The sequence below is a fragment of the Kitasatospora sp. NPDC008050 genome (genome assembly GCF_042957465.1).
GTDB lineage: Bacteria > Actinomycetota > Actinomycetes > Streptomycetales > Streptomycetaceae > Kitasatospora.
The window spans coordinates 54383-112053 of the sequence record NZ_JBIBIJ010000006.1 but is presented as its reverse complement, the minus strand read 5'-3'; the positions used below and the strand labels follow the sequence as shown (position 1 = coordinate 112053).

Annotated in this window: 41 protein-coding genes (2 of these 41 running past the window's edge); 25 read left to right on the top strand and 16 right to left on the bottom strand. The window is 73.5% G+C overall.

The features are described from left to right. A protein-coding gene (locus tag ACFZB9_RS14335) for a polymorphic toxin-type HINT domain-containing protein (protein WP_391446922.1) crosses the window boundary here: on the bottom strand, window positions 1–2438 show its beginning. It extends 5104 nt beyond the left edge of the window; the window shows 2438 of its 7542 coding nt (coding positions 1–2438); its start codon is at window positions 2436–2438; the stop codon falls past the left edge of the window. A 574-nt stretch (window positions 2439–3012) separates the two neighbouring features. Here ACFZB9_RS14335 and ACFZB9_RS14330 point away from each other — a divergent pair. Continuing rightward, window positions 3013–6459, top strand: a complete 3447-nt coding sequence (locus ACFZB9_RS14330; protein WP_391446920.1) for a hypothetical protein — start codon at window positions 3013–3015, stop codon at window positions 6457–6459. A gap of 89 nt (window positions 6460–6548) precedes the next feature. Here ACFZB9_RS14330 and ACFZB9_RS14325 read toward each other — a convergent pair whose 3' ends face one another. Further along, window positions 6549–8057 (bottom strand): ATP-binding protein, encoded by a 1509-nt coding sequence (locus ACFZB9_RS14325; protein WP_391446918.1) that lies wholly within the window; start codon window positions 8055–8057, stop codon window positions 6549–6551. After that, window positions 8054–8806, bottom strand: a complete 753-nt coding sequence (locus tag ACFZB9_RS14320; protein ID WP_391446916.1) for a response regulator transcription factor — start codon at window positions 8804–8806, stop codon at window positions 8054–8056. Before ACFZB9_RS14320 ends, ACFZB9_RS14325 begins: the two co-directional genes overlap by 4 nt. 181 nt (window positions 8807–8987) lie before the next feature. Here ACFZB9_RS14320 and ACFZB9_RS14315 point away from each other — a divergent pair, with 181 nt between their 5' ends. The 4 genes from ACFZB9_RS14315 (at window position 8988) to ACFZB9_RS14300 (ending at window position 12596) form a co-directional block, all read left to right on the top strand. Continuing rightward, window positions 8988–10379, top strand: coding sequence for a ferric reductase-like transmembrane domain-containing protein (locus ACFZB9_RS14315; RefSeq protein WP_391446914.1), 1392 nt, complete (start codon window positions 8988–8990; stop codon window positions 10377–10379). Window positions 10380–10477: 98 nt separating this feature from the next. Beyond that, complete coding sequence (locus tag ACFZB9_RS14310) at window positions 10478–10984, top strand: FMN-binding protein (protein ID WP_391446912.1); 507 nt, start codon at window positions 10478–10480, stop codon at window positions 10982–10984. Further along, window positions 10984–11781 carry an FAD:protein FMN transferase gene (locus ACFZB9_RS14305; protein WP_391446910.1) on the top strand — a complete coding sequence of 266 codons (798 nt, stop codon included), beginning with the start codon at window positions 10984–10986 and terminating at the stop codon, window positions 11779–11781. Before ACFZB9_RS14310 ends, ACFZB9_RS14305 begins: the two co-directional genes overlap by 1 nt. A 119-nt stretch (window positions 11782–11900) precedes the next feature. Beyond that, window positions 11901–12596 carry a VIT family protein gene (locus ACFZB9_RS14300; protein WP_391446908.1) on the top strand — a complete coding sequence of 232 codons (696 nt, stop codon included), beginning with the start codon at window positions 11901–11903 and terminating at the stop codon, window positions 12594–12596. A gap of 184 nt (window positions 12597–12780) precedes the next feature. On the opposite strand, the gene ACFZB9_RS14295 is transcribed toward ACFZB9_RS14300, so the two are convergent. Both ACFZB9_RS14295 and malQ read right to left on the bottom strand, forming a co-directional pair. Next, window positions 12781–13026, bottom strand: coding sequence for a hypothetical protein (locus ACFZB9_RS14295; protein WP_391446907.1), 246 nt, complete (start codon window positions 13024–13026; stop codon window positions 12781–12783). Window positions 13027–13047: 21 nt separating this feature from the next. Next, window positions 13048–15189, bottom strand: a complete 2142-nt coding sequence (gene malQ, locus ACFZB9_RS14290) for a 4-alpha-glucanotransferase (RefSeq protein ID WP_391447383.1) — start codon at window positions 15187–15189, stop codon at window positions 13048–13050. 506 nt (window positions 15190–15695) lie between these two features. Between malQ and ACFZB9_RS14285 the strand changes: the two genes are divergently transcribed. Further along, a complete protein-coding gene (locus tag ACFZB9_RS14285) occupies window positions 15696–19922 on the top strand; it encodes a beta-N-acetylglucosaminidase domain-containing protein (RefSeq protein WP_391446905.1) in 4227 nt (1408 codons plus the stop codon). A 330-nt stretch (window positions 19923–20252) separates the two neighbouring features. Here ACFZB9_RS14285 and ACFZB9_RS14280 read toward each other — a convergent pair whose 3' ends face one another. After that, complete coding sequence (locus ACFZB9_RS14280; protein WP_391446904.1) at window positions 20253–20870, bottom strand: HNH endonuclease; 618 nt, start codon at window positions 20868–20870, stop codon at window positions 20253–20255. A gap of 381 nt (window positions 20871–21251) precedes the next feature. Here ACFZB9_RS14280 and ACFZB9_RS14275 point away from each other — a divergent pair, with 381 nt between their 5' ends. The 7 genes from ACFZB9_RS14275 (at window position 21252) to ACFZB9_RS14245 (ending at window position 29586) form a co-directional block, all read left to right on the top strand. Then, complete coding sequence (locus ACFZB9_RS14275; protein ID WP_391446903.1) at window positions 21252–22367, top strand: mechanosensitive ion channel family protein; 1116 nt, start codon at window positions 21252–21254, stop codon at window positions 22365–22367. A 215-nt stretch (window positions 22368–22582) separates the two neighbouring features. Beyond that, window positions 22583–23770 carry an ROK family protein gene (locus ACFZB9_RS14270; RefSeq protein ID WP_391446902.1) on the top strand — a complete coding sequence of 396 codons (1188 nt, stop codon included), beginning with the start codon at window positions 22583–22585 and terminating at the stop codon, window positions 23768–23770. A gap of 102 nt (window positions 23771–23872) precedes the next feature. Then, the gene (locus ACFZB9_RS14265; RefSeq protein WP_391446901.1) at window positions 23873–25249 is read left to right on the top strand and encodes an extracellular solute-binding protein; all 1377 of its coding nucleotides are present in this window, start codon (window positions 23873–23875) and stop codon (window positions 25247–25249) included. Window positions 25250–25256: 7 nt separating this feature from the next. After that, the gene (locus ACFZB9_RS14260; RefSeq protein WP_391446899.1) at window positions 25257–26246 is read left to right on the top strand and encodes a carbohydrate ABC transporter permease; all 990 of its coding nucleotides are present in this window, start codon (window positions 25257–25259) and stop codon (window positions 26244–26246) included. 3 nt (window positions 26247–26249) lie between these two features. After that, window positions 26250–27152, top strand: a complete 903-nt coding sequence (locus ACFZB9_RS14255; protein WP_391446897.1) for a carbohydrate ABC transporter permease — start codon at window positions 26250–26252, stop codon at window positions 27150–27152. Between the two features lies 1 nt (window position 27153). Further along, window positions 27154–28443, top strand: a complete 1290-nt coding sequence (locus tag ACFZB9_RS14250) for a 6-phospho-beta-glucosidase (RefSeq protein ID WP_391446896.1) — start codon at window positions 27154–27156, stop codon at window positions 28441–28443. Window positions 28444–28515: 72 nt separating this feature from the next. Beyond that, entirely contained in the window at window positions 28516–29586 is a 1071-nt protein-coding gene (locus ACFZB9_RS14245; RefSeq protein ID WP_391446895.1) for an N-acetylglucosamine kinase, read from the top strand. A gap of 50 nt (window positions 29587–29636) precedes the next feature. Here ACFZB9_RS14245 and ACFZB9_RS14240 read toward each other — a convergent pair whose 3' ends face one another. Then, window positions 29637–30983 carry an MFS transporter gene (locus ACFZB9_RS14240; protein ID WP_391446894.1) on the bottom strand — a complete coding sequence of 449 codons (1347 nt, stop codon included), beginning with the start codon at window positions 30981–30983 and terminating at the stop codon, window positions 29637–29639. Continuing rightward, window positions 30980–31582 (bottom strand): ArsR/SmtB family transcription factor, encoded by a 603-nt coding sequence (locus tag ACFZB9_RS14235; protein ID WP_391446893.1) that lies wholly within the window; start codon window positions 31580–31582, stop codon window positions 30980–30982. The genes ACFZB9_RS14240 and ACFZB9_RS14235 overlap by 4 nt, the downstream gene beginning before the upstream one ends. A 97-nt stretch (window positions 31583–31679) precedes the next feature. On the opposite strand from ACFZB9_RS14235, the gene ACFZB9_RS14230 reads away from it, so the two are divergent. After that, window positions 31680–32261, top strand: a complete 582-nt coding sequence (locus ACFZB9_RS14230) for a TetR/AcrR family transcriptional regulator (protein ID WP_391446892.1) — start codon at window positions 31680–31682, stop codon at window positions 32259–32261. Between the two features lie 27 nt (window positions 32262–32288). On the opposite strand, the gene ACFZB9_RS14225 is transcribed toward ACFZB9_RS14230, so the two are convergent. The 4 genes from ACFZB9_RS14225 to ACFZB9_RS14210 all read right to left on the bottom strand — a co-directional run bounded on the left by ACFZB9_RS14225 (window position 32289) and on the right by ACFZB9_RS14210 (window position 35340). Then, complete coding sequence (locus tag ACFZB9_RS14225; RefSeq protein ID WP_391446890.1) at window positions 32289–32933, bottom strand: DedA family protein; 645 nt, start codon at window positions 32931–32933, stop codon at window positions 32289–32291. A gap of 82 nt (window positions 32934–33015) precedes the next feature. Further along, on the bottom strand, window positions 33016–33687 hold the full coding sequence (locus ACFZB9_RS14220; protein WP_391446889.1) for a DUF4291 domain-containing protein: 672 nt from the start codon (window positions 33685–33687) through the stop codon (window positions 33016–33018). Next, window positions 33687–34259, bottom strand: a complete 573-nt coding sequence (locus tag ACFZB9_RS14215) for a nucleosidase (protein WP_391446888.1) — start codon at window positions 34257–34259, stop codon at window positions 33687–33689. Before ACFZB9_RS14215 ends, ACFZB9_RS14220 begins: the two co-directional genes overlap by 1 nt. A 58-nt stretch (window positions 34260–34317) precedes the next feature. Then, on the bottom strand, window positions 34318–35340 hold the full coding sequence (locus ACFZB9_RS14210) for a cytochrome c oxidase assembly protein (RefSeq protein WP_391446887.1): 1023 nt from the start codon (window positions 35338–35340) through the stop codon (window positions 34318–34320). 343 nt (window positions 35341–35683) lie between these two features. Here ACFZB9_RS14210 and ACFZB9_RS14205 point away from each other — a divergent pair, with 343 nt between their 5' ends. The 11 genes from ACFZB9_RS14205 to ACFZB9_RS14155 all read left to right on the top strand — a co-directional run bounded on the left by ACFZB9_RS14205 (window position 35684) and on the right by ACFZB9_RS14155 (window position 53933). Further along, window positions 35684–37069: a hypothetical protein gene (locus ACFZB9_RS14205; RefSeq protein WP_391446886.1), complete on the top strand. Its 1386-nt coding sequence runs from the start codon at window positions 35684–35686 to the stop codon at window positions 37067–37069. 26 nt (window positions 37070–37095) lie between these two features. Then, the gene (locus ACFZB9_RS14200; protein ID WP_391446885.1) at window positions 37096–38091 is read left to right on the top strand and encodes a glutamate ABC transporter substrate-binding protein; all 996 of its coding nucleotides are present in this window, start codon (window positions 37096–37098) and stop codon (window positions 38089–38091) included. Window positions 38092–38177: 86 nt separating this feature from the next. Then, window positions 38178–39527 (top strand): hypothetical protein, encoded by a 1350-nt coding sequence (locus ACFZB9_RS14195; protein ID WP_391446883.1) that lies wholly within the window; start codon window positions 38178–38180, stop codon window positions 39525–39527. Window positions 39528–39532: 5 nt separating this feature from the next. Then, the gene (locus ACFZB9_RS14190; RefSeq protein WP_391446881.1) at window positions 39533–42067 is read left to right on the top strand and encodes a tetratricopeptide repeat protein; all 2535 of its coding nucleotides are present in this window, start codon (window positions 39533–39535) and stop codon (window positions 42065–42067) included. A gap of 4 nt (window positions 42068–42071) precedes the next feature. After that, window positions 42072–43241: a protein phosphatase 2C domain-containing protein gene (locus tag ACFZB9_RS14185; protein WP_391446879.1), complete on the top strand. Its 1170-nt coding sequence runs from the start codon at window positions 42072–42074 to the stop codon at window positions 43239–43241. Between the two features lie 53 nt (window positions 43242–43294). After that, window positions 43295–44641, top strand: coding sequence for a VWA domain-containing protein (locus ACFZB9_RS14180; protein WP_391446877.1), 1347 nt, complete (start codon window positions 43295–43297; stop codon window positions 44639–44641). Window positions 44642–44696: 55 nt separating this feature from the next. After that, window positions 44697–45776 carry an FHA domain-containing protein gene (locus ACFZB9_RS14175; protein ID WP_391446875.1) on the top strand — a complete coding sequence of 360 codons (1080 nt, stop codon included), beginning with the start codon at window positions 44697–44699 and terminating at the stop codon, window positions 45774–45776. Between the two features lie 76 nt (window positions 45777–45852). Continuing rightward, on the top strand, window positions 45853–46254 hold the full coding sequence (locus ACFZB9_RS14170) for a globin (protein ID WP_391446874.1): 402 nt from the start codon (window positions 45853–45855) through the stop codon (window positions 46252–46254). 220 nt (window positions 46255–46474) lie between these two features. Beyond that, window positions 46475–49855 (top strand): FtsX-like permease family protein, encoded by a 3381-nt coding sequence (locus tag ACFZB9_RS14165; protein ID WP_391446873.1) that lies wholly within the window; start codon window positions 46475–46477, stop codon window positions 49853–49855. Beyond that, a complete protein-coding gene (locus tag ACFZB9_RS14160) occupies window positions 49852–52830 on the top strand; it encodes an FtsX-like permease family protein (protein WP_391446871.1) in 2979 nt (992 codons plus the stop codon). The genes ACFZB9_RS14165 and ACFZB9_RS14160 overlap by 4 nt, the downstream gene beginning before the upstream one ends. Window positions 52831–52997: 167 nt before the next feature. Then, complete coding sequence (locus ACFZB9_RS14155; protein WP_391447381.1) at window positions 52998–53933, top strand: ABC transporter ATP-binding protein; 936 nt, start codon at window positions 52998–53000, stop codon at window positions 53931–53933. A gap of 92 nt (window positions 53934–54025) precedes the next feature. On the opposite strand, the gene ACFZB9_RS14150 is transcribed toward ACFZB9_RS14155, so the two are convergent. The 4 genes from ACFZB9_RS14150 to ACFZB9_RS14135 form a co-directional block, all read right to left on the bottom strand. Then, a complete protein-coding gene (locus ACFZB9_RS14150) occupies window positions 54026–54733 on the bottom strand; it encodes a hypothetical protein (protein ID WP_391446870.1) in 708 nt (235 codons plus the stop codon). Between the two features lie 82 nt (window positions 54734–54815). After that, window positions 54816–55295: an acyl-CoA thioesterase gene (locus ACFZB9_RS14145; protein WP_391446869.1), complete on the bottom strand. Its 480-nt coding sequence runs from the start codon at window positions 55293–55295 to the stop codon at window positions 54816–54818. Between the two features lie 176 nt (window positions 55296–55471). Continuing rightward, entirely contained in the window at window positions 55472–57136 is a 1665-nt protein-coding gene (ettA, locus tag ACFZB9_RS14140; protein WP_391446867.1) for an energy-dependent translational throttle protein EttA, read from the bottom strand. A 334-nt stretch (window positions 57137–57470) separates the two neighbouring features. Continuing rightward, window positions 57471–57671: the 3' portion of a Cys-Gln thioester bond-forming surface protein gene (locus ACFZB9_RS14135; RefSeq protein WP_391446865.1), read on the bottom strand. Its footprint extends 1275 nt past the window's final position; only the last 201 of its 1476 coding nucleotides appear in the window; the start codon falls outside the window, past its right edge; the stop codon is at window positions 57471–57473.

The window sequence follows — 57671 nt, the reverse complement described above, 5'->3', positions numbered from 1 at the left end:
TCGCCCCCGTACCCGCTGCCCGTCGTGGTCGTCACCGACTGGTAGCCGCGGAAGTTGTCCCAGGTGCGTGTCTTGGGATCGGTGAACTCGGCATCGTTGCGGTGCCAGGCCGCATCGCCGTTGTAGGTGTAGTGGGTAGCCTTGACAAGCCCCTGACCGGTGACCGCGTCCTGCTCGTTGATGTCGGTGACCAGCGGCTTGTTGAACCAGTCGAGCACCGGATCCGGTGAGGACGAGCCCGGCAGATACCACTTCACCGGCATGCACGGCAGCTTGTTGCCGGCCTCGGGGCCCGGCATCGGACCGTTGAGGCGCGAGCACGTGGGGTTCGAGTAGACCACGCTGATCTGACCACCGGTCTCCGTGGTGATCATCTGGATCCGCGGCCGGTTGAAGATCGGCGCCGCCGGCACCAGACCGTCGACCCGGTTCGGCATCTCCTTCGCCGTGAACGTCACCGGCGGCAGCGTCACGCCCGGCTGTCCGTCACTGCCCGTGCGCTGGACCGAGGCCAACCACAGGGCAGGCTTGGTTCCATCACCCGGATCCGGGAACGACTGGGTCAGCGCCCAGGTGTCCACCGTCACCGGCGCCGAGTTCACGTACACGACCGTCGAGATGCCGGTCAGTCGCTTCGTCGAGAAGAAGGTAGGGCTTGTCACCGTGCACGGGGCCGAGGCATCACAGGCCTGGTCCAGCGGTACATCCGGCCAGAACGTCGCATTGGCCTTCGTCCGCTGCGATGGGTCACAGGTGATCGACCCCGACGGCAGGCACCGCTCGGCCGTGTTGAAGACGACCTTCGCGGCCGGGTTCAGCGAACCGTGCGCCGCTACCTGCTCTGGCAGCCGCTGACCGTAGGAGATCTGCGTCGGGTACCCGCCACGGACGTATGAGGTCAGCGTCCCGTTGCCGTTGTTCTGGCCGGCGCCCAGGCTGTAGGAGTTCGCCTCCGTCGCATACGCGTACGCGATCAGGTTCTGGTGCGTGTCGACCACGTAGTCCAAGTTCCAGCGCCACCCCATCGTGCACCACGAAGCCTGACCGGCACTGGAGTTGCACGGATCGCCGCCGTTCGGCGAGAACACCGGCTCGCCCCACGCGGAGTTCGACGCCGGATCGGAACCGTCGCCGCCTGGCAGGTGGTTCTGCCCGAAGTAGTACTGCGTCCCGTCCGGGGTCGTCACCCGCCAGTACTCACCGTTGTTCAGTCCGTTCGGAGCTCCGGTCAGCTGCTCCACCTTGGAGCCGTCATCGCCCTGCAGGTGCCACGCTCCCGAGGCGTCGTCACGTACCAGCGCCCCGGAGTGCCCCGCGAGCGACAGCATCGCGTTCTGGCCACCCCAGCACAGGTCACCGCTGCCGGTGATCCCGTCCGTGCCACAGCCCTTGTACGAACGTTCGATGAACCCCGGCTGGTAGTCCCACCCGTCACCGATCCACGACGCCTGCGCGTTCGTCGCCGACGTCTTCCCGTCCACTGCGGACGAGTCGTACGAGAGCCCCACCGTGGGGGTCAGCCCACCAAGTCCAGCGGGCAACTGGATCGGATACGAGTAGGTGAAGTTGCCGACATTCGACCCGGCCGCCCAAGCGGCGGAGGGCGACAGCGGGGTGGCCGCGTAGTTACCACCCGATCCCGACGCGCCCGCCACTGCCGCCAGCACCATCGGCGCCGCGGCAGCGCTCGAAGCCTGCACCGTGCCGGTGCGGTATGAGCTTTGCACCGCACCGGTGGCAGGCTTGGTCGCAGACCCGGTCGGCAGCGCGATGTCCGCCGACACCTGACCGGACGGGACGTCCGAACTCGTCGTGACCGGCGTCTGCTTACGGCACTCCGCCGCCGCCGGCGTGGTCAAGGCACAGGCAGGCAGTGCCACCAGGCTCGTCCGGTCCGCCGCAAGGCCTTGCCCTTGAAGAGCCTTGAGGTCAAGCGCGACCTTCACGGCACCCGAAGAAGCGCCTGACGTCACATCGGTCAGTGCGACCAGCGGGCCGGTTACGCCCGCGGCCTTGCCTGCGGCCTCATCCGTGACCTGGACCTTCACCGAAGTGGTCACTGCGCCACCGTCCTTGGGCGCAACGGCCACCGGCAGCTGACCCGCCTGCACCAGCGTCGAGCCGCCCGAGGCGGGCGAGCCGCCCCCCGTGGCCGCACGCGCCGCACGCGCCTCCGCCGAATCGGCACCCACGGTCACCGTCGCCGAACCAGTCGGCGCCGGAGTGGACTTGTCAGGGGTCCACTCCGGTGGCACGGGCGAGGAAGGTGTCTGCTTCAACGGCGTGACCTTGAGCTGGCCGCCCTTCACCGCCTTGGTGCCACTTCCCAACGGCGTCTGCGGTGGCACCCAGACCTTCGCGGGGTCCGACCCGCTCGCGGCCAGCGCGGAGGCCGGCAGACCGACCATCATCGCCAGTACGACCGCGAGGGTCGCCACCAGGCCTACCGCACGATGTCTGGCCCACGAACGGTCATTGACATGGCTTTGGGCACGCCAAGCCCCCACAGCTACTCCCCAAGGCTGCCGAACACACGAATGTCGCACAAAGGTGCGATGATCGCGGCCGACACTACGCATACTGTCCGTAGCCACGCCAGAGCGAACAGCTCACTACATGTGGTGTTTATGAAATCTTTACCTCGCGCGCGGAACCCAAATCGGACAAGGCGGTACAAGCCCTCGTTTCCGCTTGACCACCCCCTCTGGGATCACGGATCGTTCCCATGCGGTCGCCCACTGTCCGATGCGGGCGCCTCCGAGGGGACTCCTTTCATCCATGACTCACGCAGTGTCATCTCGTCCTGTGCTCAAATACTCACAAGTGATCACGCGTCCGATACGTCGCACCGCGACTGTTGCCGTCCTGTCCGCACTCTTTCTGAGTCCGCTCGTGGCGCCCGTCGCCCATGCCGCCGACCCGACGCCAACCGTGCTGACGGGGACGGCCAAAGCGATCCACGACGCGCGAGTCGCGGCCGCGAGTGCCGGTAAGCCTGTCCAGGTCGACGCGTTGACCACCGAGGCCGGAACCACGGTCGTCAACCCTGACGGCTCCCTGACGACAACTCAGAGTGCGCAGGCCACGCGGTTTCGGCAGAACGGCGCCTGGCGTGACATCGACACCACCCTGCAGCTGAACGCGGATGGGACGGTGAGCCCCAAGGCCTCGCCCGCCGCCGTGACCCTGTCCGGCGGCGGTACCGGAGCGATGGCCACGGTGGCCACGGCCGACGGCATGAAGCTGGTCACCGGTGCACCCTTCGCGCTGCCGGCGCCCGCACTGTCCGGCGACACCGCCACCTACACCAATGTGCTGCCCGACGTCGATCTCAAGCTCACGGCCACACCGCTGGGCGGGTGGCGTGACGTCCTCATCGTGCACACTGCTCAGGCCGCGGCCGATCCGGCCCTGAACACCATCCACTTCCCCCTTCAGGCAACCGGGTTGTCGACCTCGGTCGACAGCGCCGGCAACCTCTCCTTCACCGACGGCGGGGGAACTGTGCGCCTCAGCGCACCCACTGCCTTCCAGTGGGACTCCACCACCGCTGCTGCCCCCGCACACCCCGCCGCACGAACGGCCTCGTTCACCGCGGACACCCGCGGTATCCTCCCCGCAGCTGGGACGAGCAGTAGCGGGTCCACAGACCAGGCACCGGGTCCGGGTGCCAACGTCACGGCGATGAAGGTTGCCACCAGCACCGACGGTATCGACATCACCCCCGATCACTCGGCGCTCGGACAGGGCACCGGCCCGTGGTACCTGGACCCCGGCGTCCAGACCACCGGCTGGTCGCAGCAGTCCGTCCAGGTCCAGGAGTACTTCCCCAACACGAAGTACGCCGACAAGGTGCCGAATCTCGGCACCGGCTACTGCGGGTACTCCAGCGGGACCGATCCCTGCCCCGATACCAGCCACGGCCGCACCCGCGCCTACTTCCGGATCGCGGTCCCGCAGGAGCTCTACACCCAGCCGAGCGGCGCTCCCCAGCCGCCGACGGTCCTCAGCTCGACACTCGCCGAGAACGTGACCGGCGCCTCCGATCCCAGCACTGCCACCACATTCGGCCTCTGGTGGACTTCCGGGATCAGCAACGACACCACCTGGAAGAACCAGCCGTGCGGTGACGGCATGGCCAACTGCAACAAGGTCACCAACAACTCGACCCCGCTGACCGGCACCGGCCCGATCTCCTTCGACGTCACCAACGCGATGCAGCAACTCGCGGGCGGAAAGCACCCCGACTGGACCATCGCGATCATCCCGGACAACGAGAACGACCTGAACCAGCGCCACCGGATCGCCAACAATCCCAGCATCACCACCACGTACGATCTGGCACCCTCCATCTGGTGGCCGCGCAGCCGCTCGGGCACCGGCCAGGCCCCCGGGTGGGCCTCCAACAACAGCCACAACGACTGCTCGGACGGCGGCAATCCGGGCTGGTTCGGAGCCAACCAGAACGTCTCACTGAGCGTCTCCCGCTGGTCCCCCACGAACCAGCAGATGTCCACCAGCTTCAAGATCTGGGACGACACGGGTGGCGCCCAGTACCCGTCCGTCGGCTTCAACGGTTCCGAGGACAACACGGTCACCGTCAGCCAGGACTTCCTCAAGGACGGCCACACCTACGCCTGGTACGCCGGCGTCACCGACGGCACCCTGAACAGCAGCTACTCGACAGCCTGCTACTTCAAGATCGACATGACGCCGCCGAACGTCAGCATCAGCTCCAACGACTTCCCACCGTCCGGCTCGGCCGCAGCCCCTACCCACTACCAGGGCGACTCCGGCAGCTTCACACTGACCGGCAGCGATCCGGCGCCCTTCCCCGGTGGTCAGAGCTCGGGCGTGGTCTGCTTCATGTTCAGCGCCAGCTCCACGCCCACCAGCAACTGGAACTGCCAGAGCCCCGGCGCCGTCATGGCCGACTCGAGCGGCCACGCCAACGCTTCGTTCACTCCCGGCCAGTGGGGGACCAACTTCGTCTACGTGCAGGCGATGGACAACGCCGGCAACTACAGCCAGCCCGCCGCCTACAGCTTCTACGCCCCCTGGCGGATCGGCTCGCCCGCGGCCTTCGGCTCCATCACCTCCGACCAGAAGCCGAGCATCCTGCTGCCCGACAACGCCGGGAACCTTGAGGTCATCGACCCCGCCGCCGGCGACCCGACTCACGCGATCGCGGCCACCGCCGCCTCCGCCCCGGGCAACAACGGCATCAATCACTTCACCTGGAACGACTTTCAGGTCACGCACCGCGGCACCCTGGCCGGCGCCCAGCCGATCGACCAGTTGATCGCGCACAACATCACTGACGTGAACGAGAAGAAGGTTCTCTACCTGCTCAACAACTCGGGCAACGGAACCTTCGTCGGTCAGCCGATGCACCTCACCCGGCCCCAACAGTGCGCCCTGACCCCTGGCGGCACCCCCGGCCCCTGCCCCAGTGACTACGCCCCGGACTGGTCCAATGTCACCCAAGTGGTCGCCATCGGGACCCCTGAGGGCGAGGCGACCAAGCCGATCCCCGGCCAGCCGAGCAACATCATGACGCTCACCTCGCTCCTGGGCGTCGAGGACGGCAGGCTATGGCTTTTCCGTCCCTCGCCGACCACACCCGATGATCTCGACACCGTTGCCCAGCTCATCCCCAACACCGGTAACGCGAGCTGGAACAACTACCAGATCATCGCCCCCGGCCCGGCCAACGGCACCACCACCGACAGCAATGGCATCACCCACAAGCAGGCGACCGTGTGGGCCCGCTGCTACGACGGCACGATCCACCAGTACCCCATCATCTGGAACAACACCACCAACAGCCCCGACTACACCGCACTCCAGGACCCGGGCAGCGGATACATCCCCGGCAGCGGAGGCATCACCCAGACCGCCTATCCCCTGGTGGGCTCCTCCGGCGATCTCAACAACGACGGCATCCCGGACCTCTGGGCCGTCAACAGCAACAAGCACCTGACCGCCTTCTCCGGCGCCGCGAACTCCGCCGGCGTGTTCACCAGCTTCGCCGGCCAGGTCAACGACCTGGGAAGCGTGACCACCACGATCAACACGACCCTCTCCGGTGGCACCATCCTGCACCCCGGTGACACCGCATATTCGGCCCACGCCAAGCTCGTCATGCAGTTGGACGGCAACCTGGTGCTCTACTCACTCAACACCGGTGCCGCCCTGTGGTCCAGCTCCACCTTCTACCAGGGCGCCTGGGCCGCCATGCAGACCGACGGCAACCTCGTCATCTACAAGCCCAAGACCGACAGCACCGGCAAGCCGATCTACCCGATCCCTGGTGCCGTGGGCGACTCCATCTGGAGCTCCGGCACCAACTTCAACAACGGCGCCCACGCTGTCGTCCAGGACGACTGCAACTTCGTCATCTACAGCGCCAACGGCCCGGCGATCTGGAGCACGAAGACGCAGAACACCAACCCCTGATGCCGCAACGGCCGACAACCTAGCCGGCCCGCCCCCGTTGCCCGCTCCGCCTCCGGCGGGGTGGGCAACGGGATTTTCAGACCTCGGCGTTACGGCAGGGTCAGCACGAACGCCGCACCAGGGTCGCTGTTCTGACGGAGCGTCAGTGAGCCGCCGTGGGCTGCGGCGATGGCGTGGGCGATGGCGAGGCCGAGGCCGGTGGTGCCGGTGGTGCGGGAGCGGGTGTGGTCGCCGCGGACGAAGCGGTCGAAGATGTGGGGGGCGAGGTCAGGGGGGATGCCGGGGCCGTTGTCGGTGACGGTGAGGCGGTGGCCGGTGAGTTGGAGGGTGACGGTGGTGCCCGGCGGGGTGTGGCGGTGGGCGTTGGCGAGGAGGTTGGCGAGGACCTGGCGCAGGCGGTCCTCGTCGCCGGTGGCGAGGACGGGCTCGGCGGGCAGGTCCAGGCGCCAGTGGTGGGTGGGGGCGGCGGCGCGGGCGTCGTCGGTGCAGTCCAGGGCGAGGCGGGTGAGGTCGACCTCGGCGGCGGCGAGGGGGCGGCCGGCGTCCAGGCGGGCGAGCAGCAGCAGGTCGTCGACGATGGCGCCCATCCGGCGGGCCTCGGCTTCGACGCGTTCCAGCGCGTGGCGCACGGGTGGGGCCATCGGGTCGGGGTGGCGCAGGGCCAGTTCGGCGTGGCCGCGCACGGTGGCGACGGGGGTGCGCAGTTCGTGGCCGGCGTCGGCGGCGAAGGAGCGCAGGCGGTCCTCGACGGCGTGGCGCTGGGCGAGGGCGTCCTCGACGTGGCCGAGCATCCGGTTGAGGGCCAGGCCCACCCGGCCGGTCTCGGTGGCGGGGTCGGCGGCGGTGCTGGGCACGCGTTCGGAGAGCACCACCTCGCCACGGGCCAGCGGGAGCGCGCTCACCCGTTCGGCGGTCACCGCGATCCGGTCCAGTGGGCGCAGTGCCAGGCGCAGCCAGAGCGCGCCGGCCAGTCCGGCGACGCCGAGCGCGACGGCGAAGACGGTGGCCTCGACCAGGATCGCCTGGTGCACGGTGTCGGTCAGCGGGCGCAGCGGCAGGCCGGTGATGAGCACGTCGCCGTCCTGGCCGGCCACCGCGCGGACCCGGTAGGAGTCGAGGTTGGCCAGGTCGACGGTGCGGGCGGGGCCGGCGACCGGCAGGGCGGCCAGGGTGCGCTGGTCGGTGGGGCTGAGTTTGACCAGGTCGTCGGTGTCGGCGGGGATGGTGCCGGCCTCGACGCCGGCGTCGTCCGCATCGCCGTCCACCACGCCGGCGGCGGTGACGCTGCCGTGCAGCAGGCGGGCGCCGAAGGTGCCGGGGGCCTGGGCGCGGGTGTCGCGCCGGTCGATCGGGTGGCCGGCGGTTCCGGCGCCGTGTTCGAGGCTGGCGGCGTAGCGGCCGCCGGTGTCGGAGAGCTGCTGGTCGAGCCGGACCAGCAGGTAGTGCTGGAGCGCGGTGGTGACGGCCAGGCCGACCCCGGCGAAGATCACCAGCAGCAGCGCGACCAGCCCCGCGATCAGCCGCGCCCGCAGGGTCCGCGGGCGCAGCGAGGACGGGCGCAGCGGAGACGGGCGCAGCCGCTGGGTCGGGCGGCTCACGGCGCGGCGGTGACGGCGGGCTTGAGCAGGTAGCCGACCCCGCGGACGGTGTGGATCATCGACGGCCGCCCGGCGTCGATCTTCTTGCGCAGGTAGCTGATGTACAGCTCCACCACGTGCGCCCGGCCGCCGAAGTCGTAGGACCAGACGGCGTCCAGCAGCTGGGCCTTGCTCAGCACCTGGCGCGGGTGGCTCATCAGGTAGCGCAGCAGCGCGAATTCGGTGGGGCTGAGGTCGATCAGGTCGCCGGCCCGGGTCACCTCGCGGGCCGACTCGACCAGCACCAGGTCCCCCACCACCAGCGCGTCCGACGGCGGCGCGACGGGGGCGGGCTCGGCCCGGCGCAGCAGGCCGCGCAGCCGGACGACCACCTCGGCCAGGCTGAACGGCTTGGTCACGTAGTCGTCGCCGCCGGCCGTGATGCCCGCGATCCGGTCCTCGACGGCGTCCCGCGCGGTAAGGAAGAGCACCCGGACCTCGGGGCGCTCGGCGTGGATCCGGGCGAGCACTGCCAAGCCGTCCAGGTCGGGCAGCATCATGTCGAGCACGACGGCGTCGGGGGCCCAGTCGAGCGCGGTGGCGACGGCCTGCTCGCCGGTCGCGGCGCCGCGCGCCTGCCAGCCCTCGTAACGCAGCGCGCCGCACAGGACCTCGATCAGATCGGGTTCGTCGTCGACAACCAGGATGCGGCGTGGGGTCATGAGGTCGTGGGGTCCGTTCGAGCGCGACAGGGAAACGGGCATCCCCATTGTCGGGGAACGGGCCCAGTCTGCGGGGTCCCGATGAGAAGACGGTGAGATGTCTCGGTTGGGCAAACAGCTCTGACCTGCGCAAACGTCCCGAGAGGCGGTCGAGACGGTTCGCGATCAGAGAGAATTGAGAGCTTTTCCTGGCACTGTGGCGAAGCCCGTACCGCGAGGAGAACAGCTTGTGAGCACCGCCACCCACCGCCGCGCCCGGCAGGCCGCGCCCACTCCGGACCGGCCGCGCGAGCTGCCGGGAGTGGACCTCGCGCTGGCGAACCTCCCGGCCCTGGTGCCGGCGCTGATCGCGGCGGGCGCGCTGGGCATCCTGGCGCTCTGGTGGCGGGACACCTACGCGGTGACCGGGGCCGACCAGTGGCTGACCGGCGCGGCGCGGATCACCGGACTGCTGGCGGGGTACGCGGCGCCGGTGCTGCTCCTGCTGATGGCCCGGATCCCGGTGCTGGAGCGCGAGGTGGGCGCCGACCGGCTGGCCCGCTGGCACGCCCTGGGCGGCCGGTACCTGGTGGGGCTGGTCACCGCGCACGTGCTGACGGTGACCTGGGGCTACGCGCTGACGGCGCACCGCGGCGTGCTGCCGGAGGGCGTCCAACTGGTCTTCCACTACCCGGAGATGCTCAAGGCCACCATCGGCACCCTGCTGATGCTGGGCACCGGTGCGGTCTCGGCGCGGGCGGCGCGCCGGCGGCTGAGCTACGAGGCCTGGTACTACCTGCACCTGGCGACCTACCTGGCGATCGCGCTGGCCTTCGCGCACCAGTTGGCCAACGGCGCCGACCTGGCCGAGGGCGTGGGGCTGCTCGGCTGGTGGGCGCTCTACCTGGGGTCCTTCGCGCTGCTGGGCTGGTTCCGGCTGGTGGTGCCGGTCCTGCGCGACCGGCGGCACCGGCTGCGGGTCGCCGAGGTGCGGCCGGAGGCGCCCGGCGTGGTGTCGGTCTTCCTGACCGGCGAGCGGCTGGACGAACTGCGGTGCCGGCCGGGCCAGTTCTTCCGGCTCCAGTTCCTGGCGCCGGGGCTGCGCTGGGCGGCCAACCCGTATTCGCTCTCCGCGCCGCCGCACCCGCGCTTCCTGCGGTTCACCGTGAAGGACCTCGGCGGGCACAGTGCGGCGGTGGCCGCGCTGCAGCCGGGCGTACGGGTGCGCACCGAGGGCCCGTACGGCGCGTTCACGGCGCGCCGCGGCGGCGCACGCCGGGTGCTGTTGATAGCGGCGGGCGTCGGGATCACCCCAGTCCGGACGCTCTTCGAGACGGTGCCGGCCCGCCCTGGCGAGCTGACCCTGCTCTATCGGGCGCGGCGGGCCGAGGAGCTGATCTTCCGCGAGGAGTTGGAGGAGATCGTGGCCCGGCGCCGGGCCCGGCTGACGTTCCTGCTCGGCAGCCGGGCGGAGCTGGACGATCCGTTCACGGCGGACCGGTTGAAACGGACGGTGCCGCAGCTGGCCGGGCACGAGGTCTACGTCTGCGGGCCGGACGGGTTCACCGCCGCGACGATCCAGGAGCTGCGGGCGGCAGGGGTGCCGCGCCACCGGATCCACCACGAGTCATTCGTCTTCTGACTCCCCCGAATCCCCCGCACCCCCCGCACCCCCCGCACCCCCTGAACCCGCTGAGTCCTGCTGAGTCCTGCTGAGTCCTGCTGAAGGAGCACCGGCTGATGCGCCGAACCATCGTCACCACCGCGGCCACGGCGGCCGGGGTCGTGCTGCTGCTCTCGCTCAAGCCGCACGGGAGTTCGTCGGCCGGGAGCGCTCCGGTGATCTCCTCGGACACCGGAGCGACAGTCGCCACCGACCAGCCGTCGGGCAGTGGGACGTCGACCGGTCCGACTTCCGGCGCGAGCGCTGCCGCGAGCGCTCCTGCGAGCGCTGCCGCGAAGGCCACCACGAAGACCGTCACCGGCAGCGCCATCGACACCCGCTACGGCCCGGTCCAGGTCAGGATCACCCTCACCGACGGCAAGCTCAACAAGGTCGACGTCCTGCAGTACCCCTCCGACACCAACCGCGACGAGGAGATCAACACCTACGCGCTGCCCCAGCTGAACCAGGAGGCCGTGGCCGCCGGCAGCGCCCGGATCGACTCGGTCTCCGGCGCCACCTACACCAGCGAGGGCTACACCCGCTCGCTGCAGAGCGCGCTCGACCAGGCCGGCGCGCACTGATGCTGCGGCACGCCGAGGCGGCGATGGGCACGGTCTTCTCCTTCGCGGTGCGCGACGGCGAACCGGGACGGCCCGGCATCCTGGGGCCCGCGCTCGCCGAGCTGCACCGCCTGGACGCGCTCTTCTCCCCCTACCTGCCGCAGAGCCAGCTCAGCCGGCTGGCCCGCGGCGAGCTGACCGTCGCCCAGTGCGACCCGCTGGTCGGCGAGGCGCTGGAGCACTGCGCGGCGGTCGCGGCCGAGACCGGCGGCTGGTTCACCGTGCGACCGGGCGGGCGGCTCGACCCCTCCGGCTGGGTGAAGGGCTGGGCCATCGAACGGGCCTCCGACCTGCTGCTCGCGGCCGGCTACCGGCACCACAGCGTGACCGGCGGCGGCGATGTGCAGGCCAGCGGCGAGGCCGCGCCCGGGCAGCCGTGGCGGGTGGGCGTGGCCGACCCGGACCGTGCCGGGTTCCTGGCGGCCGTCCTGACGGCCGTCCTGACGGCCCGGGCCGACAGCGGCGAGCCCCCGGACGGCTTCGCCGTGGCCACCTCCGGCACCGCCGAGCGCGGCGAGCACATCGTGGACCCGACCAGCGGCGGCCCGGCCCGCGGCCTGCGCTCGCTGACCGTGATCGGCCCGCGCCTGGCCCGCACCGACGCCTACGCCACGGCGGCCTTCGCCATGGGCCCGCTGCGGGCGCTGGACTGGGTGACGGCCAAGCAGGGCTACGAGGCGCTGGCGGTGCTGCCCGACGGACGCCGGCTCGGCACCCCCGGCCTGGCCCGCCACCTGGTCGACCCGCAGAGCACCTGAGCAGCAGAGCACCTGAGCAGCAGAAGCACCTGGCCAGCAGAGCACCTGGGCAACCGAGCCGACACGCCGCCGCCCGCCGGATCAGTGCGCGGCCGCGCCCCGGGTGGCGACACTGGAGCGTGGACGAGAGCCGAAACGGCGCCCTGGGGACCAGGCTGAACTGGCTGCGCGCCGGAGTGCTCGGCGCCAACGACGGGATCGTGTCGACCGCCGGCCTGGTGGTCGGCGTCGCGGGGGCGACCTCCTCCTCCGACACCCTGCTGACCGCGGGCCTGGCCGGGCTGCTGGCGGGGTCGCTCTCGATGGCCTCCGGCGAGTACGTCTCGGTGAGCGCCCAGCGGGACTCCGAGCGGGCCGCGCTCGCCTATGAGGAGCGTGAGCTGGCCGAGCAGCCGGAGGAGGAACTCGACGAGCTGACCGGGCTGTTGATGGACCGCGGGCTGACTCCCGAGGTGGCCAGGGAGGTCGCCGAGCAACTCACCGCGCGGGACGCGCTGACCGCGCACGCCAGGGTGGAGCTGGGCATCGACCCCGAGCAGATCGTCAACCCCTGGCACGCGGCCTGGGCCAGCTTCCTGTCCTTCACGGTGGGCGCGCTGCTGCCGCTGCTGGCGATCGTGCTGCCGCCGGTGGCGTGGCGGGTGCCGGTGACGGTCCTGGCGGTGCTCTGCGCGCTGCTGCTCACCGGTTGGACGGGCGCCCGGCTCGGTGAGGCGCCGGTGCGGCCCTCGGTGCTGCGCAACGTGCTGGGCGGCGGCCTGGCGATGGCGGTGACCTATGCGGCCGGCGCGCTGCTGGGCGCGGCGGGGGTCTGAAGCCGCGCACCCGAGACCCCTCGCACCCGAACCCCCTCACGCCCGAGACCCCTCGCACCCGGACCCCCTCGCGCCTGAACTCCGCGCGCCGTCGGCTCCGGCCACCCCCTACCGACACGTCCGCACCGACACGTCCGCCCCGCCGACCGGCGGCGGTCGGCGGGGCGGACGGAGCGACGAGTCGTTACTTCTTCTTGGCCTTGGCCTTGGCCTTGCTGCCGCTGGAGGTGCCCAGCACGACCAGCCCGGCGATGATCGCGAACAGCACGATCGGCGTCGCGACGAACAGGCCCAGGGACTGGGCGACGCTGAGGCTGGCCCGCTCCTCGGTCGCGTTCCCGGTCGCGGCGAAAGCCGGCGACGACAGCAGCATCATCAGCGTGGCCGCCGCGGAGACCGCACCGGCGCGCATAGCGTTCCTCTTGTCCACGTTCCTCAAGGTACCGGCCCTTTACTGGGGGTCGCTCGGCGGGGTCGGCCTTCCGAGTTCAGCCGTCTCCGCCCGCCCGGACAGCCCCGTCCGCCGCTGGGCCCGCCAGGCCGCCAGCCCCTCGCGCAGCAGTCCGCCCAGCTCGGCGGCACCGGCCCCGGCGGCCAGTCGCTCCAGGGTGACGGGGGTCCCGGTGCCGTCCGCCACGGGCAGTCGCCAGTTGGGGTACTGGTCCCAGGTACCGGGCAGGTTCTGCGGCCGCGGGTCGCCGACCGTGTCGGGCAGCCAGAGGCCGACCAGCTCGGCGGGGGTGGCCAGCAGGAAGCGGTAGAGCGCGGCCGCGTCGAGTTCGGCGCCCCCGGTGAGCAGGCCGAGCCGGGTCAGCTCCGCCCGCCAGTCGGCCAGCTCGGCCGCCGCGGCCTGCTCCTCCTCGGCCAACGGTCTTGCCAGCAGCCCGAGTTGATGCCGCAGCTGGACGTGCTCGCCGGACAGCCGGGCGGCGGTGCTGGGCAGGTCGTGGGTGGTCAGGGTGGCCAGGCAACCGGGCCGCCAGTGCTCGGGCACCAGCGGCGCGCCCTTGAGCCCCTCCTTGCCGGTCCAGTCCCGCTCGAACCAGAGCACCGAGGTGCCCAGCACGCCGCGCGCCATCAGCTCCTCGCGCACCCCGGGCTCGACCGTGCCGAGGTCCTCGCCGATCACCGCGGTGCCGGCCCGGTGCGCCTCCAGCGCGAGGACGCCGAGCATCGCGGCGGCGTCGTAGCGGACGTAGGCGCCATCGGTGGGCGGGCGGCCCTCGGGCACCCACCAGAGCCGGAACAGGCCCATCACGTGGTCGATCCGGATCGCGCCCGCGTGCCGGGCGGCCGCGCGCAGCAGCTCGGCGTACGGGGCGTAGCCGGCGGCGGCCAGCGCGTCGGGGCGCCAGGGCGGCAGGCCCCAGTCCTGGCCGTGCGCGTTGAAGGCGTCCGGCGGGGCGCCGACCGAGATGCCGGCGGCCAGGTGGTCCTGCAGCACCCAGGCGTCGGCACCGTTCGGATGGGCGCCGATCGCCAGGTCGTGGATCAGGCCGAGCGCCATGCCGGCCGCTTCGGCGGCCCGCTGGGCACCGCCGAGCTGCTCGTCCAGCTGCCAGCAGAGCCAGCGGTGGAAGGCGACGGCCTCGGCCAGCTCGGCGCGGGCGGCGGCCACCTGCGGGGAGTCGGGGTGGCGCAGGCCGTGCGGCCAGTGCCGCCAGTCGCTGCCGTGCACCTCGGCCAGCGCGTTCCAGGTGGCGTACCGCTCCAGCCAGCGGCCCTCGCGCCGGACGTAGGCCTGGTAGGCGGCCTGGCGGCCCGGGCCGCGCGGGACGGCGTGCAGCAGCTGGAGCGCCGCGCGCTTGACGGCCCACACCGCGTCCCGGTCGATCAGGCCGTCGTGCGCCAGCACCTCGGCGCGCAGCCGGGCGCCGCGCTGCGCCAGCTCCGCCAGCCTGGCCTGGTCGGCCGGCTCGGCGTACGCGTACTCGGGCACCGCCTCGATCCGCAGGTGGACCGGGTCGGCGAAGCGCCGCGAGGAGGGACGGTAGGGCGAGGGGTCGGAGGGGACGGTGGGCAGCGCCGCGTGCAGCGGGTTGATCTGTACGAAGTCCGCGCCGAGCGCGTCACCCGACCACTGGACGAGTTCGGTCAGGTCGCCGAGGTCGCCCATGCCCCAGGAGCGTTCGGAGAGCACCGAGTAGAGCTGGGCCAGCAGGCCCCAGCCGCGCCCGGGCAGCGGGGCCAGCCGCTCGGGGGCCACGATCAGGGTGGCGGACTCGGCGCGCCCGGCCAGCTCCAGGTACAGGGTGTGGCGGCCGAGCGGCAGGTCGGCGGGCAGCCAGTGCGCCCGGGCCGGCGTCAGCTGCCAGTCGCCGCCGTCCTCCAGCGCGATCCGCAGCCGGGTGGCGGCGGGCACGTCCAGCGCGGTGCGGCGCCCGGCCCGCACCACCAGGCAGGGCGGCAGCAGCCGGGCGGCGACGGCGGCCCGGTGCGCGGCCAGCTCCTGCTCGACGGCCTGCGGGCTGCTCGCGTCGACACCCAGCGCGGCGAGCACGGCGATCAGGGTGGCGGCGCCGACCTGGACCGGCTCGCCCTCGCCGGGGTCGTAGCCGCTGTCCACGCCGTGCGCGTGGGCCAGGGCGATCAGCGCGGGGGCGGGGGTTTCCTCGCCCGCTTCCTCTCCGGCCTCCGCACTGGCCTCCCCGCCGGCCTCCGCACCGGCCCGCGCACCGGCCGGATGGCCCGGTACCGGCCCTGAGGGGGCGTCACTGCTCTCGTCATGGTGGTCGAGATAGGCGGCCAACACGGTCTCCCTGAGGTTCGAGGACAACTGCGCGGTGCGGTGCGGCGGCTGCGGCCTGGTGAGCGTCAGTCAGGCTCCACTCCTACCCGGCCCGCCCGGCGACCATCCGCAACGGCGCGCCGGAGGCGGTGGCGCGGCAGTGCGTCGAGCGCCGCGTTCTGAGCATGCGACACGCGCGACAAAATGGGATGGAACGGTCATCGGACCAGCTCGCGTTGACAGTGCACATGCCCAGCTGGTGGGCTGTGGCAGCGAGGGCTGGCATGTCGGTCGGGGGGCCGGGGGGCAGTCGTCGCACGCCCGTCGATCACCCCGTTCGGCCGATTGCCCCCGGTCGCGAGGAGGCCCCCGTGCAGACCCGTGTGTCCGCAGCCGCCGGGCGGCGATTGCGGCAGCAGCTCGAAGCCAGCCCGGTTCTGCGCGAGGTCCTGCAGCATCCCGCCGTCCATGTCACCCGTCGAGCCACCGCTCGCACCGCCCGTCTGGTCGCGCCGCGCACCGCGGACCGGCTGATCTCCGACCTGAAGGGCACCGAGCCGCTGCTCGCCGCCGTCCGGGCCGAGCGCGAGGCGCAGCCCACCGGACGCACCGTCAGCGGCACCGGGACGGCGCACCCCGAGGCGCTCTCGCACCGCCGGGCCGCCCTGCGGATCGCCGCCACCCTCTCGGCCGCCGCCGTGATCGGCGCGCTGGCCACCGCCGCCCCGGCCGGGGCGGCCGGCGCGCTGCCGTCCTCCTACACGGTCAGCAGCACTCCGGTGCGCACCCCGCTCGGCAGCCTGACCAACCCTCAGGTCTTCCCCCGGCCGCAGCAGCTCCAGCTGAGCGGCAAGCCGGTGACGGTGCCCGCCGACGTGACCCTGGTGGCCGGCGAACAGGCGGACCCGGGTGCGCTGGCTGCGGTGCGCGACGTGCTGATCGAGGCGGGCGCCACCAGCCTGGTCACCCCGCTGGCGGCCGCCCCCACCCCCGCGCCCGGCTCACTGGTGGTCTACGTCGGCGGCGCCGAGGAGCAGCCCGACCCGGCTGCCGCCCAGGTGCTGCAGACCCTTGGTGGCGGTGCCCCGGAGGGGCTGCCGGACGGCGGCTACGCGCTGGCGGCCGGTCAACTGCCCACCCCCGGCGGCAGCTACGGCGCGGTGGTGCTCGCCGGCGTGGACAGCACCGGCACCTTCTACGCCGCGCAGAGCCTGCGCCAGCTGCTCACCGCCGTCCCGGCCGGCCAGGGGCAGGGCCAGGGCGGCTACGGCTTCCCCGGTCTGACGATGCGTGACTGGCCCACCGGGGCGCCGGTGCGCGGCACCGCCGAGAGCTTCTACGGCACGCCGTGGACCACCACCCAGCGCCTCGACCTGATCGACTTCCTGGGCCGGACCAAGCAGAACTTCTACCTCTACTCCCCCGGTGACGACCCGTACCGCCAGGACCTGTGGCGCGACTCCTACCCCGCCCCGCAGCAGCGCGACCTGCGCACGCTGGCCGAGCGGGCCAAGGCCGACCACGTCACCCTCGGCTACGCGATCTCCCCCAGCCAGAACTTCTGCTACAGCTCGGACAAGGACGTGGACGCGCTGATCGCCAAGCTGTCGGCGATGCGCGACCTGGGCTTCGGCGCCTTCCAGCTGCAGTTCGACGACGTCAGTTACGACGAGTGGCACTGCTCGGACGACGAGGACACCTTCGGCACCGGACCGGCCGCCGCCGCCAAGGCGCAGGCCAGGCTGGCCGCGGCCGTGCAGCAGCGGCTGATCGACCAGCACCAGGACCTGGCCGCGCTCTCGGTCGTGCCGACCGAGTTCCACCAGCAGGGCAGCAGCCCCTACCGCACCGCGCTGGCCGCCGCGCTGCCGCGGGCCGTGCAGATCGCCTGGAGCGGGGTAGGGGTGATCCCGGGCAAGATCACGGCTGGTCAGACCACCGACACCGCCGTGCTCTTCGGCCACCCGCTGGTCACCATGGACAACTACCCGGTCAACGACTCGGCCCCCGACCGGCTCTTCCTCGGCCCCTACACCGGGCGCGACCCCGAGGTGGCCGCCCGCTCGGCGATGCTGCTGACCGCGGGCATGCAGCAGGCCGCCGCCTCGCAGCTGCCGCTGGCCACCGCCGGCGACTACGCCTGGAACCCGACCGGCTACCAGTCCGACGCCTCCTGGCAGTTCGCGCTGCGCGCGCTGGCCGCCGAGACCGTGCCCGGCAGCGCGACGGACGCCGGCACCGGCCCGGCGCCGGCCGCACTCACCGCGCTGGCGGGCAACAGCTCCTCCTCCCCGCTGTCCGCCCAGGAGTCCGGCTACCTGACCCCGCTGCTCGACGCGTTCTGGGCGGCCCTGCAGCCCAGCGGCGGCAGCACCGACCTGGCCCGGCTGCAGCAGGCCGCCGACCCGCTGCGGGCCGCCTTCACCACCATGGCCGGCGCCCTGGACGCGCTGCGCGGCACCGACAACCAGGCGGGCCCCGGCGCGGCCGGCAACACCCTGACCCAGGAGACCGGCCCGTGGCTGTCCCGGCTGGGCCTCTACGGGCAGGCCGGCCAGGCGGCGCTGGACATGCTGCTGGCGCAGCACCGCGGCGACGGCGCGGCGGCCTGGCAGGCCCGGGTCGAGCTGCGCGCGCTGCGCAGCCAACTCGCCCAGGGTGCGGTGACCGTGGGCGCCGGGGTGCTGGACCCCTTCCTGGACAGGGCCACCCAGGCCGCCGACACCTGGTCGGGGGTGAGCGGGGGCAGCCTGACGCCGACCAGCACCATGGGCAGCGCCAACGACCACCAGCCGGCGCTGATGACCGACTCCTCACCGGACACGTTCTACTGGAGCGCGGCCCCGCCGCAGCCCGGCGACGCGATCGGAGTGAGCCTGGGCGACGGGCGTCCGGTGGGCACGGTGACCATCACCATGGGCTCGGCCGACAGCACCGCCGCCGACGCCGACGCCACGGCCGACAGCGACACGGCGGCCGCGGTCGACGACTACCTGCACGACGGGGTGCTCGAGTACACCACCGGCGACGGCGTCTGGCACCAGCTGATGGCGGTGCACCAGCAGAAGACCGTCTCCGCCCAGGTGCCCGGCGGCGCGGTGGTCAAGGCGGTCCGGCTGCGCGCCACCAAGACGCAGCAGACGGCCGTCGCGGTGCGCGACTTCAGCGTGACCGCGCCGGGCTCCGCCCAGATGACCGTGGTCGGCGGGCCGCCCGCGGCGGCCGGCTCCTCGGCCTCCGACGTGCTGGACGGCGACCCGGACACCGCCTACCGGGCGGCGGCCGCGCCGACCGCGAGCGACGCACCGCTCACCGTCGAGCTGGGCGCGCTGCGCCCGCTGGACCGGCTCACCGTGCTGACCGACCCCACCGTGAACGCCACCGCCACCGTCGCGGTGCGCAAGGAGGACGGCAGCTGGACCGACCTCGGCACCCTGCACCCCGGCTACAACGAGCTGCCGGCCGGCGGCCGGCCGGCCGACGCGGTGCGGCTGACCTGGCAGCCGGGCGGCGCCGCGCCGGTGGTCAACCAGATCGTGCCCTGGTACGCGGACACCCCGGTGGCCCGCCTCTCGCTGGCCGACCAGTCGCTCGACGTTATCGCCGGGGCGCCGTCGCCCGCGCAGACCCAGGCCGTGGTGGACGCGCTGCGCCCGGACGGCGCCACCGGCGAGATCCGGGCCGCGGCGCCGGGCGGGGTGGCCGGCCTGACCGTCTCCCCCGCGCCCGCGGCCGGCCAGCCGGGCACGCCGGTCAGCGTGCCGCGCGGCGGGCGGGCCGGCACCCCGGTGCAGATCACCGCGGCGGCCACCACGCCGCCGGGGACCTACCAGGTGCCGGTGGACTTCGTGGCGGGCTCGGTGACGATCGAGCAGACCCTGACGGTGCACGTGGTCCCGCCGACCGGCGGCCCGGACCTGGCGCCGACCGCGACGGCGAGCTCCTCGGGCGACGAGACGTCCAAGTTCCCGGCCTCGGCGGTGAACGACAGCGACCCGGCCACCCGGTGGTCCTCTCCCGCCGCGGACAACGCCTGGGTGCAGCTGAAGCTGCCGCAGGCCACCCATCTGGGCGAGGCGGTGCTGCACTGGCAGGACGCCTACGCCAGCGCCTACCAGCTGCAGAGTTCGCAGGACGGGGTCACCTGGACCACGGTGGCCACCGTCACCAGTGGCCGGGGCGGCACCGAGACGGTCCGGTTCGACGCACCGGGCGCGGTGTACCTGCGGATGCAGGGGGTCAGCCGGGCCACCAAGTACGGGTACTCGCTGTACGGGATCGAGCTGTACGCGGTCACCGACCAGGCCGGCGGCACCGGGACGGCGCCGTCGGCGCCCCCGGTGGGCGTGCCGGTGCCGACCTCGACGCCCAGCGGGGTGCCGAGCGCGCCGCCGGCACCGGGCGGCGGGCTGCCGACGCCCCCGGTGACGGTGCCCACGCCGTCCACCACCTCGCCCGCGCCGTCCACAGCACCGACCCCGACGCCGAGCTCGCCGGTCAGCGGGTCGCCGGCACCGACGCCGAGCGGCTCCCCGGCACCGGGCACGACCCCCTCGCCGAGCCCGAGCGGGACGGCGCCGGGGCCGGGGCCGCACTGATCGGACGGCGGCGAGGGTGAGGTGGCGGTCTCCCCCCGTGCGGGGGAGACCGCCACCGGCGTGAGCGGGGCGGCTCGCCCCTGGGGGCGAGGGCCCGCTGCTGGTCCTGGCCGGCACCCTGGCGATGGCGGCCTCGCTCGACCTGATGCCGGTGGGCGGCGCGGTCTACGCCCTCGCGCTGTCCCCGCTGCGCCGGCGGCTCTGAGCCCCGTTCAAGGGCGGCCACTGCCCGGCCCCGTGCCGGCGGGCGCTCCCAGGACAGCGGCGGGCCGGTGACGCGCTCACAGATGCGCGCCACCGGCCCATGAGGCACCGTTCGGCCCTCGCTGGTCAGGCGGTGAGCGCCTCCGGTTGCTCACCGCGGTGGACGGGACGGGACCGGCCCAGCGGAACCGGTGCTCCCGCGTGATCGGTATGGTCGTGGTGCTCGAAGTCACGGAACTGGTCCGTGCCGCCGTACGGCTCCAGGTAGGGCCGCCAGCGCGGGTCCCTGATCCCGGTTCCGATGATGCGCCAGGCCAGCCCGCTGGGCGGGGCCGGTGGTCGCTTCATCCGCCACCCGAGCTCGGTCAGGTGGCGATCGGCCTTCGTGTGGTTGCAGCGGCGGCAGGCCGCCACCACGTTGTCCCAGCGGTGCTGCCCGCCGCGGCTGCGCGGGATCACGTGGTCGACGCTGGTAGCGGCGGCCCCGCAGTAGACGCAGCGCCCGTGGTCCCGGGCGAACAGAGCGCGGCGGGTGAGCGGGACGGGTCCGCAGAACGGCACCCGGACGAACCGGGTGAGCCGGACCACGGAGGGCGCCGTAACGGCGCTGGTGGCGCTGTGCAGAGTGACACCCGAGTCCTCCAGGCTGACTGCCTTGTGGTTGAGGACGAGGATGAGGGCGCGGCGCGTCGATACGACACCGAGTGGCTCGTAGGACGCGTTGAGGACCAGGACATGCGGCACGGATGCCTCCTTGGACGCCTGCGGCGCGTGGCTCGCGCCGGGACGAGCGGATGACCGCGCATCGCTGCGCGATCACCCCCAGTGTCGCCTTACGACTTTGTACGGCGCCACCACTACCGGGTAACGGCCCGAAGAGGCTTCGGTCATCGCCGGTCGTACTGATCTCTATGCCCAAGCGTGCGGCGCGCCGCACTCGAACGGTCCGCCCGGCGCCGCTGAGCGGCCTACGAAGATCACCCGCCGGGATCGGCCGGCCGCCCGGGTGGTCGGCGGGAGCGGAAATCGGGGGCTCGCCCGGGCGCTAGGCTGAGGCGCACGGTCCGCGCGGGCGGCGTGTCCCGCGGCGGCCGATCGTGTGTCCGTCTGCAGGAAGGTTCCACCGTGAGCTGGTCCGGTCTCCCGGCCCTTCTCTCCGCGGCCCCCAGTCCGCCCGCCGAAGCGCCCGCCCTGCGGCTGCCCACCAGTGCGAGCGAGGTGTCCGACAGCACCCGGCAGGCCGCCTCCTGGCTCGACACCAACTGGCAGAACTGGGTCGAGGGCGCGGTTCGGATCGTCATCATCGTGGTGCTCGCGCTGCTGCTGAGAGCCGCGGTGCGCAAGCTGATCTCGCAGTTCATACACCGTATGACCCGCGAGCCGCAGGGTGACGAGGAGTCGCCCAGCCGGCTGGGCGGACTGCTCGTCAACACCGAGCGGCGCCAGCAGCGCTCGGCCGCGATCGGTTCGGTGCTGCGCAGCGTGGCCTCGTTCACCATCATGGGCACCGCCGCGCTGATGGTCCTCTCGGCGCTCGGCATGGACCTCGCACCGCTGCTGGCCAGCGCGGGTGTGGCCGGTGTGGCGATCGGTTTCGGCGCCCGCAACCTGGTGACGGACTTCCTCTCCGGGGTCTTCATGATCATGGAGGACCAGTACGGCGTCGGGGACGAGATCGACACCGGCGTGGCCACCGGCACCGTGCTGGAGGTCGGCCTGCGGGTGACCAAGCTGCGCGGCGCGAACGGCGAGATCTGGTACATCCGCAACGGCGAGGTGAAGCGGATCGCCAACATGAGCCAGGGCTGGTCGACCGCCACGGTGGACGTCCAGGTGGGCTATCGGGAGCCGCTCGACCGGGTGACGGAGCTGATCCTGCAGACCGCCGAGCGGTTCGCCAAGGAGGCGCCCTGGGACGAGGTGCTCTGGGACCCGGTGGAGGTGCTGGGCGTGGAGTCGGTGGCCTCCGACACCGTGGTGCTGCGGGTGCAGGCCAGGACCATGCCGGGCAAGGCGGTCCTGGTCACCCGGGGTCTGCGCCAGCGGCTCAAGACCGCCTTCGACGAGGCCGGCATCAAGCTGAAGGAGGAGGCCGCCGCGTCGGTCCCCGCACCGGCCTCCCCGGCGGACGCGCTGCCGCCCTCCGCGCTGGCCGACCCGGCCTCGGCCCGGTCCCTGGCCGCCCGGCCGATACCGCCGCCCACGCCGGAGGAGCAGCAGGCCTTCGGCAAGCTGCCCTAGCGGACTTCTGCGCCCAGCAGCCCCGCGACCCGCCCGGGTCGCGGGGCTGCTGCGTTCTGCGCCCTGCCCCGCGGGCATCCGAAGCGGTGGCATCCAAAGTCGGATGAGTCGTCCAAATGATTGACAGCCAGGGAGGAACTGTTAGTAAAGTTTCCAATCAACGGGAGCGCCACCACCCCCGCTCCGACCACGGCCGATGGAGGAGGATCAAGCTCGTGACCGACACCACCAGCACCCCCCGCCCCGGCACTCCCAGCCGACTGCGAGCCATCAACGACCGGGCGGCGCTCGACCTCCTGCTTGAGCACGGCCCCCTCTCCCGCACCCGGATCGGGGCCCTGACCGGGCTCTCCAAGCCCACCGCCTCCCAGCTGCTGGCCCGCCTGGAGGCGGCCCGGCTGGTCGTCCCGGTGGGCACCAGCGCGGGCGGCCCCGGGCCCAACGCGCAGCTGTACCAGCTCAATCCGGCCGCCGGGTACGTGGCGGGGCTGGATGTGACCACCAGCCACATCCGCTTCGCGGTGGCCGACATCACCGGTGCCACCCTGGCCGAGCACCTGCTGCCCACCCCCGGACGGCAGGCCACCGGCACCGTCGCCCGGGTCGCCGAGGGCCTGGCCGAGACGGTGCACCGGGCCGGACTCCGGCCGGGCTGCCTGAGCGAGATCGCGATCGGCACCCCCGGCGCCCTCGACCCGGCCACCGGCAAGCTGCGCTACGCCGCCCACCTGCCCGGCTGGCACTCCCCCCGGCTGGCTGAGGAGCTGCGTTCGGCCCTCGGCGCGCCGGTGGCGATCGAGAACGACGTCAACCTCGCCGCCGTGGCCGAGCGGGTGCTCGGCTCGGCCCGCGGCTGCGCGGACTTCGTGCTGCTCTGGGCCGAGGAGGGCATCGGCGCCGCGATCACCATCGGCGGCCGGCTGCACCGCGGCTTCACCGGCGGCGCCGGTGAGGTCGGCTACATGCCGGTGCCCGGCGCGCCGGTGGTCCGCAACGTCCGCCGGGAGAACTCCGGCGGCTTCCAGGAACTGGCCGGAGCCAACGCGGTACTGGCGCTGGCCAAGCGGTACAAGCTGTCCGGCCGCACGGCCGAGGCGGCGATCGCCCGCGCCCTCGCCACCCCCGGCGCGGGCGAGGAGTTCCTGGCCGACCTGGCCAACCGGCTGGCCACCGGCCTGGCGGCGATCGTCGCGGTGGTCGACCCCGAGCTCGTCGTGCTCTGCGGCGGGATCCCGACCGCGGGCGGCGAGACGCTGCGCGAGCTCGTCCAGGAGGAGCTCACCGGCCTGGCGGTACCGCGCCCCAGGCTGCTCAGCAGTACGGTGCCGGGCTCGCCGGTGCTGCACGGAGCGCTGCAGCTCGCCCTGACCGCCGCACGGGAGAGGGCCTTCACCACCGCCTGATCCGCCACCGATGCGCCACCGATCCGCCGCTCGACTCACCGTCATGTCCGATATCCGCGTACCCGCACTGCCTCCCCCCTTCCCCCGCCGGGGCGACGGGCGATGCCGCCCGCCCCCGTACTCCCAGGAGGACGCGTGTCCCAGATCCGCACCCACCGGCTCGCCGCCGCGGTGGCCCTCGGCGCGAGCGTCGCGCTGCTGGCCACCGGCTGCACCGGCACCGACTCCACCGGCACGGACCAGTCGGCCAACGGCAAGGACGTCACCATCACGTTCTGGCACGGCTGGAGCCAGGACAACGAGACCAAGGCGATCAACGCCAACATCGCCGCCTTCGAGCAGCTGCACCCGAACATCCACGTCAAGGTGGTCGCCAACGTCTCCGACGACAAGAGCGAGCAGGCGCTGCGGGCCGGCGGTCCCGACGCCCCCGACGTGGTCTCCTCGTTCACCACCGACAACGTCGGCAAGTTCTGCGACTCCAAGATCTGGATCGACCTCAACCCGCTGCTCAAGCAGGACAACATCGACCCGGCGACCACCTTCCCGGCGCAGATGCTCAAGTACAGCCAGTTCCAGGGCGATCAGTGCTCGCTGCCGCTGCTCGGCGACGCCTACGGGCTCTACTACAACAAGAAGGCCTTCGCCGCCGCCGGCATCACCGCGCCGCCCAGGACGCTGAGCGAGTTCGACGCCGACGCCGTGAAGCTGACCGTCCCCAGCGGCGACGGCTACCAGCAGCTGGGCTTCATGCCCGACTACCACGGCTACGAGTCCTCCCCCGCGCACTACCTGGGCCAGTGGGGCACCAGCTACTTCGGCCCGGACGGCAAGGCGGACCTGGCCACCGACCCGACGGTGGCCGACATGCTCACCTGGCAGCGGAACCTGGTGAACAAGCTGGGCGGCTACGACAAGCTGGAGAAGTTCCGCACCACCTTCGGCGACGAGTTCAGCGCCAAGAACCCGTTCGAGACCGGCCAGGTGGCGATGGCGATCGACGGCGAGTGGCGGACCCAGTCGATAGCCGACGACAGCGCCACCGTCGACTGGGCCACCGCGCCCTTCCCGGTGCCCGACGCGCAGGCGGCCGACTACGGTCGCGGCTACCTGACCGGCACCATCGTCGGCATCGCCCGCACCAGCCAGAAGCAGGCCGCCGCCTGGCAGTTGGTGAAGTACCTGACCACCGACACGGACGCGGTGGTGAGCTTCGCCAACGCGATCCACAACGTGCCCAGCACCATCGCCGCGCTCAACTCGCCGAAGCTGAACACCGATCCGAACTTCAAGACCTTCCTGGACGTGGCCCGCAACCCCAACTCCTCGACCACGCCCGCCAGTATCAACGGCGGCGCCTACCAGGTGAGCCTGCAGAACCTCGCCTACGACGTGGAGAGCGGCAAGAAGACCGATCTGTCGGCCGGCCTCACGGCCACCGACAAGGAGATCGACGACGCCGTGGCCCAGGCGAAGTGATCCCCCGATGGCACTGACCGACTCCTCGCCGCTCACCCTCCCCCCGCCCGCCCTCGCCCCGGCCGCCGCGCTGCGCCGCAAGCACCGCCGCGAGGCCTGGCGCACGCTGGCCTTCCTGTCCCCCTGGCTGATCGGTTTCGGCTTCTTCTTCGCCTATCCGCTGATCTCCACCGTGTACTTCTCCTTCATGAAGTACGACGGCTTCACCGCCCCCGTCTTCACCGGCCTGAAGAACTGGAACTACGTCCTGGGCCACTACCCCTTCTTCTGGCAGGGCCTGGGCAACACGCTCTGGCTGGTGGTGGTGATGGTGTCGCTGCGGGTGGTCTTCGGCCTGGGCATCGGCCTGCTGATCACCAAGGTGAAGAGCGGCGCCGGCTTCTTCCGCACCGCCTTCTACCTGCCCTATCTGGCCCCGCCGGTGGCCGCCACGATCGCCTTCGCGTTCCTGCTCAACCCGGGCACCGGGCCGGTGAACCACGCGCTGAGCCGGCTCGGCCTGCCGCAGCCGGGCTGGTTCAACGACCCCAGCTGGTCCAAGCCGGCCCTGACCCTGCTGGCCCTGTGGGGCATCGGCGACCTGATGGTGATCTTCCTGGCCGCGCTCCTGGACGTTCCCCAGGAGCAGTACGAGGCAGCCGAGTTGGACGGCGCCGGGGCCTGGCAGAAGTTCCGCTTCGTCACCGTCCCGCACATCTCGCCGATCGTGGTCTTCGCGGTGGTGACCGGCGTGATCCAGACCATGCAGTACTACACCCAGGCCATCGTGGCCGGGAAGGTCGCCAGCGGCGTGATCGGCGGCTCCGGCGAGCAGTTCGAGCCCGGCTACCCGCGCGGCTCCACCTGGACGCTGCCGCAGATGGTCTACAACCTCGGCTTCCAGCGCTTCGACACCGGCTCGGCCTGTGTGGTGGCCCTGATCCTCTTCGCCATCTCGATGGCCTTCACCAGTCTGTTGCTGCGCCGTCGGGCCGGCTTCGTGACCAGCGAGGACTGACCCATGGCCGTGACCTCCTCCCCCAGCCTGGGCCGGCCGCTCGACGCGCCCGCCCGCACCACCGCGCACCGCGCCGCCCGCCGCCGCGCCGCCCTGCACTGGGTGGCCGTGCACACCACCGCGATCGCCGCCGCGCTCTTCTTCCTGCTGCCCTTCCTCTTCGTCTTCCTCACCTCGGTGATGTCGGACCGCCAGGCGCTGACCACCGACTACTGGCCGCAGCACTGGGACTGGGGCAACTACGTCAAGGTGTGGCAGACCCCGGGCTTCCTGACCTGGTGGCGCAACACCCTGGTGTACGCGGTCGCCGGGACCGTGCTGACCGTGGTCTCCAGCCTGCCGGTCGCCTACGCGCTGGCCCGCTTCCGGTTCCGCGGCCGCAACCTGGCGCTGATGGCGGTCATCTCGATGATGATGCTGCCGCCCCAGGTGACGGTCATCCCGATGTACCTGTTCTGGGCCAAGCAGATGCACCTGACCGGCACGCTCTGGCCGCTGATCATCCCGATGGCCTTCGGCGACGCCTTCACCATCTTCCTGCTGCGGCAGTTCCTGCTGACCATCCCCAGGGAGTACACCGAGGCGGCCCGGGTGGACGGCTGCGGGGAGCTGCGGACCCTGCTGCGGGTGATCCTGCCGATGGCCCGCCCGGCGGTCGCGGCCGTCGCGCTGTTCCAGTTCTTCTACTGCTGGAACGACTACTTCGGGCCGCAGATCTACTCGAGCGAGAACCCCGGCGCCTGGACGCTCTCCTACGGCCTGGAGTCCTTCAAGGGCGCGCACCACACCAACTGGAACCTGACCATGGCGGCCACCCTGCTGATCATGGCGCCCGTCATCGTTCTCTTCTTCTTCGCTCAGAAGGCCTTCATCGAAGGCGTCACTCTCACAGGGGTCAAGGGCTGATATGTCTCTCAAACTCGCCATCGTCGGCGGCGGTTCCACCTACACGCCCGAACTCATCGACGGCTTCGCCCGGTTGCGCGACCGGCTGCCGATCGGCGAGCTGGTGCTGATCGACCCGGCCGCCGAGCGGCTGGAGCTGATCGGCGGCCTGGCCCGGCGGATCTTCGCCAAGCAGGGCCACCCGGGCACCATCACCACCACCCAGGACCTGGACGCCGGGGTGGCCGACGCGGACGCCGTCCTGCTGCAGCTGCGGGTCGGCGGGCAGGCGGCCCGGGGCGAGGACGAGACCTGGCCGCTGGAGTGCGGCTGCGTGGGCCAGGAGACCACCGGCGCGGGCGGGTTGGCCAAGGCGCTGCGCACCGTGCCGGTGGTGCTGTCGATCGCCGAGAAGGTGCGCCGGGCCAACCCGGCGGCCTGGATCGTCGACTTCACCAACCCGGTGGGCATCGTCACCCGGGCGCTGCTGGACGCCGGCCACAAGGCGGTGGGCCTGTGCAACGTGGCGATCGGGTTCCAGCGCAAGTTCGCCGCCCACCTGGACGTGGCACCGGAGTTGATCCGCCTGGACCACGTCGGGCTGAACCACCTGACCTGGGAGCGCGGCGTCACGCTGCTGGACGCCCCCGGCGCGGCGGGCGGACGCGAGGTGCTGCCGGAGCTGCTCGGCGGCTTCGGCCCGCAGATCGCCGAGGACCTGCTGCTGCCGCTGCCGGTGATCCAGCGGCTCGGCGTGGTGCCCTCGTACTACCTGCGCTACTTCTACCAGCACGACGAGGTGGTCCGGGAGTTGCGCGAGAAGGGCTCGCGGGCCGGCCAGGTGGCCGCGATCGAGCGCGAGCTGCTGACCATGTACGCCGACCCGGCGCTGGACGCCAAGCCCGAGCTGCTCGGCAAGCGCGGCGGCGCCTTCTACTCGGAGGCCGCGGTGCAGCTGCTCGCGGCGCTGCTCGGGACCGGTGGCGCGGCGCACGACGTGCAGGTGGTCAACACCCGCAACGACGGGATCCTGCCCTTCCTGCCGGACGACGCGGTGATCGAGGTACCCGCCGAGGTCGGCGCGGGCGGCGTGACCGCGCTGCCGCAGCGCCCGGTGGAGCCGCTCTACCGGGGCCTGATCGCGGCCGTCACCGCCTACGAGGAACTGGCCCTGGCCGCGGCCCTGAAGGGCGGCCGGGACCGGGTCTTCGACGCCCTGCTGGCGCACCCGCTGATCGGCCAGCTGGACCTGGCCGAGCAGCTGACGGACCGCCTGCTGGCCCACAACGGCCAGTACCTGGATTGGGCCTAGCCACTCCGCCGCCACCTCTCACCCAGCCCCGGCCCGACCGGCCGGGGCTCCACGCACGAGCCCGGGGGCCCGATGGACCACCACCAGCTGGAACCAGACCTGACCGCTGCCGAGGGCGCCGAGGGGGCAGGCCCACTGGCCGTGCTCGCGATCGACGCCGGCAACAGCAAGACCGACGTCGCCTTCGTGGCCGCGGACGGCCGGCTGCTCGGCACCGCCCGGGGCGGCGGCTTCGCCCCGCAGCTGACCGGGCCCGAGGCGGCCGTCGCCGCGCTCGCCCCGCTGGTCGCGGCGGCGGCCGAGCAGGCCGGACCGGCGCTCGCCCCCGGGGCGCCGGTCCAGCACCTCCAGGCCTGCCTGGCCAACGCCGATCTCCCCATCGAGGAGGAGCGGTTGGAGCGGGCGCTGGCCGCGCACGGCTGGGGCCGCACGGTCGCCGTCGCCAACGACACCTTCGGGCTGCTGCGGGCCGGCACCGACAGCCCGCGCGGGGTGGCCGTGGTCTGCGGCGCCGGGATCAACTGCGTGGGCCTGCTGCCCGACGGCCGCACCGCGCGCTTCCCGGCGCTCGGCCAGCTGACCGGCGACTGGGGCGGCGGCGGCGGGCTGGCCGCCGAGGCGATGTGGCACGCGACCAGGGCCGAGGACGGCCGCGGGCCCGCCACCGCGCTGGCCGGCGCGATCGCCGCGCACTTCGCGCTGCCCGGCGCCAATGCGGTGGCGGCCGCGATGCATCTGGGCGAGCTGGCCCGGGAGCGGCTGCACGAGGTCGCCCCGCTGATCTTCGACTGCGCCGCCGCGGGGGACGCCGCCGCCCTGGCACTGATCGACCGGCAGGCCGAGGAGATCAGCCGGCTGGCCTGGGTCGCGCTCGGCCGCCTTGAGCTGCTCGACGAACCCACCCCGCTGGTGCTCGGCGGCGGGGTGCTGGCGGCCGGGCACCCGCTGCTGCTGGACAACCTGACCCAGCGGCTGCACACCCTCACCCCGTGGGCGCAGCCGCGCATCGTCACCGCGCCGCCGGTGCTGGGCGCGGCACTGCTCGGCCTGGACCGGCTGGCAGCCGACGGCCTGGGCGGCGGTCCCCGCGCCCAGCAACGGCTGCGCGAGGCGTACGGCAGCCCGGCGGCGATCGCGGCCTGAGGCCGGGGCCGGGGCCGGTGCCGGGGCCGGGGCCGGGGCCGGTGCAGACCTCAACCGGCGGCGCCGGGCGGCACGTTGGGCATCAGCACTGCCGGTGCGTCGGCCACCGGCTCCGCGCCCGCCACCAGTGCTGTGGCAGCCACCGGCGCTGTGCCCGCCGCCGGCACTGTGCCCGCCGCAGGCTCGTCGCGCACCGTGAGGGTGCGCACCGCCCGGCTGGTCAGCGCCGCGCCGGTGGCCAGCGCGATCAGCGCGGCGGCGACCAGCAGGGTGGTGCGCTCGCCGAACCGGTGGGCCAGCGGTCCCACCGCCATCTCGCCCAGCGGCAGCGCCAGGAAGGAGCCGAGCGCGTCGATCGAGTAGACCCGCGCCAGCCGGTCCGCGGGGACGTTCTGCTGGAGCGAGAGGTCCCAGGCCACGCCGAACAGTTCGAGGGCGAAGCCGGAGACGAACATGACCGCGCAGAGCACCGCCGCCCCCGGGCGCTGGGCCAGCGCCAGCACGGTCACGGCGTCCGCGCCGACCAGGCCCACCCCGAGCGCCAGCGCCCGCCGCACCCGCAGCCGGGTCGCCAGCAGTCCGGCCACCACCGCCCCGGCCATCTGGACGGCCAGCACCACGCCCCAGGCCGTGCGCCCGATGGTGGCCTGCGCGATGCCCGGGCCGATCACCTGGACCGCGCCGGAGTAGGCCGCGTTGACCACCAGGAACTGCAGCACCACCACCCAGACCCACCGGCGCGAGATGAACTCGCGCCAGCCATCCCGTAGTTCGACCAGCGCGCGGACCTTCTCCCGGTCCGCGCCGGACTCGGCGGCGGCCTGCCGGACCAGCAGATAGCAGCCGCCCGCCGCCGCCAGCGCCGCCGCATCCACCGCCAGCGCCCAGCCGGCACCGGCCGTGGCGGCCAGCAGTCCACCGAGCGAACTACCCATGATCATGCCGAGGTTGACCCCCAACCGGGCCACCGCATTGGCCTGGCGCAGCTCGCCGGCGGGCACCGTCTGCGGCAGCAGGGCAGCGGCGGCGGGCAGCGAGAGCGCGGCGAGCACGCCGTTGGCCAGGCTCAGCACCACCAGCAGCGGCAGCGAGGCCCAGTGCAGCAGCAGACTGACCGCCAACACGCCCTGGACCGCGGCGGATCCCAGCGCCGAGCCCTGCAGCAGCACCGCCCGCCGCACCCGGTCGGCGAGCACCCCGCCGAAGAGCAGCGCCAGCACGTTGGCCAGTGAGCGCGCCCCGACCACCAGGCCCAGGTCGGTCACCGACCCGGTCAGATCGAGCACCGCGAACGAAAGGGCCACCGGTGCCATGGAGTTGGCCAGCACGGTGACGGCCCGCCCGGCGGTCAGCCAGCGGAACGGGCGGTGCCGCAGCACGGCGGTCGCGGCGCTCATATCCCCTCCGCCATCGGCTCCGCCATCCTCTCCGCCATACCCTCCGCCGCCGGCTCCCCCGCCGTCCCGCCGCCGGCCGCCATCTGGAAGAGCACCATGGTGGCGCCCACCCGTACCGTGCCCGGCGCGTGCGGCGGCCGGGCCGCCTCGTGCAGCAAGCTGCCCAGCTCGTCGGCCAGTTGGGCGGCCCGGCGCCACACCTCGGGGGCCACCCACAGCTCGGCGTCGGTCAGCGCCCCGGGCGCCCCGGCCACTCGCGACCGGGACCGCCGGCGCAGCTCGTCCGCCAGCGCAGCCGTGAGCAGCTGGAACTCGTCGCCGGTGGTCGCGTCGACCGTGGTGCCGCTGTCCGGGTCGTGCCGGTAGCGCTTGGCCCGTCCGCCGCGCACCAGCACCTCGCCGGCCGGCTCCAGCAGCCCTGCCGCGTGCAGGCGGCGCAGGTGGTAGCTGACGTTGGCCTGCGTCTCGCCCAGTTCCCGGGCCGCCTCGGCCGCGCTCATCGGCTGGCCGGTGAGCAGCGAGAGCAGTCGCAGGCGCAGCGGGTGGGCAAGCGCCCGCAAGCCGTCGGCGGGGCCGCGCGCGATGTCGTCGTCCGTCATGGCGGCCATCATGCGGGCAGCGCCCGACGACCGTCAAAGGTTTATTTGGGGGTGGCCGTTCTTGCATCTGTACCTACTGGTAGGTACGATCGCGGGCGTGAGTACCTCGGAGCGCCTCATCGAAAGCACCCGCGAACTGCTCTGGGAGCGCGGCTACGTCGGCACCAGCCCCAAGGCCATCCAGCAGCTCTCGGGCGTGGGCCAGGGCAGCATGTACCACCACTTCGACGGCAAGCCCGATCTGGCGTTCGCCGCGATCACCCGCACCGCCGAGGAGATGCGCGCCAAGGCGGCGCTGGAGCTCGACGGCCCCGGCAGCACCATCGAGCGGCTCACCGTCTACCTGCACCGGGAGCGGGACGTGCTGCGGGGCTGCCCGGTGGGGCGGCTCACCCAGGACCCCGAGGTGATGGCCGACCCGACGCTGCGCCGTCCGGTGCGGGAGACCTTCGGCTGGCTGCGCGGCCGGCTCGCCGAGCTGCTGGCCGAGGGCCGCGAGAGCGGCGAGCTGGACCCGGCACTCGACCCGGTCGCCACCGCCTCCACCATCGTCGCGGTGCTCCAGGGCGGCTATGTGCTGGCCCGCGCCGCCGACTCCACCGAGCCGTTCACCGAGGCCGTCGAGGGCGTCCTCGGCCTGCTCGCCGCCCGGTCCCGGCCGGGCACCCGAGCCTCCTGACGGCTCCGGCCGCCCGGCCCCGGGCGGCTACTTCGAGCGGTCGTCCGCCCGGGCGGCCGGCTCGCCCGGCTCGCGCCGGTGGCGGCGCCAGAGCCAGATGCCCAGCGCCAGCACCACCAGGGCCCCGACCACCACCGCCACCACCGTGCCGACCAGGTGCTCGACCCGGGCGTACGCGCTGCCCGCCGCGAAGCCGAGCAGGGTGAAGCCGACGCCCCAGAGCGTGCCGCCGGCCACGTTGAAGACGGCGAACCGCTTGTAGGGCATGTGCGAGGCGCCGGACAGGGTCGGCACCAGGGCGCGGAAGAGGGCGACGAAGCGGCCGAAGAAGACCGCCGCCGGGCCCTTCTCCCGGATGAAGCCGCGGGCCCGGTCGAGCTTGTCCCGGTGCCGCACCGCGGGCCCGGTCTCCAGCAGCCGCGGCCCGAAGTACCGCCCGACCGCGTAGCCGACCGTGTCGCCCAGGATCGCCGCCAGCACCACGACCAGCATCATCAGCGGCAGGTCCACCCCGCGGTGGGCGGCCGCGATGGTGCCGCCGAGGACCGCCGCGGTCTCGCCCGGCAGCACGAAGCCGACGAAGAGCGCGTCCTCGGAGAAGACCAGCGCCGCCACCACCGCGTACACCAGGGGCCCGGAGAGCCCGCCGAGCCAGTGGGTGATCGAGCCCATGGCCGCCGCTCCTTCCGCGTCGTGTCCCTCCCCACCGTACGCGGTGCCCCGCCCGGCGCAGCCGGTGTTCGCCGGCCGGTGCTCAGGAGAGCCGCAGCTCCCGTGCCGTCGGCTCGGCGAGCCGCGGGTAGGGCGCCTCGGCGGGCAGCAGCGCGGCGGCGGCCGCCCGGTCGCCGGCCCGCACCAGCCGGTGCACCTCGTGGGCGAGCGGCGTCACGTCGCGCACCGAGCGCAGCCAGTGGTCCGCGTAGTCGCGGGTCGCCGACCCGGCCAGGCCCAGTTGGAGCGAGCGGTACGGCAGCGCCGTGAAGTCCAGGTCGCGCTCCGGGTCCCACTGCACCCGCACCGTGGTCTCGCGCAACCGGTCCGCCCATGCCGCGCGGTCGGGGTGCACGTCGCGGTCGTAGTGCGACAGGCAGGCCTGCGCGAGGGCCGACTCGAAGCCCGCCCGGCTGATCTCCAGCGCCAGTACCACCTCCTGGCCCGGCTTGGTGCCCCAGCCGCAGCGGTACATCATCCAGCGGAAGCTCGGCTTGATCCAGGTCATCCTGCTCCGGCTCCAGACGGCCGGGAACTGCCCGTCGCGCGCCGTGGGTTCGCCGATCCCGGGCGGGTAGGCCTGGTAGACCGTCACCGTCTCGTCGGTGTAGGCGGCCCTGATCTGCCGCTGCGGGACCGGCTGCCCGGCCGGGGCGGACTCCTCGGACGGGGCGGACTCGACGCACTCCTCGGACCGGGTGGGCGGCAGTGCCATCAGAGGTGCTCTCCGACCCACTGCGCGAGCCGCTGGGCGCAGCCGTCGACCGCCTCGCGCCAGACCAGGTCGGCGCCCTCCCCCGCCTGGTCGCTGACGTACTTGACCAGCCGCACCGGCACACCCGCGCGCTGGGCCACGTCCACCAGCGCGTAGCCCTCCATGTCGACCAGGTGGGCCTGGGCCGCCAGCCGGTCGCGGGCCGCGGAGTCGGAGACGAAGAGGTCGCCGGTGGCCAGGGTGAGGCCCTCGGCGGCCAGGGTGAGCGGGCCGCCGAAGCTGCGGCCGGTCAGCGTGCGCAGCACCTCGGTGTCCAGGTCGTGCTGGAGCACCGTGCCGATCTCGTGGAACTCCCCGTCCAGGCCGGGGCGCAGCGCGCCCGCCGTACCCAGGTTGATCACCTCGCGCGGGTGCGGTCCGCTCGCCAGCACGGTGGCCAGCGCGGCGCTGGCGTTCACCTTGCCCATGCCGGTGAGCAGCACCGGGAGGCCGCGGTCCAGGTACGCGGCCTCCTCGGCCACGGCCAGGACGAGGAGCGGGCGGTCAGGGGCGACGGTTCCGATCAGCTGCATGCTGCCGATCGTAGTCAGCCGCCGCGCGGATCCCGCCCGGCGGCCGGCCCCGCCGCGTTCAGCTCTCGGCGCCGTAGCGGTGCTTCAGGTTGGGATCGTCCAGCCACCACGGGCGCATGCCCACCTCGCCGTCCCCCACCGCGGCCGTCGCCTCAGGGCCCTTGGTGGTCGCCGCGGCGACCGCCGCCTCGTACTGCGCGTCCAGCTCGGCGTCCACCGCCGCCGTCTCCTCGCGCCCCTGCACGATCATGCGGCGGACCAGCGCGCAGATGAACGGCAGGCCCACCAGGTCGCCCAGCACCCAGAGGCTGTTGCCGCCCCAGGTCTGGTCCTGCGCGATGCTCGGGCCCCACGGGCGGTCCAGCGCCACGTAGTAGTGCTCGGCGACGATGTGCCCGCCGTAGATGAGCACGATGCCCAGACCCGCGTCGAAGATCACCTCGGCGAAGGTGATGAAGAGTCCGACCAGGTGCGGGTACTCGTGCCCGACCGGGTCGATCTGCAGCCGCGGCCAGAAGTACGCCAGCCCGAGCAGCACCAGCGACACGTGCAGCCCGATGTTCCAGGCCCCGCTGCTGAGCGACTTCTCGTACCAGGGCGTGAAGTAGAGCAGCCAGGGCGGCGCCATCAGCAGCGCGGTCGAGATGGCCGGGAACATCAGCACCTTGGACGGGCCGCTGCGCAGCGCCCGCAGGATCCGCTCGCGCCACACCGGCGAGGCGGTCTCGGCCAGCAGCGAGACGGGTGCGCCGAGCGCGAGGAAGAGCGGGACCAGCATCAGCAGCAGGACCACCTGCACGGCCCGGTCGGTGAACAGGATCCGCTCGTAGACGCCCAGGCCCGAGCAGGTCGCCCAGACCCAGAGCAGCAGTCCGCCGAGGAACGCCAGCGTGCGGGTGGGCTGCCAGCGGGTGCCGGCTCTGGCCAGCGACCGCACGCCCAGCAGGTATCCGCCGCCGAGCAGCACGGCCAGCGTCAGCACCACCGGCTCGGCGGTCCACGAGGTGGCCAGGTCGGCCCACTGCCAGGGCGGCGGCCCGTGGTACCCGGCGGCCGTGGTCAGGACAGCTGTGCTCTGCATCGTTCGCGCTCCATGCTCCGCCGGGGTGCGGCGGTTCCCGAGCCATCATGGCCGACCGGAAGACGATCACGGTCGGCGGGGCACCGTGTCGCCCGCCCGGCGCGATCGGCCCGATGGGCCGTAATCCCTCCCCCACCGGGGCCGGAACCGCATAAGGTGCCCCTCGCGTCTTGGACCCGCCGGGGCGGCCCGGCAACGGCCGCGCTACCGGCGGCCCCAGGGAGCCACAGAGGCGTCACAACTGCAGCACACGTCACGTGTGGTCGTCGGACCTGATGGCCATACTGCTGGCAACGGGCCGCTCCCCGATCGTCGGGGCGGCCCACCGGGGAGGGTGGGGCGGGTGGCGACATCAGTGCGGACGGCGGCTCGACCGCCGGGGCAGGGCGGCGGCGCGCCACCGCCCGGGCCACGGCAGCAACCCGACACACCGGCCGGGCCGGCTGCCGCGCCGCGCCCGCGGCGGCGCGACCGGTGGCGGGCGGCGGCCGACAGCGCCCCGGGCCGGCTGCGGCTGACCTCGATCGGCCTGGTCGTCCTGATGCTCGGCTCCGGCGCGCTGACCGGCTGGCAGGTGGCCGGCCGCAGCCAGGCCGCCGACCAGGTGGTCACCCGCAGCCAGCCGCTGAGCCAGCAGGCAGCCGAGATCTACCGCTCGCTGGCGGACGCCGACACCACCGCCGCCGCCGGCTTCCTGCTGGCCGGCAACGAGCCGCAGCAGGTTCGCCAGCGCTACCAGGACGACCTGGCGAGCGCCGCCCAACTGCTCAGCCAGGCCGCCGCACAGAGCGGCGGATCCGCCCAGGCGCAGGCCTCGATCAGCCGGCTCAACCAGCAACTGCCCGTCTACTCCGGCCTGGTGGAGACCGCGCGGGCCGACGACCGGCAGGGCCTGCCGCTCGGCGCGGCCTATCTGAGCTACGCCTCCACCTCGATGCAGACCCAACTGCTGCCGATCGCCCAGCAGCTCGCGGACGCCGAAACGGCCCGGCTGAACCACGACTACGCCGACGCACGGGCCACCCCCTGGGCGGCCTACGTGCTCGGGGTCCTGGTGCTGGCCGCGCTGCTCCGCTGCCAGCTGCGACTCTTCCGGCACACCAACCGGGTCTTCAACCCCGGGCTGCTGGGCGCCACGGCGGCGGTGCTGGTCACCCTGCTCTGGCTGACCGGCGGGGTGCTGGCGGCCGACTCGGCGCTCTCCGACAGCCTGAAGCACGGCGCGACCCCGCTCCAGGCGCTCGACCTGGCCCGGACCGACGCGCTGCGGGCCCGCACCGCGGAGAACCTCAACCTGGTCGCCCGCGGCTCCACCACCCAGTACGCCAACCAGTGGACCAGCGCGGTGCAGGCCGACAGCGCGGCGCTGGCGGGCGCCGCTCAGCTGGCTCCCGGCGGCGCGCTGAGCGCCATCGAGGCCGCCCGCGACCAGTTCGCGCTCTGGACGCAGCGGCACACCGCGGCCGACGCCAGGAACAACGCCGGCGACTACCAGGGCGCGCTGGACGCCACCGTGGGCACCGGCCCGGACAGCACCCAGCCCGTCTACCAGAGCCTGGACCAGGACCTCGCGAACGCGGTCAAGGTCGAACAGGCCGACTTCCTGAGCGCGGCACAGAAGGGACGCGACGCCACCGGCACCGTCGTCCCCGCCGCGAGCCTGCTCACCCTGCTCGGCGCGGCCGGCGTGCTGCGCGGCCTCGGCCGGCGCCTGGCGGAGTACCGATGAGCACCGGACCCACGAGCGGAGTACCGATGACGAGGCGACACCTGCCGCGGCGGGCCCGCACCTTGCTGCTCGCCACCGCCCTGCTCGCCCCGCTCGCCCTCGCGGGCGCGGCGTCGGGCGCCCCCGAGCGGCCCGCGGCATCGGCGTCCACGGCCACGGCCACGGCCACGGCCGGCCTGCGGGCCGACGCCGCGACCGGCGCGACCACGGCGACCGGCGCGACCGACTGCGACCCGACCAAGAGCCTGCCGCCGAGCAGCAGCGACAGCGGCCCGGCCGTGAGCGCGATCCGCAAGCGCGGCGTACTGATCGCCGGCGTCGACCAGAACAACTACCACTGGGGTTTCCGCGATCCGTCCACCGGCCAGGTGGAGGGCTTCGACATCGACCTGGTGCACGCGATCGCGCAGGCGATCCTCGGCGATCCGAACAAGGTCCAGTTCAAGATGGTGCCGACCGCCGACCGTATAGAAGCCGTCAAGAGCGGTGAGGTCGATCTGATCGCGCGTACCATGACGATCACCTGCGACCGGCTCGGCGACGTGGCCTTCTCCACGGTGTACTTCCAGGCCGGGCAGCAGGTGGTGGTGCCGAAGGCGGCCAAGGCGAAGAGCGTCGACGACGCCCTGAAGGGGAAGACGGTGTGCGTGTCGAGCGCCTCCACCGCACAGGACGAGCTGGGGCAGAATCCACGCGGTGCGGCGGCGGTCAAGGTGGTCGGCAACGACCTCGACTGCCTGGTGCTGATGCAGCTCGGCCAGGTGGACGCCACCCTGACCGACAACGCGATCGCGGTCGGCCAGGCGGCCCAGGACCCGACGGTCCAGGTGGTCGGACCCGCCATCACCAATGAGCCCTACGGGATCGCGATGGCCAAGAACGCCCCCGACCTGGTGGCCCGGGTCAACCAGGTGCTGGCCGACTACCGGAGCAGCGGCGCCTGGCAGGCCGGCTACGACAAGTGGCTCGCGGCCTACCTCGGCCCCTCCGCCGGCCCGCCGCCGGCCCATTACCTGCCCTGACGGCGACCTGCCTGACGGCCCACCAGGTGCCGGGTGGAGACTGATCCGGACAAGAACGAGACCCGCTGACCTGAGGAGAGAAGGGCGTGGCGTTGACAGGATCCGCTGGCCCGGTGCTGAGCCGGGAGGAGGTGGACCGCGAGCTGGCCCGGCTGAGCGCCGAGCGCGAGGCCGTCGAGGCCGCGCTGCTCGCGCTCCAGGACCACCCCGGACGGCGCCTGCTGGAGGGCGCGGCCCTGTCCGGGCGCACCGAGGAGCGGTGGTCGGTGGCCGCGCCGGGGCTCGCCCTGCTGTGGGCCTTCTTCGACCGCTACTCCGAGGCGCTGGCGGCCGCCCGCGCGGTGCGCTCGCGCCGGGCGCGCCCGAGTTCACCCGAACTGGCCGAGCTGACCGAGCTGCTGCGCGGCCGGGCGGTCACCGTCTCGGGCGGCCAGCTGCCCGACGCGGCCCGGCAACTGGCGGGCCCGGCCCGGCTGGTGGAGCAGATCAGCCTCGGCGAGCTGATGGACCGGATGAACCACTGGTACGCCACCGTGCTGGAGGTGGTCAACGCCGCCGACGCCGTCTGGTCGGCGCTGCCGGCCCGGATCGACCTGCTGCTGGCCGAGCTGCGCCGGGTGTCCTCGCTGGCCGGCTCGGTCGGCGTGCGCGTCGGCGCGCACCCGCTCGGTGACGAGCTGGCCCGGCTGGAGCAGCAGTTGGGCGTGCTGCGGGCCGAGGTGGTGGCCGACCCGCTGGCGCTGTGGCGCCCGGCCCGGGTGCCCGCGCAGCGCGGCCGGGAGACCACCGCCGAGATGAGCCTCGCGCAGGCCGGCGCGGCCGGCGCGGTGGACACCGAGCGGTTCGACCGGGCGGGCCGGGCGCTGGACAGCGTCCGGGTCGAGCTGGAGCAACTGCTGCGGCTGCGCGACGAGGCCGACGAGCGGCTGCACCAGGTCGGCGACCTGCTGCGGCGCGCGGACGCCACGCTGGGCGAGGCCCGGCAGGCCCGCGGCGAGGTGCTGGCCAAGATCGCGGCCACCGAGGTGCCGGCCGTGCCGGGGCCGCTGGCGCAGCTGCGCGACGGCGTGCACCAGGCCGCCGAGCTGCGCCAGAGCGGGCAGTGGCACCGGCTGGCGCCGCTGCTGGACGCCCTGGAGGAGCAGGCCGCCCAGGAGTTGACCCGCGCCCGGCAGTCGCTGACCGAGGTGACCGCGCCGCTGGCCGTGCGTGCCGAGCTGCGCGGTCGGCTCGACGCCTACAAGGCGATGGCGGCCAGACTCGGGGTCGCCGAGGACCCCGAGGTGATCGAGCGGTACGAGAAGGCCCGGTGGCTGCTGTGGAGCGCGCCGTGCGATCTGCGCGCGGCGGCGGCCGCGGTGGCCAGGTTCCAGCAGGCGCTGCGTCCGGCGGCGGCGCCGCAGGACGCCCGGCGGTACGACGGACAGGGGAATTGAGAGCCATGGGCGAAGCATGTGTGCGGCCGGACTGCTCCGGCGGGGTGATCGACGAGGACGGCTACTGCACCGAGTGCGGCCTGGCGCCGCAGGCGGTGCCGGCCGCCCGCGCCGCAGTGTCCGCGAAGGCCGCGGCGGTCACGGCCGTCGCGGTCGCCGGGCCGGGCTCGCCCTGCGGGCGTCCCGACTGCTCGGGCACCATCGACCCGGACGGGTTCTGCGACGAGTGCGGCCTGGCCCCCGAGGCGGGCGGCTCGGCCCGGGGCCCGGCGCCCGCCGCCGGGTCGGGCTCCGGCGACTCGTCCTCGGTGCGCTCGATACCCTCCAGCCGCACCGGCTCCCGTTCGATGTCGGGCCGCTCCCGCTCGCACCGCTCCACCCGCACCGGCACCCGTGGCTCGGTCTCGGTGCGCAGCAGCAAGGCCACCGGCACCACCAGCAGCCGCAGCCGGCTGGGCGCCGGTCTGGTGACGGTGCCTCCGGTGCCGCGCGCCGACCCGGCCCAGGCCGTGCTGGAGAACCCGGAGGTCCCCGAGCGCAAGCGGTTCTGCAGCAGCTGCGAGCGTCCGGTGGGCCGGGAGAAGAACGGCCGTCCGGGCCGTCCCGACGGCTTCTGCACCAACTGCGGTTCGGCGTACTCCTTCACCCCCAAGCTGCGCCGCGGCGACCTGGTCGGCGGCCAGTACGAGGTGCTCGGCTGCCTGGCGCACGGCGGCCTGGGCTGGATCTACCTGGCGGTCGACCGCCGGGTCTCCGACCGCTGGGTGGTGCTCAAGGGCCTGCTGGACACCGGTGACGAGGACGCGCTGGCGGTGGCGATCGCCGAGCGGCGCTTCCTCGCCGAGGTGGACCACCCGAACATCGTGCGCATCATCAACTTCGTCGAGCACCCGGACCTGAACTCCGGCTCGGTCGACGGCTACATCGTGATGGAGTACGTCGGCGGCAAGTCGCTCAAGGAGATCGCCAACGAGCGCCGCACGCCCGACGGCCGGCGCGAGCCGCTGCCGGTCGAGCAGGCCATCGCCTACGCGCTGGAGGCGCTGCCGGCGCTGGGCTACCTGCACGGCCGGGGCCTGGTCTACTGCGACTTCAAGATCGACAACGTGATCCAGAGCGAGGACTCGCTCAAGGTCATCGACATGGGCGCGGTGCGCCGCCTCGACGACGACGGCCCGATCTACGGCACGGTCGGCTACCAGGCCCCCGAGATCGCCACCGACGGCCCCTCGCCCGCCTCCGACCTCTACACCGTGGCCCGCACCCTGGCCGTGCTCACCTTCGACTTCCAGGGCTACAGCACCACCTGGGTGGACGAGCTGCCCGGCCCCGAAGAAGTGCCGGTCTTCGCCGAGTACGAGTCCTTCTACCGCCTGCTGGTGCGCGCCACCGACCCGGACCCCAGCCGCCGGTTCTCCTCCGCCGAGGAGATGGCCGACCAGCTCACCGGCGTGCTGCGGGAGATCCTGGCGCTCAAGGACGGCGGCCAGCGGGCCGCCCTGTCCACCCTGTTCGGCCCCGAACTGCGGGTGGTCGACACCGAGTTGGTGACCGAAGGTGAGCCGCCGACGCCCGGCCTGCCGCGGCTGGCCCCGCTCGACGCCTCGGCCGCGGCGCTCGCCCTGCCGGTGCCCCGAGTGGACCCGAACGACCCCAACTCCGGCTTCCTGGCGGCCCTGATGGCCACCCGGGCCGCCGACGTGCTCAGCGCGCTGCAGAGCGCGCCGGTCAACTCGGTGGAGCGCCGGCTGCGCGAGCTGCGGGCGCTGATCGAGCTGGGCCGGCACACCGACGCCGCCCAGGCGCTGGCCGAGCTGCAGTCCGACCACGCGGACGACTGGCGGGTGGTCTGGTACCGCGGGCTCTCCCAGCTGACGGCGGCCGGATCCGCCGCGGGCGACACCGAGGGCACCGCGCAGTCCCGGGCGCTGGCCGAGGCCGCCGCCGAGGCCTTCGACGCGATCTACGACGCCTTCCCCGGCGAGGCGGCGCCCAAGCTGGCGCTGGCCGTCTGCGCCGAACTGCTGGGCCACGGCGAGGACGCGGCCGAGTTCTACCGCCTGGTGTGGACGACCGACCACTCCTACGTCAGCGCCGCCTTCGGCCTGGCCAGGGTGAGCCTGGCGGCCGGCGACCGGTCCGGCGCGGTGCGCACCCTGGAGTCGGTGCCGGAGACCTCCAGCCACTACACCGCCGCCCGGGTCGCGGGCATCCGCGCCCGGCTGCGGGAACGCTCCGGCACGGAGCCGCTCGGCGCCGACCTGGCCGCCAGCTCGACCCAGCTGAGCGCGCTGGGCCTGGACGACCGACGGCGCGAGGAGCTGTCGGTGGAGGTGCTGCACGCCGCGCTCGGCTGGACGCTGTCCGGCAAGCCCGGCGACCCGGAGGTGACCGTGCTCGGGCACGGCACCGCCGAGCGCGACCTGCGGTTCGCCCTGGAGCGTTCCTACCGCGTGCTGGCCCGGCTCGCCGAGCGGCCCGCGGCCAGGATCGAGCTGGTCGAACAGGCCAACCGGACCCGACCGCGAACCTGGGTGTGAGCTGATGAACGACCAGAGGGTCTGCCCGTTCTGTGCCGAGCCGCTCGACCCCGAGGACGCCTTCTGCGGCGCCTGCGGGCGCAGCCTGGCCCCGGCCGCCGACCGTGCCACGGCACCGGGCTCCACCGCGGCGGGTTCGCCCGCCGCCGAGGAGTCCGACTTCGAGCTGCCGGCGCCGCACGGCTGTGTGCACTGCGGCTCGCCGCAGATCTCCGACGGCTACTGCGAGGCCTGCGGGGGCGTCCAGCCGCGCCCGCGCGACCACCAGGAACGCGAGCTGTCCGGGGTGGCCGGGGTGAGCGACCGCGGCATCCGCCACCACCGCAACGAGGACGCCTTCACAGTGGCGGCCACCTCGCTGCCCGGCGGCGAGAGCGCCCAGGTCGCGGTGGTCTGCGACGGGGTCTCCTCGGCCTCCCGGCCCGACGAGGCCTCCCAGGCCGCCGCCGACAGCGCCGGCGAGGCGCTGCTGACCGCACTGGAGCACGGCCGGGCGCCCGAGCCGGCGATGCGTCAGGCGATCATGGCGGCCGCCGAGGCGGTGGCCGCGCTGGGCCGCGACGGCTCCCAGCAGGTCGGGCGCAACGCCCCGGCCTGCACCTTCGTCGGCGCGGTCGCGGCGGCCGGGGTGGTCACCGTGGGCTGGGTCGGCGACAGCCGGGCCTACTGGATCCCGGACGACCGCACCGGCGCCGAGCCCTACCGGCTGACCGAGGACGACTCCTGGGCGGCCGGCATGGTGGCGGCCGGCCTGATGAGCGAGGCCGAGGCCTACGCGGACGCCCGCGCGCACGCGATCACCGGCTGGCTGGGCGCGGACGCCGAGGACGTCGAGCCGCACACCGTCGCCTTCACCCCGCACGTCCCGGGGGTGCTGCTGATCTGCAGCGACGGGCTGTGGAACTACGCCGAGGCCGCCACCGACCTGGCCGACCTGGTGCGCTTCGACGCCCGGCAGGACCCGCTGCGCGCGGCCCGGGCCCTGGTGGCCTTCGCGGTCGCGGCCGGCGGCCACGACAACATCACGGTGGCGCTGCTGCCGGTGGTGCCCGACCCGGTCGGCGGCTACACCGAGACGCTGCTCGACCTCCCGGTGATCACCGCGCCGCCGGCCCCTCCCGGGCCGCCGGCCGTACCGCCGCTGCCGCCGCACCCGCCGCTACCGCCGCGCTGACGACGCTCCCCGGCCATCCACATCCCTTTTCCCCTCCTCAGGAGTCCACGGCCATGGCCAGTCTCGCCAAGTCGAACCTGCCCCGATTCAGCACCGACATCTTCCAGAACGAGTACCTCGCCGAGGGCGCCCGCGAGGTCAACGCGATCGTCACCGTCACCGCCACCGGCGGCGGCACCACCGGCGGCCGGCCGCTGGGCGCGAGTGACGGCGCGGCCGGCGCGGGCCAGAGCGCGGCCGTGGTGCTGATGGTGGACTGCTCCGGCTCGATGGACTACCCGCCGACCAAGATGCGCAACGCCCGCGACGCCACCGCCGTGGCGATCGACACCGTGCGCGACGGCGTGGCCTTCGCCGTGGTGGCCGGCACCCACGAGGCCAAGGAGGTCTACCCGGGCGACGGCGGCCTGGCGATAGCCTCCCCGGCCACCCGGGAGGCGGCCAAGCAGTCGCTGCGCAAGCTCACCGCGGGCGGCGGCACCGCCATCGGCAGCTGGCTGACGCTGGCCGACAAGCTCTTCCTGACCCGCCGCGACTTCGCCATCCGGCACGGCATCCTGCTCACCGACGGGCGCAACGAGCACGAGAAGCCGGAGGACCTGCAGCGGGTCCTGGACCGGGTGAGCGGCCACTTCACCGCCGACTGCCGCGGGGTGGGGACCGACTGGGAGATCGCCGAGCTGCGCCGGATCTCCTCCGCGCTGCTCGGCACGGTGGACATCGTGGCCGAGCCCTCGGGCCTGGCGGACGACTTCCGCTCGATGATGGAGGCCGCGATGGGCAAGCAGGTCGCCGACGTGGCGCTGCGGGTCTGGACCCCGGCCAACGCGAGCGTCCGGTTCGTCAAGCAGGTCGCCCCGAACCTGGAGGACCTCACCGAGCGCCGCATCGAGGCCGGGCCGCGGGCCGGCGACTACCCCACCGGGTCCTGGGGCGACGAGAGCCGCGACTACCACGTCTGCGTGGAGGTCCCCTCGGCCGCGGTCGGCAACGAGATGCTCGCCGCCCGGATCTCGCTGGTGCTGCCGCAGCCCGACGGCACCACCGAGGTGCTCTCCCAGGGGCTGGTCAAGGCGGTCTGGACCGACGACCTGTCCTCCTCCACGCGGATCAGCCCGCAGGTCGCGCACTACACCGGCCAGGCCGAACTCGCCGAGTCGATCCAGGAGGGCCTGGAGGCGCACCGGGCCGGGGATGTGGACCGGGCCACCGCCAAGTTGGGCGCCGCCGTGCGGCTGGCCCACCAGACCGGAAACGAGGGCACCTTCAAGCTTCTGCAGAAGGTGGTGGATGTGGTGGACCCGAAGGAGGGTACGGTTCGGTTCCGTAAGGATGTGAGCGAGGCCGACTCGATGACGCTGGAGACCCGCTCCACCAAGACCGTCCGTGTGAAGAAGTGACCTTTCGTGACCTGGTACCGCTCCGGGCCGGACCTGCTCAGATGTGGGGGACTTGATGCCGATCTGCCCTAGGGGCCATGAGTCGCAGGCCGAGGACTGGTGCGACTTCTGCGGCTTCCCGATGCACCCGGCCTCCGGCCAGGTGCCGGGCTCGGTCGGTGTGGACCCGTACCAGGCACCGCCGATGCCGCCCGCCCCGCCCGGCATGCACCCCGCGCCCGGCGCGCCCGGGATGCCCGGCGGCTACGCCGGTGCGACCGAGGGCCTGGTCACCTGCCCGATCTGCCGGACCCCGCAGACCGGGCGGTACTGCGAGGAGTGCGGCTACGACTACGAGCTCGCCGCCGGCGCCCCGCCGCAGCAGCAGCACCAGGGTTTCGGCTACCCGCAGCCCGGACCGGCGCAGCACGGCGGTTACGGCTACCCGCAGCAGGGGGCCCCGGGCTACCCGCCCGCGCCCGAGCAGCCCGGCTACCACGCCGCACCCGCGCAGCCCGGCTACCACCCCGCGCCCGAGCAGCCCGGCTACCACCCCGCGCCCGAGCAGCCGGGTGGGTATCCGCCGGCGCCCGAGCAGCCGCACGGCCTGCCCGGCTACCCGCCGCCGCCCGAGCAGCCCGGTCCGCCCGGCTACCCGCCCGCGCCCGAGCAACCGTCCCGGGACCCGTACGGCACCTCGTTCCACCTGGCGCCGCCCTCGGCCCAGGTGCAGCCGGAGCCGGTCCGGTCCACCTGGGTGGCCGTGGTCAGCGCCGACCGGCAGTACTTCACCGACATGATGGCGCGCAGCGGCCCCGAGGCCTCCGGGCTCTTCTTCCCGCCGTACTGCCCCGAGCGGCGGATCCCGATCACCGGCCGCGGCCAGCTGCGGATCGGACGGCGCAGCCAGCACCGGGGCACCGTCCCGGAGATCGACCTGTCGGTGCCGCCGGAGGACCCGGGCGCCTCGCACCAGCACGCGATGCTGGCCGAGCAGCCGGACGGCAGCTGGGTGCTGGTGGACCAGGACTCCACCAACGGGACCACGCTCAACGGCGGTGCCGAGCCGCTGGCGCCGCACACCGCGATCCCGCTGAACGAGGGCGACCGGATCCACATCGGCGCCTGGACCACGATCACCATGCTGCGGGCCTGACCGCGGGGAACCGGCCTTCGGTCGTACGACCGAAGGCCGGTTCCGGCTTCCCACGGCAGTCTGCGACCATGGTCGGATGACTGAGATCGGGCGTGCGGAGAGTCACGAGGAGAGCTTCTTCGAGACGGTGGGCGGCGAGGCCACCTTCCGTCGGCTGGTGCACCGCTTCTACCAGGGTGTGGCCGAGGACGAACTGCTGCGCCCGATGTACCCCGAGCAGGACCTGGCCGGTGCCGAGGAGCGGCTGGCCCTGTTCCTGATCCAGTACTGGGGCGGTCCGCGCACCTACAGCGAGCAGCGCGGGCACCCGCGGCTGCGGATGCGGCACGTGCCGTTCAAGGTGGACCGGGCCGCGCACGACGCCTGGCTGCGACACATGCGGGTGGCGGTGGACGAGCTCGCGCTGGAACCGCAGGCCGAGCGGCAGCTCTGGGAGTACCTGAGTTATGCGGCCGCCTCGATGGTCAACTCGCACTGAACACAGGTCGATTACGCCTTTGACATGCCCCGTGCGTATTTGGTTTCGTTACTGACCGCTTTCTTACAAAACCCTTCCCCAGCTGAACCTTCTCTGACAGCATCGCCCGTTATTCGGTGCAGGGGTCCCGCACGCCGGAACACGGCCTCCGCCGTGTCCGGTGCGCCCGGGCACGGCACCACACGGGGGTGGACCGAGGCTTCGGGGAGGGGCATCGACCATGGGCGGCTTCATTCTGCGCAGACTGCGCAGCAGGCTGGCACTGGCCGCGGCGGCGGTGCTGACCATCGTCCTGACGGCCACCGTGCTCTGCACGCTGAACGCCTTCGAATCCGGGGTCGGCGATGCCGGGGTACGCCGCGCGATGGCCGTCCAGGACCGGGCCAGGGCCACCGTCCAGGTCACCGACGACGTCGCGAGCTCCGGCCGCGCGCCGGTCGACCAGCAGGTCCGGGGGCTGGCGAGCCGGATCTTCGGCCCGCTGCCCGCCCAGGTGCGCGAGATCGCCCGCAGCCACGCCTACGGCCTGCCCGCCACCGGCGCCACCGGTGCGAACGGCCAGCCGGTCGACCCCGACCTGACCCTGCTCGCCTCGCTCGACCCGGCCGAGGTCACCCTCAGCGCGGGCCGGCTGCCGCAGGCCGCCGCCCCCGGCGGCCCGGTCCAGGTGGCCGTGCCGGACACCGTGACCCACCGGCTCGGCCTGCGGCCCGAGGCACTGCCCACCGCGCTGCACCTGGTCGACCGGTACGACGGCTCCGCGCTGGACGTGCTGATCACCGGCACCTACCACCCCACCGACACCGCCGATCCGTACTGGCAACTCGACCCGCTCGGCGGGCACGGCGTGACCGTCAACGGCTTCACCACCTACGGCCCGCTGCTGGTCCAGGACTCCGTCTTCACCGGCGGCACGGTCACCCAGCAAAGCCTCGCCCTGCTGCTCACCGGCGACTTCTCGCACGCCAGGGCCACCGAGCTGGACGCGCTGCGGGACCGCACCGCCCAGCAGATCGCCGCCTTCCGGACCGGCACCGGGATGACCGCGACCAGCTCGCTGACCGGCGCCCTGGACGACCTGCACAACGACCTGCTGGTGGCCCGCTCCACCCTGGTGATCGGCGCGCTCCAACTGGCCGTCCTCGCGATCGCCGCCCTGGTCCTGGTGACCCGGCTGCTGGGTGAGCGCCAGGCCGCGGAGAACGCCCTGCTCACCGCGCGCGGCGCGACCTGGCGCCGGATCGCCGGGCTGACCGCGCTGGAGGCCGGCCTGCTGGCGCTGCCCGCCGTGCTGCTCGCCCCGCTGCTCACGCCCGCGCTGCTGACCCTGCTCGGCCGCTACGGACCGCTGGCCCACGCCAAGGTGCGGCTGAGCGGTGGACTGACGCCCGTCTCCTGGCTGCTGGCGCTCGCGGTGGCCGTGGGCGCGGTGCTGGTGGTGCTGGTGCCCGCCGTCACCCGGGTGCTGGGCACCTCGGTGCTGCAGCGCCGGGCCGGCCGCCGCCAGGCGCTGGTCTCCGCACTCGGCCGCTCCGGCACCGACCTCGCGCTCCTCGTGTTGGCCGCGCTCGCCTACTTCCAGCTCGCGCACTACGGCTCCGGGCCGGGCAGCAGCGTCTCCGCCACGGCGGCGGGCAGCGCCGCGGCCGGCGGCGGGGCGCTGTCCGCGGACGCCTCCGGGCGGCTCGGCCTGGACCCGGTGCTGGTCACCGCGCCCACCCTGGCCCTGTGCGCCGGCACCGTGCTGGCCCTGCGGCTGCTGCCGCTGGTCGCCCGGCTCGGCGAGCGGTGGGCCGGGCGCCGGCGCGGGCTGCCCGGCGCGCTGGCCGGCTGGCAGTTCGCCCGCCGGCCCCGGCGCAACGCCGGCCCGGTCCTGCTGATGGTCTTCGCGATCTCGATGGGCATGCTGGCGCTCGGCCAGGCCGCCTCGCTGAGCGCCTCGCAGCGCGACCAGTCCGCCTTCGCCAGCCTCGGCGGGCTGCGGGTGACCAACCTGGCGGTGCCCGCCCTCGGCCAGGGCGGGGTGCTGGACCAACTGCCCGCCGGCTCCCGCTTCCTGCCCGTCTCACGGCAGGAACTCCCGCTGCAGGCCGGCAGGATCGGCCAGCTGCTGGCCATCGACGCCAAGGCCGCCGCCGCCTCGGTGCGGATGCGCCCGGACCTGTCCGGCGGACGCACCCCGGCGCAGTTCTTCGCCCCGCTGACCGGCACCGGTACTGACAGCGGGGGCGCCGACGTCGGCGGGATCGTGCTGCCGGGCAAGCCGATCCGGCTGAACCTCGACCTGTCGGTGCGGTCCGCCGTGTCCGCCACACCCGCGGAACCCCCGGGCGAGTTCACCCCTGACCCGGGCTTGGGCCCGCCGACCCCCGCCCCGGCCGTGCGGCTCGAACTGCGGGACCGGCACGGGATTCCCTTCGAGGCCCTGACCGTCGGTGTCCCGGCGGACGGCGACACCAGCGTCTCGGCCGACCTGGCCCCGCTGATCGGCTCCCCGGCCGGCCGGGCCGCCTATCCGCTCACCCTGACCGGTGTGAGACTCACCTACGACGGGCCCGTGTTCGGCGACCTGCAACAGCAGTTGACGGTCCACCGGATGACCACGACCGACCTGGACGGCGGCTCGACCACGGCGATCGGCTCGGCGGCGCGGAGCTGGACGGTACGGTCCGGCGCCACCCTCGCCCCGGCGAACGGACAGGACCTGTTCGGCGTGACCTACACGGCCGGGCAGCGCGAGCTGAACAAGGACACCTGGCTGGCCGTCGGCGGTTCCGGCGGCGCCCCGCCGACCGTGCTCGACGCGCTCGCCACCAAGGATTACCTCACCGCCACCGGCGCCGCCGTCGGCCAGGTGATCCCGCTGTCGCTCGGCTCCGCCAGTCTGCAGGCCAGGATCGTCGCCGTGGTGCCCGCGCTGCCCGGTGCCGGCGGCCAGAGCGGCGGCCCGACCACCGCGCTGATGGTCGACCTGCCCACCGTGGACCAGATGCTGAGCGCCAACGCGAGCCTCACGCTGCCTCCCACCGAGTGGTGGCTGCCCGGCACCGGACCGACCGACCCCGCCCCGGCCCAGGCCGCCGCCGCACTGCGGGCGGGCACCGTGCCCGCCCAGCTGCAGGTGTACCAGGAACTGGTCTCCGGCCTGCGGGACGATCCACTGGGCGCCGCCCCGCAGAGCGCGCTGCTGGCGCTGACCGTCGCGGCCGCGGTGCTGGCGGCGATCGGCTTCGCCGCCGCCGCGGTGGGCGCCGCCGGCGAACGGGCCGCGGAGTTCGCCGTGCTGCGCGCGCTCGGCACCGCGCACCGGCAGCTGGCCAGGACCGCCGCCGCCGAACAGGGCATCCTGATCGCCCTCGGCCTCGGCGTCGGCGCCGCGCTCGGGACCGCGCTGACGCACCTGGTGGTGCCGCTGACCGTGCTCAGCGCGGACGCCCACCGCCCGACGCCCGCGGTGCTCGTCGTGCTGCCGTTCGGGCAGGTCCTGGTGCTGCTCGCGGCGGTGGCCGCGCTGCCGGTCCTGCTCACCGTCCACCGGGTGCTGCGGCCCGCCCGTGCCAGCGAGACCATCGCCCGTCTGCGTCACTCGGAGGAGATGTGAGCCCCGCTCGCGAACCGCTCGATCGCGAGCCCGCCACCGAGCGGACCGCGAGCGGCGCCATGGCCGGCCGGGCCCCGGCCCCCTGGGTCAGGGCCAGGCTGCGCAGCAGCCGGGCCGCTGCCCTGCTGCTGGCCCTGCTGGTGCTCGGCAGCACCTTCCTGGCCGCCGCGCTGCCCCGGACCCTGGACCGGGACAGCGACCAGGCCCTGGCCAAGCTGCTCAGCGACACCACGCCCCATGCGCGCAGCCTGACGGCTTCCGTGGAGAGCGACTCCCCCGGCAGGAGCAGGTCGGCCTACAGCCCGTGGGTCCTGGACCAGGTCGCCCAGCGGCTGCGGGGCGACCTCACCGCCCCGCTGGCCCCCTCGCCCGACGAGGACTCCTACGGCGCGAGCAGCGGCTACCGCTACCTGACCGACCCCGCGCTGCCCCGGCCCGAGGGTGAGGACCCCACGCTCAGCCTGTTCACCCTGCACGGCCAGGACTCCCACCTGCGGCTGGTGGCCGGCAAACTGCCCGACGGCCACAGCCTCGACGACGACGGCAACGGCCACTTCGACATCGCGCTCGCCAAGCCGGTGGCCGACCGCCTCGGGCTCGGCGTGGGCGCCACCCTGAACACCAGCAAGCTCACCGCCCTGGCGCGGTCCAGGCCGCACGCGGCGGAGCCCTCGGTCCAGGCCGTGGTGGTCGGCATCTTCGAGCCGACCGATCCGAACCAGGCGCTCTGGTCCACCGCCGGCTGCCTCACCAGCCCCTGCCTGGGGTCCGTCGGCACGCCGCCCACCACCTACTGGGAATCCAACGCCCTGGTCGCCCCCGAGGATCTGAGCGCGCTGCCCCAGTGGAACGCGGCCAAGCTGTTCTGGCAGATCCCGATCGACCGGCACCACCTGCACAGCTACCAGCTCGACCAGGCACAGCGGTTGATCGGCTCGATGCTGGACGGCCCGTTGGCCACCGCGCTGAGCAGCGGCGTCGGAGTCCCCGGCCTGCGCCCCGCCTCGATGCTGCCGGACATCTTCACCCAGGCGCGCAACCAGCAGGCCGCCGCCGCTCCGCTGCACGCGATCGGACCGATCGGCGCCGGCGCGGTGGCCCTGGTGGTGCTGCTGCTGGCCGCCGGGCTCGCGGTGGACCGCCGCCGTGCCGAGCTGCTCCTGCTGCGGGCCCGCGGCGGCTCGCTGGCCGCCATCGGCGGGCGGCTGCTCGCCGAGACCGCCGTGCTGGTCGTGCCCGCGGCGGCGCTCGGCATCGCGCTCGCCCTGGCCCTGCTGCCCACCCCGCGCTGGACGGCGGCAGTGCTGACCGGCCTGGCGGCCGGTCTGGTCGCGCTGCTGCCGTTCCCGCTGCGGGCGGTCCTGCTGCTGCGCGGCACCGGTCCGCGCGGCAAGGGCCGCGGCGACGCCCGGGCGCCTCGTCCGGCCCGCCCGAGGCGGTTCGCCCGGCTGCTGGGCAGCCCGCGCCGACTGGTGGCCGAACTGGCCGCGCTGGCCCTGGCCGCGGCCGCCGTCCTCGCGGTGCAGCGGCGCGGCATGGCGCCGCCCGGCACCTCGCTCGACCTGCTGCTCACCGCCGCGCCGCTGCTGCTGGCGGTGGCCGGAGCGGTCCTGCTGGCCAGACTCTTCCCGCTGCTGCTCGCGCCCGGGGTGCGCTGGGCGGCCCGGCGACCCGGTGCGATCGGCTTCCTCGGCCTGGCCCGGGCCACCCGGACCGGCGCCGCGAGCAGCCCCGGCGGCGGCACGGCCACCGCCGACGGCGGATCGGCGGCCAGGCCGGGGCCCACCCTGCTGCCGCTGCTGGCCCTGCTGCTCGCGATCACCACCGCCGGCTTCGGGGTCACCCTGCTGAGCTCCGCCGACGGAGCCCGTCAGGTGGCGATCCGTCAGGAGGTGGGCGCCGACGCCCGGGTCCTGGCCGACACCTCCACCATCCTGCCCCCCGGGTTCCCCGCGGCCGCCGCCAGGCTGCCCGGGATCCGCTCCAGCACTGCGGCGGTGATCGACGACGCGGCCGCGACCGGCACCGCGGACGGCAGCGCGCTGCCCGACACGATCCTCGTCATGGTCGACCCGGAGAGCTACGCCGCGCTGGCCCGGCAGGTCGGCTACGGCCAGTTCGACCCGGCGCTGCTGAAGGCCCCCGCCGACGCCGGCGACCCGGTGCCCGCCCTGGTCAACGCCCCCTACGCGGGCCGGCTGGGCAACCAGGGCAACGACGTCCAACTGCCGGACGTCTACGGCAGGCTGCGCATCCAGGTGGTCGGCACCGTCCAGGCCACCCCCGCGGTGCCGGTGCTCGGCGAGCGGCCGCTGCTCCTGGTGTCGAGCGCGGCGGTGGCCCACCAGCGGCCGGCGGCGGCGCCGCTGACAGACGCGCCGACGGCGTGGTTCGGCAGCGGCGACGGGATCACCGGCGCGGTGCTGGGCGGGCTGCTGAACCAGGAGCTGGGTGCGGGCAAGGACGCGACCACCCAGGTGAACGCCGGATTCAACATCGCCACCCGGGACGACTACGCCCGCAAGCTGGCCGACGAGCCGCTGCAGCACTCGGCCGAGCAGTTGTTCTGGGCGTCGGTCGCCGCCGCAGCCGGCTACAGCGTGCTCTCGCTGCTGCTGACCCTGCTGCGTGCGGCGCCCGAACGGTCGGCGCTGCTGGCCCGGTTGCGCACCATGGGCCTGCGTCCGCGCCAGGGGCTGGTGCTGATCATGGTCGAGGCGCTGCCGCAGACCCTGGTGGCCGCGGTGGCCGGGGCCGGCATCGCCTGCCTGTCGGCACCGCTGCTGGGCACGGCGGTCAACCTGTCGGCCATGGTCGGGACGAGCGTGCCCGGCGGGCTTCGAGCGGCCCCCGGACAGGTGGCCTGGCAGGCGCTGATCCTGGCCGGGCTGTCCACCGTAGTGGTGATCGCGGAGACGCTGTTCGCCGGGCGGCGGCAGATCAATACCGAGTTGAGAGCGGGTGACCAGCGGTGAGCACATCGGCGAGCGGCGAGCGGCGCGGTACTGGTGGGGCCGACGACGCCTCGGCGGGGGACGGCGTCCGGGCGGGGGACGGCATCCCGGCGGCGGACGGCGTCCCGGCGGCGGATTCCGTCGCGTCGGACGTCACGTCCACCGCGTCGGACGTCACCCTCGACGAGCTGCGTCAGCGCGTGCTGACCGCCCGCGAGGCCCCGGCCTACGGGCAGGACTCGGTGATCGCGTGCGACCGGGTGGTGCGGATCTTCAGCGCCGAGCGGGTCGAGGTGCAGGCCCTCCAGGGCCTGGACCTGCTGGTCGGCAAGGGCGACCTGATCGCCCTGGTCGGCGCCTCCGGCAGCGGCAAGTCCACCCTGCTCAACATCCTGGCCGGCCTCGACGTCCCGTCCGCCGGCTCGGCCACCGTGGCGGGCTGCGACCTGCTGACCATGACGCCCAAGCAGCGCCTGCACTACCGCCGGGAGGTGGTCGGCTTCGTCTGGCAGCAGACCGCCCGGAACCTGATGCCGTTCCTGACCGCGGCCCAGAACGTCGCGCTGCCCATGCAGTTGAACGGCGATCGCTGGTCGGCGGGCCGGGCCAAGCGCCGGGCCGCCCGGACCGGCGAGCTGCTGGCCGCGCTCGGCATCGACCACCTGGCCGAGCGGCGGCCCGCCCAGCTCTCCGGCGGTGAGCAACAGCGGGTGGCGATCGCGGTGGCGATGGCCAACAACCCCTCGGTGCTGCTGGCCGACGAGCCGACCGGCGAGCTGGACTCGGAGACCGCCGCCGGGATCTTCGAGGCGTTCCGCACCGTCAACCGCGAGTTGGGCGCCACCGTGGTGATCGTGACGCACGACCCCATGGTGGCCGGCGAGGTCCGCCGCACGGTGGCGATCCGCGACGGGCGCACCGCCTCCGAGGTGCTGCGCCGGACGGTGACCGAGGCGGACGGTACGGAGCGGGTCAGCGAGCGGGAGTACGTGATGCTGGACCGCACCGGGCGGGTGCAGCTGCCGCGGGAGTTCCTCACCGCGCTGGGCATGGAGCACCGGGTCGCGGTCGACCTGGCCGCCGACCACATCGCGGTCCGGCCGGACGACCAGCGGGAGGCGTGAGGCGGGGGGCTGGGGGCTGGGGGCGGTCGGCTGGGTGGGCCCGCTTCGGCCCGCTTCGGCCCGCTTCGGCCCGCTTCGACCCGCTTCGACCGTCAGAGCAGCGGGGTCAGCCCCAGGCCCGCGCCCGGGGCGGCCGTGGCCCGCAGTGCGACCGTCCCGTGTGGTGCGGTCAGCCGCAGCCAGCCGCCCGCACGGTGCGCCGTCAGCCGGGCGTCCGGGTGCAGGAAGCCGATCCGGTAGGCGGCATGGGCCGCGCGCAGCGGGAGCGCCGGGAGCGCGCCGAGCGGGCGCGACCAGATCTCGTCGGCGAGCCGGTCCAGCACCTCGCGGGTCCGGTGGTGCTCCGGCACCTGCGCCGAACGCTCCTTGAACTCGGCGACGGCCGCCATCACCTGGGGGACCACCAGCCCGGCGCCGACCTCGCCGAGCTGCTGCCAGCCGCGGCGCGGCGGCAGCAGTCCCGCCCAGGCGGGCCCGGTGACCGGCGGCGGCACGGCGAGCGCGGACCCTGCCTCGTCCACCCCCTCCAGCAGCTGACCCGCCGAGACGGTGAGGTCGGTGGTGCCCGGCAGCGGCTCGGCATCGGCGCCGAGCCGGGTGGTCCGCAGGGCGAGCACCCCCGCGCTGCCCAGCGGCAACCGCCCGTAGACGGCCAGCACACCGGCACCGCCCGCCTCGTCGGCGACCAGCTGCAGCCGCACCGCGGCCGCCCGGTCGAACCGCAGCAGGCGGCTCAGGAACGCGCCGAGATCAGCCGCCTCGCGGGAGTCGGCGAGGACGAACCGGGCGGTACTGATCACGGGAGCACTCACTTCGTTCTGTTCGCGCTACGTCTCGCTGTTCACGTTACGTCCCGCTGTTCACGCCACGTCTCGCGACCGGTCAGGCCGCAGCCACCGCGACCTGGTCCGGTACGCCCGCCTGTCGGCCTTCGGCGGCCGGCTCATCCATGAAACGGCTGAGGAACTCCCGCTCCACCGGGCTGATCCGGCGCGGCCGGGCGGCCTTCAGGTCGTAGGGGACCACGATGGTCGACGCCCGGACGTACACCGTCTCGGTGCCGTCCTCGGCCCGGTCCTTCACCTCGTAGCAGACCGTGAGCGAGGCGCCGCCGATCCTGGTCACCCAGGTCTCGATGGTCACCGGCTCCGGCCGGTGCACCAGCGGCACCTTGTAGTCGATCTCGTGCCGCGCCACCACCGAGCCGCCCGCGAACTCCCCCGCGCCGGCGGCGGCGGCCTGGGTGAACATGAAGTCGATCCGGGCCTCCTCGAGGTAGCGCAGGAAGACCACGTTGTTCACGTGGCCGAAGGCGTCCATGTCGGACCACCGCAGCGGGCAGGCGTAGATGTGGCGCGCCACGAACGTCTCTCCTTCGTCTTCCAGGGACTCGGTCGGCCCGGGCATTCAGTCGGCACGGGCCTACTCGGTCGGCTCAGGTGGTCGGCCCAGCCATTGGTCGGCCCAGCCATTGGTCGGCCCGGCCGGGCACCCAACGGGCACCCGACCGGGCCGCTACCGCAGAGGCTGACGCGACGTCAGCCGCGGGTCAGCTTCTTGTAGGTCGCGCGGTGCGGACGAGCCGCGTCGGCGCCCAGACGGTCGATCTTGTTCTTCTCGTACGACTCGAAGTTGCCCTCGAACCAGAACCACCTGCTCTCGCCCTCGTAGGCGAGGATGTGGGTGGTCACCCGGTCCAGGAACCAGCGGTCGTGGGAGATGACCACGGCGCAGCCCGGGAACTCCAGCAGCGCGTTCTCCAGCGAGGAGAGGGTCTCGACGTCGAGGTCGTTGGTCGGCTCGTCGAGGAGCAGCAGGTTGCCGCCCTGCTTCAGGGTGAGCGCGAGGTTCAGGCGGTTGCGCTCACCACCGGAGAGCACGCCGGCCGGCTTCTGCTGGTCCGGGCCCTTGAAGCCGAACGCCGAGACGTAGGCACGGGAGGGCATCTCGACCTGGCCGACGTTGATCCAGTCGAGGCCGTCGGAGACGACCTCCCACAGGGTCTTCTTCGGGTCGATGTTGGAGCGGCCCTGGTCGACGTAGCTGATCTTGACGGTCTCGCCGACCTTGACCTGGCCGGAGTCCGGGGTCTCCAGGCCCTGCAGCATCTTGAAGAGCGTGGTCTTGCCGGCGCCGTTGGGGCCGATCACGCCGACGATGCCGTTGCGCGGCAGGGTGAAGCTGAGGCCGTCGATCAGGACCTTCTCGCCGAAGGCCTTGGAGAGGCTGTCCACCTCGACCACGACGCTGCCCAGGCGCGGGCCCGGCGGGATCTGGATCTCCTCGAAGTCCAGCTTCCGCATCTTGTCGGCCTCGGCCGCCATCTCCTCGTACCGGGCGAGCCGGGCCTTGGACTTGACCTGGCGGCCCTTGGCGTTGGAGCGGACCCACTCCAGCTCTTCCTTGAGCCGCTTGGCGCGCTTGGCGTCCTTCTGGCCCTCGACCTTGAGACGCGACTGCTTGGTCTCCAGGTAGGTGGAGTAGTTGCCCTCGTACGGGTAGGCCCGGCCGCGGTCGAGCTCCAGGATCCACTGCGCGACGTGGTCGAGGAAGTACCGGTCGTGGGTGACCGCGACGACGGTGCCGGCGTACTTGGCCAGGTGCTGCTCCAGCCAGTTCACCGACTCGGCGTCGAGGTGGTTGGTGGGCTCGTCGAGCAGCAGCAGGTCGGGCGCCTCGAGCAGCAGCTTGCAGAGCGCGACGCGGCGGCGCTCACCACCGGAGAGGCTGGTGACCGGCCAGTCGCCGGGCGGGCAGCCCAGCGCGTCCATGGCCTGCTCCAGCTGGGCCTCGAGGTCCCAGGCGTTGGCGTGGTCCAGCTCCTCCTGGAGCTTGCCCATCTCGTCCAGCAGCGCGTCCGAGTAGTCGGTCGCCATCAGCTCGGCGATCTCGTTGAACCGGTCGAGCTTGCCCTTGACCTCCTTGACGCCGTCCTGGACGTTCTCCAGGACCGTCTTGGACTCGTCCAGCGGCGGCTCCTGCAGGAGCATGCCGACGGTGAACCCGGGCGAGAGGAACGCGTCACCGTTGGAGGGCTGCTCCAGGCCGGCCATCATCTTGAGCACCGTGGACTTACCGGCGCCGTTCGGGCCGACAACGCCGATCTTCGCTCCGGGGAGGAAACTGAGCGTCACGTCGTCAAGGATGACCTTGTCGCCGTGCGCCTTGCGCACCTTGCGCATGGTGTAGATGTATTCCGCCACGTGAGATCGCTCCGGCGTCGTCGAGGAGTGTTTCAGGCTGTCAGCGTTCCATTGTGCCGCACCCGGGCTACCATCCCGAACCCGCGCCCGGGTACTGGGACGTTCCGAGGCCCCACGGACGGCTCCCCCACGGACCGGCTCCCCCACGGTCCGCCTCCCCCGCTGTCCACCTCTCCCTCACGGACCGGCTCCCCCGCTGTCCACCGGCCGAACGCCAGTGGCCTGACCCCCTGTACAGGAGATCAGGCCACTGGGCTGCGCTCGCCACCGCTCGGGCGGCTACGCGTACCGCTTCAGCTGCTCATCGGCAGCTGTCGCTGTCCGGCGATCGGTGTCAGGCCGCGGTGCGGCTGTGACGACCCCGACGGCGCATCGTGTAGACCGCGCCACCGCCGAGCAGCACCAGCGCACCGGCGACACCGGCGATCAGGCCGGAGTTGCTGCCGCCACCGGTGAAGGCGAGGGTCTTGCCACCCGTGCTGCTCGGGCTGGCCGAGGCGCTCGGCGCGACCGCGGCCGGGGCGCTGGCGCTGGC

Excerpts from the sequence above, each read along its gene's own strand:
- ACFZB9_RS14320 (WP_391446916.1), bottom strand. The coding sequence starts at position 8,806 with ATGGGGATGCCCGTTTCCCTGTCGCGCTCGAACGGACCCCACGACCTC.
- ACFZB9_RS14170 (WP_391446874.1), top strand. The coding sequence starts at position 45,853 with ATGACTGAGATCGGGCGTGCGGAGAGTCACGAGGAGAGCTTCTTCGAG.
- ACFZB9_RS14255 (WP_391446897.1), top strand. The coding sequence starts at position 26,250 with ATGGCCGTGACCTCCTCCCCCAGCCTGGGCCGGCCGCTCGACGCGCCC.
- ACFZB9_RS14200 (WP_391446885.1), top strand. The coding sequence starts at position 37,096 with ATGACGAGGCGACACCTGCCGCGGCGGGCCCGCACCTTGCTGCTCGCC.
- ACFZB9_RS14180 (WP_391446877.1), top strand. The coding sequence starts at position 43,295 with ATGGCCAGTCTCGCCAAGTCGAACCTGCCCCGATTCAGCACCGACATC.
- ACFZB9_RS14260 (WP_391446899.1), top strand. The coding sequence starts at position 25,257 with ATGGCACTGACCGACTCCTCGCCGCTCACCCTCCCCCCGCCCGCCCTC.
- ACFZB9_RS14210 (WP_391446887.1), bottom strand. The coding sequence starts at position 35,340 with ATGCAGAGCACAGCTGTCCTGACCACGGCCGCCGGGTACCACGGGCCG.
- ACFZB9_RS14235 (WP_391446893.1), bottom strand. The coding sequence starts at position 31,582 with ATGACGGACGACGACATCGCGCGCGGCCCCGCCGACGGCTTGCGGGCG.
- ACFZB9_RS14240 (WP_391446894.1), bottom strand. The coding sequence starts at position 30,983 with ATGAGCGCCGCGACCGCCGTGCTGCGGCACCGCCCGTTCCGCTGGCTG.
- ACFZB9_RS14305 (WP_391446910.1), top strand. The coding sequence starts at position 10,984 with ATGCTGCGGCACGCCGAGGCGGCGATGGGCACGGTCTTCTCCTTCGCG.
- ACFZB9_RS14225 (WP_391446890.1), bottom strand. The coding sequence starts at position 32,933 with ATGGGCTCGATCACCCACTGGCTCGGCGGGCTCTCCGGGCCCCTGGTG.
- ACFZB9_RS14215 (WP_391446888.1), bottom strand. The coding sequence starts at position 34,259 with ATGCAGCTGATCGGAACCGTCGCCCCTGACCGCCCGCTCCTCGTCCTG.
- ACFZB9_RS14175 (WP_391446875.1), top strand. The coding sequence starts at position 44,697 with ATGCCGATCTGCCCTAGGGGCCATGAGTCGCAGGCCGAGGACTGGTGC.
- ACFZB9_RS14190 (WP_391446881.1), top strand. The coding sequence starts at position 39,533 with ATGGGCGAAGCATGTGTGCGGCCGGACTGCTCCGGCGGGGTGATCGAC.
- ACFZB9_RS14250 (WP_391446896.1), top strand. The coding sequence starts at position 27,154 with ATGTCTCTCAAACTCGCCATCGTCGGCGGCGGTTCCACCTACACGCCC.
- ACFZB9_RS14310 (WP_391446912.1), top strand. The coding sequence starts at position 10,478 with ATGCGCCGAACCATCGTCACCACCGCGGCCACGGCGGCCGGGGTCGTG.
- ACFZB9_RS14220 (WP_391446889.1), bottom strand. The coding sequence starts at position 33,687 with ATGGCACTGCCGCCCACCCGGTCCGAGGAGTGCGTCGAGTCCGCCCCG.
- ACFZB9_RS14165 (WP_391446873.1), top strand. The coding sequence starts at position 46,475 with ATGGGCGGCTTCATTCTGCGCAGACTGCGCAGCAGGCTGGCACTGGCC.
- ACFZB9_RS14185 (WP_391446879.1), top strand. The coding sequence starts at position 42,072 with ATGAACGACCAGAGGGTCTGCCCGTTCTGTGCCGAGCCGCTCGACCCC.
- ACFZB9_RS14245 (WP_391446895.1), top strand. The coding sequence starts at position 28,516 with ATGGACCACCACCAGCTGGAACCAGACCTGACCGCTGCCGAGGGCGCC.
- ACFZB9_RS14265 (WP_391446901.1), top strand. The coding sequence starts at position 23,873 with ATGCCGCCCGCCCCCGTACTCCCAGGAGGACGCGTGTCCCAGATCCGC.